Raw genomic sequence first — 57,671 nt, forward strand, 5'->3', positions numbered from 1 at the left:
TTCTTCCTTACGTCCGTATTGATTTCCCCTCACATTTTTTCTGTATAAAAAATGGAATGCTTTATCGTTAGGACATCTCATGACACCTTGCTCATCAATTCTGAAGTTAACTGCACGAAATGGATCTTCATGATATTTCTGATCCTTAGTTTCCTTTTTAAACATTGGAAATTTCATATACTTTTCAATTCCGTTCTGTTCACAGAAAATATAATTGTTGTATGAGCCATATCCAGCATCTGCCACAGGATATTTGGGATAGAATCCATAAGTTTGTTTGAAGTGCTCCATCAAAGGAACGAAACAATCCATATCCGAACGATAATGGTTCACGTCAACAACTGCAATATATTCATCTGCTACACCAATCTGTACATTATATGCTGGCAGAAGCTGATCATTGCCCATGTAATCCGTTTTGATACGCATAAAGGTAGCTGAGTTATCTGTTTTAGAGTAACTGTTTCGATTAGGACCACAGATTTCAATTTTTTGTATGTATTCTTGAAGTTTCTGACAGAAAGTAGTCAAGTGTTCATAATGACGCTGTTCTTTGGATTTTCGCTTTCCACTTCCGTAAACAAATGTACTTGTATCCAGTTCCCATAAAAGTACTAGCTGCTCAACGATTTCATTCAGATAATCCGGTACATACTCCGGATTTGTTGTGATCTGCACCCCGCTCCATGCGATTTCTGCATTAATTTCCTCAATCTCCGCAGTGATTTTTTCGTAAAGCTTGTAACGGAACTTTTCGGTAGCCTTCTTCCATACCCAGGTATACTTGTTTGCGTTCGCTTCAAACTTGGAGCCGTCGATGTAGAGATGTTGCAGATCTACATGCTCCTCGTTAAAGATAGCATGATTGATGTCGTTAAAAATGTTTTCAATCTTATCTTGAAGTATTTCATTGATGAAATATCCAAAGGTTCTGTATGACGGAGTCTGATGATCCATGAGATACATGAACCTGATATTAACTTTGCAGTTGTCTTCCAGTTCTCTCAGAGAGCAGTAGCCGCTAGTCATAAATCCGAAAAGTACTGTTTTTAACATGTTGACTGGATTATATCTGAGTCGTCCGGTTGTGTACTCCGGAATATCCGTCAGATACTTGTTTAAATCGATTCCTCCCATCAATCTGTCAAATGTTAAAACAGGATCCAGCAGATCCAAACAATCTGAAAGAAACAGTGGTAAATATCCTTGTTTTGAATTACAATAATTATTGTGTAAAGTTTTCACCGCAAGTTAATTTTACCACAAAAATAGGACCTTTCGCATGAACGAATGGTCCTATTTCTTTTAGGGACTTATTTCACAGCCCCATCTTTTTATTTTTATATAGAGCGCCAGCTCTCATTCGGATGATGCGACAGCATTAGCCGAATGCAGCACAGCGTATGTGTCGGGGCAAAAGAGTAGAGTGCATCATTCTACAAACTAATCAATCTCCAGCGGAACAGGAGCTTCAGCTCCGCTTCCCGCGCCTGTCTTGCGTTCCCTAAATTTAATTCAATTATTTTCCAACATCTCTAGCAACGCCGAATTTGTTGATTTATTTATGATTTCTGTAATTTTCAATCAACCAGATTAAACGAATTTGTTGATCTGTTTTTAATTTCTGAAATTCTAAATCAACTATATCTGCATATTTCGTTGATTAGCTTTGAATTTTACAGTATCTAAGTCAATAAAATATTCTTATTCTGTTGACTTGTTTTTGAGTTTTATAGTATCTAGATCAATAATAGTTCCTTATTTCGTTGATTCATTTTCGGCTTTTAAGTTTTGCAATCATTTTTTTCAGTATAACGCATGTAAAAATGTGTATCAATGAAGCAAAAAATAAATATGAAAAACTGTAAAAAATATTGCCATCAATAAAAATCATATATATGATATTTATAAAGAACAAAGGAGGTTTAAAATAATGCCTATGAAAAAAAGATTATCCAGTTCCATTGGTACTATTATTGTTCTCTGTGCGATAATCATAATATCGTTGCAGAAATATCAGCCGGACAAAGAAGTAATTACTACTTTCATATATGAATGGCTAAATGACGATTCCAGGGCAGAGACAGAATACAAAAAAATTCTGGAAACCGGAAGTGATAATCAATCCTTATCTCAGCCTTTGCAAAAATACTTCATAACAGAAGCGGCATTCCAATCTTTCTTAAAGACATTTTATTATTTACCAGTAAAAATTCTGCAACAATACGATTCCTACAATTTAATAGACATTAACATAACAAAAGAATCTAATAGTTACTTTGTAAAAGTAGACTTAGAATTGATAAAAGAAGAAAAATCAAAGAATCATTCCATCACAATAAAAATTCAAATGGATCATAAAAAGTTTACCTATTTTACCATCACAGAAGGAAAAGAAATTTAACACAAATAAGCGGTTGAAAGATAAGAAACAAATAGGATATAATAACCCATAGATATTCAGGAAGGGAGGAAATCTTTCATGCAAAAAGTAATCAGTATCGGAAAACAGAATTTTGTATCTCTTCGGGAGAATGATTGTTTTTATATTGATAAAACAGATCTGATCTGTAAGTGGTGGGAATCAAAAGATGAAATTACTTTGATCACCAGACCGCGTAGATTTGGAAAAACATTGAATATGAGTATGCTGAATTGTTTCTTTTCCAATCAATTTACAGGACGGGAAGACCTTTTTAAAGGATTGGCAGTCTGGAAAAAGGAAAAGTATCGTAAAATGCAAGGAACCTATCCGGTAATTTTTCTGAGTTTTGCCGCAATTAAAGGCAGTAATTATGAAGATGCCAGAGATGGGATTATCATGGCGATCAATGAAGCCTATTCAGAACATAGGTATCTGCTTGAAAGTAATGAACTTACGGATGGTGAGAGGAAATGCTTTGAAGAGTTAGATTATTATGCAAAAAATCCAGGAATCAAAAAACAGGTGGCAAATGATACAATCTGTAATGCGGTAAAAAATCTGGCAAATTGCCTGAGCCGGTATTATAAAAAGAAAGTTATTATTTTGCTGGATGAATATGATACCCCGATGCAGGAAGCTTATCTCTATGGATATTGGAAAGAATTTACAGCATTTATCAGAAGTTTATTTAATGCAACGTTTAAGACAAATCCATATTTGGAAAGAGCAATGATGACAGGGATTACACGCGTGTCGAAAGAATCTGTATTTTCAGATTTAAATAATCTTAACGTTGTAACAACGACATCAACGGAGTATGAAACCTGTTTCGGATTTTCGGAAGAAGAAGTATTTCAGGCGTTAGAAGAGCGTGGGATGAACAATCAGAAAAAGCTTGTAAAGTCCTGGTATGATGGTTTTATATTTGGAAATACGCATGATATCTATAATCCTTGGTCAATTACTAATTTTTAGATAAAAAACAGGTCCGTCCTTATTGGGCAGATACCAGTTCAAATAGTATGATTGATGAACTGATTCGAAAAGCTTCCACAGACATCAAAGAAAAGATGGAAGAATTGCTGCAGGGAAAAGAAATCGTAGTTAATTTTGATGAACAAATCGTATTTGAGCAGCTTGATCAAGATGAGAATGCAATCTGGAGCCTGATGCTGGTAAGTGGTTATCTGAAAGCAGAGCAGATAGAATATCGGGGCGTTTTGTTAGAGCCATGGTATCATCTGCGAATCACCAATCTGGAAACAACAGCAATGTTTACAACTATGTTTAAAAGATGGTTCGCAAAGAATCAATCCAATTATAATCAGTTCATGAAGGCATTATTAAGTGATGATATAGATGCTATGAACTATTATATGAATCAGATTATAATGACAACATTCAGTTATTTTGATGTAGGACAAAATGAACCGGAACGATTTTATCATGGATTTGTTCTGGGACTCATTGCGGATCAGACTGATATCTATGAGATTCGGTCGAACAGAGAAAGTGGTTTTGGACGTTATGACGTGATGATGATTCCTAAAATAAAAGAAACAAAAAAGTATCCGGCGATTATTATGGAATTTAAAGTGAGAAATATAAAAAGAGAAGAATCGTTGGAAGACACTGTGCAGACGGCACTGACACAGATTAAAGAAAAATGTTATGATGCAGAACTATATGACAGAGGTCTAAAAAAAGAAGAGATTCATCATTATGGTTTTGCATTTGAAGGAAAAAAAGTATTGATAGGATAAAAAGAAGAAAGTCAAACTGCTATTGCGATTTAAAACTTTTTCATATAGCAGTTTGACTTTATCCGTTTTATAGATTAATGTAAATAAAATCCCAGATCCAATATACATTCCGGAGGCAGATATTCTCGCGGAATATTCACAAGTGCAGTAATTTTCCATAAGATACCAAATCCAATCAGAATGAGTAGCATTCCTCTGACACATTTTCTATAATCTCCGGCAGGAAACTTATACAAATCTTTAATTCCAAAAGCAAAGATAAAAATTAAAATCAGGACGGTTATTCCAAACAAAAAGAAAAAAGATTTTTGCTTTTCTAAAATACGTCTGTTTTCACCAGACTGTTTTTTATGTTCCCCTTCCTGATCGATGGTGACTTCATCTCCATCTTTTAATGGATATGTAGACCATTTTATGATCTGCAAAAGTTGTCCTTTTTCATCTTTTTCTTCCGGAAGAAGAATACTATCTGCAGTTATGGAAAGAGGATCGACAGCCTTTGAAAAGGCGAGAAATTTTGTTCCGAATACTCCTTCTTGCTCTGCCAGATAAAAAATCATATTTGTATCGGTATTATAGCAACTTTTGGGAATACGGATGGTAGAATTAAGCTTTTCTTCTTCTGTCTGACTGATCGTTGCAATCTCTACAGGTATCTGCATCCATTTTTCTATACGGATGGATAAAATAGTACAGATCATTAAAGAAATCAGGATCATACATCCGGCATTCCAGGTTTTCTTTTTCATCATTTTATCAACTCCATAAAATATCTTTTAGTCCATCCGTCAATTCTGTATTGTAATATAAAAAGAAAAATGTCACTGGAAGTAAACATAGTAGACCACAGACGGATTGAATTCCAACAGCATTTTGATTGAGTGATGCGAGAAAAACAGAAAGGGGATAGTCGGTTTCTTTTTCGAGAAAAAGGATAGGCTGTTCAACCATATTCCAGCTTTCTGTAAATACTAATATAAATAATGTGATAACGGCAGGTTTTGAATTTGGAACTATAATGTAGCGAATCATTTGTAGCTGATTTACGCCATCCATTCTTGCGGCATCAAGTGTAGAATCTGGGATTGCCTGGAAAACGAAAGTAAGCCATACAGTTCCAAAAGGTGAAAATATTGCAGGGATTATCAAAGCTTTCCAACTGTTTAAAAGTTTTAGTTTTTCTAATAAAATATAATTCGGCAGCAGTGTTACCTGAATCGGTAAAATCATAAATAGTGCAAATAGTATAAACCAGAATTTTTTCAGAGGAAAAGAATATTTTGCAAATGCTGTTCCTGACATACAGGAAAAAAGGGTTTGTCCTGCCGCAATCATCAGACACATGGCAAGGCTTCTCCAAAATTTTATCAGATAATCAGGTTTTGCCAGAAAAACTTTATAATAATTCATCAGAGAAAATCCGGTATCTGAATGAAAAACTGAAAATACAATCAGATAGATAATTGGAAATAAAAAAATAAAGGCTATGATCGAAAAAACAAAGAGCCGGGTGTACTGTTTGTACTTATGCATCGGCAGTCCTCCTCTTTAGAAAATAGTATATCATATAGATAAGACCACTTAGAAAAAGAATAAATACGGTAATAATAGTTGCACTGGCGGAAACCTTTTGGTAATTCAGATTTTGTAAATTATTATTCATAAAATGTTGTAAAAAATAAATACTGTTGTCTGGATGAGTTCCGCCAAGTAAAAAGGCTTCTCTGTAGCATTTAAACGCATTCATTATGGAGAGTATTAATGTAAAAAGGATAACCGGAAACAATATAGGACAGGTAATATAATAAAAGCTCTGCCATTTTCCGGCTCCGTGAAGACTGGCATATTCATAATATTCTTTCGGAATCATCTGAAGTCTGGAAGAATAAATGAAAATATAATATCCAACAAATTTCCAGAAATATAAAATACAGATGATCCAAAAAGCGCTTGAGGTATGAAGCCAGTCTTTTTCAGGAAGATAAAAAAAGTTTAGTATCAGATTCAAAAAACCATTATTTTTGAAAAAAAACTGGATGACTAAAACTATAGATGCGATTGGCATGATGATTGGATAAAGAAAAGAGAGTCGGAAAATTTTCTGACCTTTCGTAATCTGTTGTAAAATTACAGAAATACAGAGAGCTGTCCCTAAAGTAACTGGTATTGTAACAAGCATATATTTACAAGTGTTTTTTACTGCCAGTAAAAACATTGTATTTTTAAATAGTTCTTTATAATTATCAAGACCTACAAATTCGCGTTTTCCGATACCAAAAGAAACAGAATACCACAAAACAATCAAAAATGGGATCAGATAAAAGAAAAGAAATCCTGATATTGCAGGGAAAGCCAGTAAGAATCCCTTCTTCTTTTTTTTCATTGCATCACGCTCGCTTTCACTTAAAACTATTCTGTCACCTGTGTATGATAATCATTCCATGCTTTGTCTGCTAAAGCCGAAAGCTTATCTTGCCATATCTTTTTAAAATCAGTTTGCGGACTATATAATAAACTACTATTTTCTATAATCTCTTCATAAATAAAATGTTCAACTTCTGTCGGAAAATATGCTCCTTCTAAGGACTGAAATGCTTTTATAGCTAAATCCTGTTTTGACTGATCTAAGAAGGACAGTTTTGTACGGATGGCAGATACTTGTACCGGATAATCTGTTCCAAGGACACCATTTGCGCTTAGTGACATTCCATTAGTACTAGTTGATTCCTGAATTACGTTATTTAAAAAATACATTAAGAAGTGATAAGCTTCTTCTTTATAATCAGATGCCATACTTACAGCACCAAAGCAACGAATGGCAGCCATTTTTTTTCCCTGAATATCAGGGATTATGTCTATTTGCGTTGTGTGTTCGTTTATGTCATCCAAAGATGAGATTAAAATATGCGAAGAGCTAGTATCAGTATTATTTGTCTTTTCATTTTCTAAATAATCTTGTTTAAATAATAAGTATTCTAATGCGAAATTACTCCACTTTTCCTTATCAAAGAAAATCTGACCGGAATTGTAATCCGCAGCAGGTTGAAACCAGTTACCACTGATATTATCTAATTCGAATAGTGCATTTTTCAGAGCGTGGTCAGAAGAACTTTTTATATTTGAAATCCAATCTTCTAAGGTATCATTTTCCTGTGTATAATCAAGTACAGTATCGGAGATTAACATATTATAGTGGCAGGAAAGAGGAAGAATATATTGTCTTTCCTGATATTGACCGGGGAGAAGAAAAGACGGATTATAGTTTTCCTTTTGCCAATAAGAATCTTTTTTCATATATTTATCCAATGAGGCGAATACACCACTTTGCATTGCCTTATAAGGATTTTCAAAAAGAGGTTCGTTCATCTGCGCAGCTCCATCGGTGGAACAGTTAACAAGATATAAGTCAGGACCTTTTCCAGACATGATCTGTGTACGGAGTTTCTGAATTTCTGCAGATCTTTTATCAGGATCAGGAGATAATATTTTAATTTCAAATTCCAGAGAGTTATTTTTGGATGTGGCATATTTTACAGCATCAAGAACCTGCTCCTTAAAAGCAGGTTCTATAACAATAGAGAGTGTTTTGGAGACATCTTTATTTAGCTTTGTACATCCGGATAATCCAATTGAAAGGATGAGGAGTGGAAGAAGAGCAAATTTAAAATTGAACATTGGTATGATCCATCCTTAAAAATTACAAAGTATAATTGATTGAACTTAAATGATGTATATATCTTAGTATCTGAATTTTAACACAAAAATAAAACGATGTCAAAAAATAAAGAAATTTTTTGAAAACGAAGTAGTTCGTATGATTTTGTTGATTTTCGAAGAATACCAGAGGACGCTTGCATTTCAAAAAAATACAAGTTATCCTTAAGAAGATGTACAAAGGAGGAAAAGAAGATGCAGCTTGCAACAGCAATGAATCTAAGAAAAGCAATGGATGAGGAAACCAAAAGAGAGCGGTTCGCTTCCTGGTACAGCACACTGCCCGGAATCCCGGCACATGAAAAAGAGATCATAGAAAGGTCTTTAAAATATAACGTGTGGAAAGAACTCATAAAACTCTTTGTCGTTTATATGATCCTTTCACTGGTATGGTTTTTCGGAGCCGGTCAGTATGATCCGTTTGAAAGTGTAACAGGATATTCTCTCATAGGAAAAAAGAGCGTAATTGGAGTTGTGCAGGAGGATGGCGAGTCATTGCGCTTGAAAAATCCGAATAAAGGTGAGCATGTAAGTTACACACTTGCAGAACTTGGAATGGATCCGATCAAATATTCTTATGGCAGTCGGTTTCAGACATACTGGGAAAAAGAAAAGAATGGGGAATATCAGTTACTTGCGGTATTGCCGGAAAAGCAGGTATCGAAAATAGAAGGTCTTTATTATGGCGTAATGGGAGTCGGATATTTTGCAATTCTTATTGGCGGGATTTGTGCGTTTTTTATCCGGAGAAAACGATATACAGGATGGTTTTTATCGTTCTATTACAGGCTGGAAAAGTTTTACTCAGAATATGGTGTATGGCAGAAATACAGTGTTGAAAGAGGTTATGACACGGTCGATGCGATTATTGCTTACGGAAATGAAAATCCGATATATTTTGTAAACGAATTTTCGAATATCCATCTCACAAAAGAGGAAGTAAAGAAAAAGAAATCAAAGCTTGCCATGGTCTGGCTAACATCAATAGCGGTTATGGCTGGGATTATACTTGTTATTTCACTGTATGTGAATATTACATCAGCGATCGAGTGCAGGCAAAATGAGGCAAGGACAGCAGCAGTTTTAGAAAAGCTGCAGAATGCGATCGATGAAAAAACGACAGGTCTTGGTGACAAATCGGAATATTACAATTATGCGGACATGATCGACCGGGCAAGGGATACATTCCCGGAAGAAGATATCTACTACAAGCTTCAGACAACGGAGGATTATGTCACGATAATTGTCACAACAAAAAAGAAACAAAATGTTTGCTTTGACCGGTATGTGCCGGTTCAGGGATCAATTGGTGATGAGGATACAGAGTATAAGCTTGAGATTGCCATGGTATCGGATGCGATGCAGCCGGACGACATTTTACATAATTATACAGGGATACTTAAGATAAAGTAAGGTAATGGCAAAAAGATGATTCTGCGAAAGGACAAAGGAGAAAATTTATGAAAAAGAAAAGATTTGCAATGGCAGTAGTATGCGCAGTCATGACTATAGCGCTTGCGGGATGCAGTATGCTCAGCTCCAAATTGAACGATATTACAGGAAAATTAGTGGGGAATTCGTACACGATCACGACCTATGATAATTACGGGAATCGTGTAATGACAACCACAGGAGACAAGATCAATGTGCAGGGAAATGCAGTGGAAACTTCAAGCTATGATTCAGACGGTAATGTTATCACGGGATATGAGCTTTCCTCTGTCATTACGATTACAATCGATGGAAAGGAAATCGAGAGCTGTGGTGATACCTGTATTTTTGCGCAGGACGCGTTGAAAGCGGATGTGGATTTTACGCAGGAGGATATTGAAAGCAATGCAAGCGGTAAGATTACAGACAATACTGCGTTCGCAGGTGTCCTGAATAAGTATAAAAATATGTTTGGAAAAGCCAGAGTTGTTGTTATCAAATCCCAACTGGGACAGCCGATCGTAGCGTATAGTGGAGAAGATGTGTACTGGGAAATCCCGGATGATCTGCCAAAGTTTACGAAGTTGATGATCGATGGGAAAGCGCTGTACATACACCGGGCGAATTTCCAGATCATTGATAAGAGTTTGTTGGAATCCAACTGATAAATTTACTGTGGTGAAATTTCACGGCTGATATAATCAAAGCATGGGTGCTATCATAACGGTGGTGGTTAGTCCTTTTTCAGAGGGTGCAGAGTGCTAGTGGCACTCGTTTTGCAACGACCGAAGTAGAACGGAGACCTGTGACCCTCTGATTACATAGAAACCTTGATAAGGAATCTGCTGGAAAGGAGGGCTAAGCCAATGAGTATTTTGGATTTTATTGCAGTTGTGAGTTTTGGAATCACCTGCTTTTGTGTCGGATACACATTCGGCAAAGATAATAATAAGACACAAGAATAACCGCCCCAGCCTGCAAACTGAACGGTTATTTTTAATCAATTAGTATAAGGGCTAACCGTCTATCGGTAGCACTCTTTTTCTATAGTCATATTATCATGTGTCTGTTGAAATGTCAAATTTTCTTACTTTAAATTGGGGTTAAAACCTTATATTTTAGGTCAAAAATTTTTGGTTTATATTTTGTTAGCATTTCTGAAAAAAATTTTTAGTGTAGAAAAATTCACAGTTTAGATTCAAACTTATTTCTCAAAAATATATTTTAATAGAGAGCCACATTCCAAAGAAAATGAGTAACTGTAAGTGAGAGAATGCTAAATTTATCAGGGAAAAAAGTTCTTAAAGAACAATATAAAATGGAAATAATACATGTATTAATAACCTGTGTAAAAGAATAAGTAACAGGAAAATGCATCAATCCAAAGAAAATAGAAGTAATAAAAATAGCAAAGAAATTATTTGATTTCTTTGACAAAAAAGTCAAAACAAATCCACGCCAGAGAATTTCTTCGGTCAGTACATTTAAAAGCATATTAAATATGTAGAAAAAGTTAGCTATGTTTATTCGGTCAAATTTAGCAATTATATTACGGAGTGCTTCAGAAAAAGGTGGTGGGGATAAGAAAGTAAAACGGAAAAAGATTCCCATAAATACATAAAGAACGATTCCACAAAATAATTGAATTATTGGTTTATGTAAATGAAATCCGTATTCTTCAAGAGACTTATTATAGACAGAAATATAAATTATAATTGCAATTGACGGAATAATCGTAATCAATAAAAAGAGCATTTCTGAAATAAGACCATTCAAATATACATAGATAATTCTTTGCAATAAAAACGCACCTAAAAGAGTATAAATTGGGAGAGCTAAGAAAAATATCCATTGTTTTGTTGTAGATTTCATACAGAATCTCCTTTTTGATTTTCTTGTGTAGTAATTGAAAGGTCTTGTTAGTTAAACTGGAATACAGAATATTTTTTTTCACATCTACAAAATGACCGCAATCAATCACTTGCCGCCCAATGATCAGCGCGGCGATCATTCCGGCAAATACTTTTGCGTTCACGGATCATTAGATATCCGTCGAGCCTGTATCCGTACACAATAAAAAGCAGGGACATCACCAGAGTTGGGATGGTCAGCTCTTTAAAGAACAGCACGATCAGGCCCACGCCGATTCCGGCGATAGAGAAACAATAGACAAGCGAGATGAACCAGACAATTTTTTTAAACCCGATCGAACTGATGACCAGTGCAATAATCAGTAAAATTAGAAACTTCATATGTATGTCTTTTTTTTGTAAAATTGAATTAGTATAATGATAACACTTTTGCGGAAACAAGTAAAGTTATTCCGTGCTTGCATTTTCCCAAAATACCAGTTATCCTTATCTGTATATCAAGAGGAGGCAGAAAAAAGTGGAAGAAACAAAAAAGTTGTCATGTATAGATTGCAATGTCAAGAAATGCAATGTAAAGCAGAATATAGAGAATCATAAGCCATATCCTGGATTTTGCGTGTCGCATAATATGGACTTGAAAGACCGGCAGAGGGCGCTTGATACCTATCTGGGAGATGAAAAAGATCTGAAGATCATGCGTGCAAGTGCCGAGATCGAGCACGATTTTTACTGCCAGGCAACCCGTGTGGAGGAGACGATCCGCTGGGCAAAAAAACTGGGTGCCAAGAAGATCGGAATTGCAAGCTGTGTGGGACTCTTAAAGGAAAGCCACCTGCTGGCAGGACTTTTGAGAGAATACGGCTTTGAAGTGTACGGTGTGGGCTGTAAGATCGGAGAAGTTCCAAAGACCGAGGTCGGCATTCCGGAACGGTGCGAGGAGGTCGGAGTTCATATGTGTAACCCAATCCTGCAGGCGCAGATGCTGAACAAAGAGAAGACGGACATCAATATCGTGATGGGACTTTGCGTGGGACATGACAGCCTCTTTTACAAATATGCCGAGGCGCCGAGTACAACGCTGGTTGTAAAGGATCGGGTGCTTGGAAATAATCCGGTGGCTGCTTTGTATACGCTGGACTCTTATTACAAAAAGTTACATCATCTGAATCTGGAGGAAGAATAATGCACATTCGACATATTTTATTTGATCTTGACGGGACGCTGCTTCCGATGAACCAGGACGAATTTGTTACCTTTTATATGCCGCTTCTGGCAAAAAAATATATATCCGAGGGGATTTCCTTTGATCCGAAAGCATTTATCGCATCCGTGTGGAAGGGCTATGGAGCGATGGTGAATAATGACGGAAGCTGTACCAACCGGGAAGCATTCTGGCAGTATATGGACGAACTGCTTCCGACGGATTCGGAGAATTCCGAACGGATTGCCCTTGATTTCTATGCAAATGAATTTAACCAGGCAATTGCGGTGACGCAGCCAAACAGTCTGTCGGACAAGGTTGTGAAAAAGGCAAAGGAAAAAGGAATCCGCACCTACCTTGCAACCAATCCGGTATTTCCAAAGGTGGCAACGATGAACCGGATCAAATGGGCGGGACTGGATGCAGAGGATTTTGAGCTGATCACAACTTATGAGGATAATTGTTACTGCAAGCCAAATGTGGACTATTACCGAACAATTCTTGAACAGTTTCATCTTAGACCGGAAGAGTGTCTGATGGTAGGAAATGACGTGGAAGAGGATCTTGCAATTCGGAAACTCGGCGTAAAGACATTCCTTGTTACAGATACGAAGGAAAATAAAAAGGATCTTCCAATCGAAAGCGATTACCAGGGATCGATGGAAGAGCTGTTTGCATTTGTAGAAAGCCTGGAAAATGCTTAAAAATTTATTGAAATTCCAAACTTTTATTGTAAATGCATGGCGGACGTGGTAAATTATTCTAAGTAGTATCCGGAGGGAACCGGAGAAGAGTATATGATAAGAAACAGAGGGAAACTGATATGAAGAAAAAGTTACTTGTTGTTTGTGGCGGACAGTCCAGTGAGCATTCAATTTCACGAATTTCCTGTAATTCAGTGATGAAGCATCTGGATAAAGATAAATATGAGATTACACTTGTCGGCATTGCAAAAGATGGGAAATGGTACATCTTAAAGCAGGAAGATAATGACCTGTCAAAAGATACCTGGCTTGACGGAGCGGAAGTGGTAGAAGGTGTATTCGATCTTCTGAGAAGTCAGGATGTTGCATTCCCGGTACTTCACGGACTTTACGGAGAAGATGGAACTATCCAGGGATTATTTGAACTGGCACAGCTTCCGTATGTAGGATGCCGTGTATTTGCATCCAGTGCATGTATGGATAAGATTTTTGCAAAGAAAGTATTTGAAAGTGCAGGAATTCCGCAGGTTAAATCCGTATATGTGAAAAAACGAAATGACGGAAGACTGGTCGTTGTCGAAAAAGACATGGAAGAAACAGAAGAAGTAGAAGCTTCGATTATGAAAGAACTTGGTATGCCATGCTTTATCAAGGCAAGCCGTTCCGGATCCAGTGTTGGATGTTACCGCTGCGATAAAGAGGAAGATCTGATGGCAAAGCTGGAAGAAGCTGCGAAGTATGATACACACATCGTTGTAGAAGAATGTGTAGACTGTATCGAGCTTGAGACAGCCGTTCTTGGAAATGATGACATCATCGTATCCAGAGTCGGACAGATCATGCCTCATGGTGAATTCTATACCTTTGAATCCAAATACGAAGATGCAGAGAGTAAGACATGTATCCCTGCAAAAGTAGATGAAGAGATTCAGGAACAGATCCGTAAGTATGCTGTTCGTGCCTTTAAGGCAATTGACGGACATGGACTGAGCCGTGTGGATTTCTTCCTGGATAAGAAGACCAATCACGTTTACCTGAATGAGATCAATACCCTTCCGGGATTTACGAGTATCTCCATGTATCCGCAGCTGATGGAAGATTTGGGATATAGTTATTCTGAACTGCTGGATAAACTGATTGAGATTGCTGATGAAAATTAATTACAGATAATAGAAGAATGTTTTGCTGCCGCCGTAATTGGCGGCAGTTTCAAATTACAACAGGAAATGGTATTTTGGCAGCAAATAGTGAATGGATATTTTCCATTCAAAACACATTTCTTTTCATAGTGAAATGGTTTGGACCGATCTTATCAATCATATGTATATACGGAATTCTAAAATAGTTAAAAAAGAATGAATAAAGAAAAACTCCAGAATCAATTTTATACTGCTGATTCTGGAGTTTCTTTTACTTAGAAACGATATAATTTCATTTTATTACTTCTCTTTACTATATTCCAGAGAAGCTTCCACAAATCCCTTAAACAGCGGATGTGGTTTGTTCGGACGGGATTTGAGTTCCGGATGTGCCTGTGTTCCGATGAACCAAGGATGTTCCGGAATTTCCACCATCTCTACGATTCTGCCGTCCGGAGAAAGTCCGGATAAGAGCATACCGTTCTGGGTAAGAGCATCACGGTAGTCATTGTTGACTTCATAACGATGACGATGACGTTCGTGGATTTCTTCTTTTCCATATAATTTATAAGCTTTTGATTCTTTGTTAAGAACACAAGGATAAGAACCAAGACGAAGGGTTCCACCGATATCTTCAATACCGATCTGGTCAGGCATGATGTGGATGACCGGATGTGTAGTGTTTGGATTCAGTTCTACGCTGTGTGCATCATGATATCCGACAACGTCTCTTGCAAATTCTACGATGGCAAGCTGCATTCCAAGGCAGAGTCCGAGGAACGGAACCTTATGTGTTCTTGCATATTTGATGGCTTCGATCTTACCTTCGATACCACGGTCACCGAATCCACCAGGTACGAGGATACCACTTACATCACCGAGAAGTTCATCGACATTTTCCGGTGTGACAGTTTCAGAGTCAATCCATTTGATATTTACGGTTGTGTGGCTGTAGATGCCGCCATGTTTTAATGCTTCAACAACACTGATATATGCGTCATGGAGCTGGATATATTTGCCGACCAGGGCGACTGTTACATCTTGTGTCGGATGCTTCAGGCATTCGACCATCTCTTTCCAGTCTTTCAGATCCGGTTCCGGACAGTCAAGCTTCAGGCATTCGCATACAACGGAAGCGAGATGTTCTTCTTCCATGGCGAGTGGTGCTTCGTAAAGATATTCCACATCCAGGTTCTGAAGAACGTGATCAGATGGCACGTTACAGAAGAGGGCGATCTTGTCTTTGATTCCCTGATCCAGTGGATGCTCAGAACGGCAGACCAGAATATCCGGCTGGATTCCCATTCCCTGTAATTCTTTTACGCTTGCCTGAGTCGGTTTGGTCTTCATCTCCTGGGAAGCATGCAGATATGGGATCAGTGTGACGTGGATCAGCGCAACATTGTCATGTCCCATATCATGTTGGAACTGGCGGATAGATTCCAGGAAAGGCTGGCTTTCGATGTCTCCGACGGTTCCACCGACTTCGATGATCGCAATCTCGGTATCTGTAGCTGCAGGGTTACGATAGAAACGGCTCTTGATCTCATTCGTGATATGCGGGATGACCTGTACGGTTCCTCCACCAAAATCTCCACGACGTTCTTTCTGAAGAACGGACCAGTAAATCTTTCCTGTCGTTACATTCGAGTTCTTGGTAAGACTTTCATCGATAAATCTTTCATAATGTCCAAGGTCAAGGTCTGTCTCAGCTCCATCGTCTGTTACAAAAACTTCACCGTGTTGTACCGGATTCATTGTACCCGGGTCAATGTTGATGTACGGATCAAATTTCTGCATTGTAACTGTGTACCCGCGTGCCTTGAGCAGACGCCCAAGAGAAGCTGCTGTGATTCCTTTTCCAAGACCTGAGACAACGCCTCCGGTAACAAATACATACTTAACTGCCATAGTTCCAGTTCCCTCCTTATGGTAATTTTTTGTCTACTACTCATTGTGTTCTGTAAAAAATAAGATAGAATGCGATTTCTATTCATCAGAAAAGTCCGGTATAACCTTCTGACAGATAAAAATAGAAAAAAACCCCATAAAAACAAATTTATGTGGCTCCCTCGCTACTTTGATTTCCCCTTGAAATCAATTCCCCTATAAAATACTTTAAAAGTATACACCCATTCCAGAAAAAAATACAACAATTTTTTTTGAAATGGGTGTATAAAAATCAAAAATATAATATTTGTCTACTGATAGATCGGTTTTTTCTCGTATCTCGGTTCAGATGTAACCTGGATGGATAACTTCTGGAACAGACGGATATCTACATTTGCAAGCATAACGGATACATGAGCCTGGCAGCCTTTTAAATTCGGGACTTGTCTGAGTGCCTGTTCAGCAACCGGATTGGAAGAGGCACTGATAGAAAGTGCAATCAGAGCTTCATCGATGTGAAGTCTTGGGTTCTTGCTTCCAAGGAATTCGGTTTTAACTTTCTGGATCGGTTCCAGGGCAGTCGGTGAGATCAGGTGCATATCATGATCGATTCCGGCGAGTTCTTTTAAGGCGTTCAGGATCAGGGCAGCAGATGCGCCAAGCAGGTCAGAGGTTTTTCCTGTTACGATGCGTCCGTCCGGAAGCTCCAGAGCGGCAGCCGGTGCACCGGTTTCTTCAGCGCGTGCAAGAGCGGCATCAACAACCTTACGGTCATGTACGGTAACTCCTGCCTGATTCATCAGAAGCTCGACCTTATAAGTCTCTTCCTTCGGGCATTCACCGGAAAGGAAACGGTCCATGGTGCGGTAGTAGCGGCGAATGATCTCCTGACGGGAAGCTTCTTTGCAGACTTCATCGTCACAGATGCAGTTACCAGCCATGTTAACACCCATGTCTGTTGGTGATTTGTATGGATTTTCTCCGTAAATGCGCTCAAAAATTGCACTCAGTACAGGGAAGATCTCTACGTCACGGTTGTAGTTGACGGTAGTAACACCGTAAGCTTCCAGATGGAACGGGTCGATCATATTTACATCGTTAAGGTCAGCAGTAGCTGCTTCATATGCTAAGTTGACCGGATGCTTTAACGGGATATTCCAGATCGGGAAGGTTTCGAATTTGGCATATCCTGCGCGGACTCCGCGCTTGTGCTCATGATAGAGCTGGGAAAGGCAGGTAGCCATCTTTCCACTTCCAGGTCCAGGTGCGGTGATGACAACCAGAGGTCTGCTTGTCTCAATATATTCGTTCCTTCCGTATCCTTCGTCACTTACGATCAGCGGGATGTTGGAAGGATAACCTTCTATTACATAATGGATATAAACTTTAATGCCAAGCTTTTCCAGACGTCCTTTGAAAAGATCGGCACTGTTCTGTCCGGAGTACTGTGTGATAACAACACTTCCGACAAAGAGACCATTGGCTTCAAATTCGTCTTTCAGGCGGAGAACGTCAGTGTCATAAGTGATCCCAAGGTCACCGCGGATTTTGTTGGCTTCAATATCGGCTGCACTGATAACGATCACAATCTCTGCGGTATCCGATAATTCTTTTAGTAAATGTAATTTGCTGTCCGGCTGAAATCCAGGAAGCACGCGGGAAGCATGATAGTCATCGAAAAGCTTTCCACCGAATTCGAGATACAGTTTGTTGTCAAACTGATTGATTCGCTCACGAATGTGAGAAGACTGCATTTGCAGGTATTTTTCATTATCAAACCCAATTTTCATAAAGTTCCATCCTTTTTGTCCATAATTTTACTTTCATAGAAGCAATTCAAACCTAGTATACTATAAAATATGACTTTTTTACAATCTTTTCATAAATTTTTCATTGATTTCTAAAAAACGCCTACTTATAATAGAGAGGACGACACTTAGGAGGTAGGTATGGATAACCAGAATAATAGAAATAAGCAAAACCTTCCGGGAAATAATAACCCGAATAATAAAAATAACCGCCAAAGATGGAATATTATATTATTTACCGTTATGCTGATCTCGTTTATCGTATTTGCGTTGTATCAGTTCCGGGAAGACACAGATGCCCGGGAGATTACCTATGATCAGTTCCTGAACATGGTAGATTCCGGGGAAGTTAAGAAAGTTGTGATCGAGGATGACAAGATCATGATCACAGCGAAGACAGAAGCTGAGATGAAGAACAGCAAGAAAAAAGGCGCTTCTGAGAGCGATGTGGTCGAAGGTTCTGTAGCAGATAACAACGACAGCAGCAGTAAGGACAGCAGCGATGACAGTACAGGTCTGTTCAGTAATGTGACAAGGAAGCAGTATTATACCGGTATTGTGAAGGATGATACCCTTTCGGACAGACTGTATAAAGCAGGTGTTGAGTATGAACAGAAGATACCGGATTCTACATCTTATATGGTGATGAATCTTCTGGTCAACATTGTTCCGCTTGTGATCATGATCGGTCTGGGCGTGATGCTGATGCGCCGTATGACAAAGGGTGGCGGCATGATGGGCGTTGGCAAGAGCAATGCCAAGATGTATGTGGAAAAATCTACCGGAGTCACATTTAAGGATGTAGCCGGTCAGGATGAAGCAAAAGAATCCCTGCAGGAAGTAGTCGATTTCCTGCATAACCCTGGCAAATACACCGGAATCGGAGCGAAGCTTCCGAAGGGAGCACTTCTTGTAGGTCCTCCCGGAACCGGTAAGACACTTCTTGCAAAAGCAGTTGCCGGAGAAGCAAAAGTACCGTTCTTCTCTCTTTCAGGTTCTGCATTTGTTGAGATGTATGTCGGTGTCGGAGCGTCAAGAGTACGAGACCTCTTTAAGCAGGCACAGCAGATGGCGCCGTGTATTATTTTTATCGATGAGATCGATGCGATCGGAAAAAGCAGAGATTCACAGCTTGGTGGCAATGATGAAAGAGAACAGACACTGAATCAGCTCCTTGCAGAGATGGATGGATTTGACAGTAATAAAGGTCTTCTGCTTCTTGCGGCAACGAACCGTCCGGAGATCCTGGATCCGGCGCTTCTCCGTCCGGGAAGATTTGACAGGCGTATCATCGTAGATAAGCCAGATCTCAAGGGACGTATTGATGTCCTGAAAGTACATGCCAAAGATGTTAAGATGGATGAGACAGTCAATCTGGAAGAGATTGCACTTGCAACTTCCGGGGCAGTCGGTTCAGATCTTGCCAATATGATCAACGAGGCTGCGATCAATGCAGTAAAAAAAGGAAGAAATGTTGTATCCCAGGCAGACCTTTTTGAAGCTGTTGAGGTCGTTCTTGTGGGTAAAGAGAAGAAAGACCGTATCATGAGTCAGAAAGAACGCCGTATCGTATCATACCATGAAGTCGGTCATGCACTGGTAACTGCCCTTCAGAAGGATGCAGAACCGGTACAGAAGATTACAATCGTTCCGAGAACCATGGGTGCACTCGGTTATGTGATGCAGACACCGGAGGAAGAGAAGTTCCTGAATACCAAGGCTGAGCTGGAAGCAATGCTGGTGACAGCCCTTGCAGGACGTGCAGCAGAGGAACTGGTGTTTGACACAGTTACAACCGGAGCATCGAACGATATTGAGCAGGCAACCAAGATCGCAAGAGCGATGGTAACACAGTATGGTATGTCTGAAAAATTCGGACTTATCGGACTGGAATCTATCCAGAACCGTTATCTGGACGGAAGAGCTGTTATGAACTGCGGAGAGGCAACCGCGGCAGAAATCGATCAGGAAGTTATGAAGATGCTGAAGGGAGCATATGCAGAAGCGAAGAGAATGCTTTCCGAGCATCGTGAAACGATGGATCAGATCGCCGGATTCCTGATTGAGAAAGAGACGATCACCGGAAAAGAATTCATGAAGATTTACCGCAGATGTGAAGGAATTCCGGAACCGGAAGAAAAGAAAGAAGAGAATCCTGTAAAAGAGCAGACGATCGAGATGCCGAAGAAAGAGGCAGATACCGAAGCAGCACAGCAGGAAGAGAAAGAAACGCAGAAGAAAGCAGAAAGAGATGAAGACGGATTCATCCTTCCGCAGAAGCGTGACTAGTCTAAAATAACAGAAGATGCAGAGGTTTCAGAACAATAGGTTCTGAAGCCTCTTTTTTCTGTAGATTCTTTTGAAAGAATGACTTGTATTGTCTGCAGGAAGCAAGGTATAATGTGACTATGGAAAATCAGACATTTATTATTGAAGACGAACTTAAAAAACTTCCTGGGAAACCGGGAGTCTATCTGATGCATGGGGAAAAGGACGAGATCATTTATGTTGGAAAGGCGATCAGCCTGAAGAACCGTGTCAGACAGTATTTTCAGCCGAGCAGGAATCGGGGGGCCAAGATTGACCAGATGGTGACGCATATCACCCGGTTTGAGTATATCGTGACGGATTCGGAACTGGAAGCACTGGTTCTGGAATGCAATCTGATCAAGGAACACCGGCCAAAGTACAATACGATGCTGATGGATGATAAGAGTTATCCATTTATCAAAGTGACAACCGGCGAAGCATATCCAAGGATTATGATGGCAAGGCAGATGAAGAAGGACAAGTCAAAGTATTTCGGCCCTTATACCAGTGTGACGGCGGTAAAAGATACGATCGAACTGATCCGGAAGCTTTACCGTCTGCGTAGCTGTAACCGCATCCTTCCGCGCGATATCGGGAAAGAAAGATGCTGTCTCTATCATCATATCAAGCAGTGCGATGCACCGTGTCAGGGGTATATTTCGCAGGAAAAATACAGAGAGTCGGTTGATGAAGTACTCAAATTCCTGGGAGGAAATTATGATAAAATCTTAAAGGATCTGGAGAAAAAGATGCAGGAGGCATCGGATGATCTGGAATTTGAGAAAGCAATTGAATACCGGGAGCTTCTGCACAGCGTGAAGCAGATTGCACAGAAGCAGAAGATTACCGATACAGGGGGCGAGGACCGGGATATTGTGGCTCTTGCAAGAGAGCATGAGGATGCGGTGGTACAGGTATTCTTTATCCGCAATGGTCGTCTGATCGGCAGAGATCATTTTTATCTGCGGATTGCCCAGGGAGATGAAAATGCAGAGATCCTCTCCAGCTTTATCAAGCAGTTTTATGCCGGAACGCCATATATTCCGGGCGAACTGATGCTTCCGGTGGAACCGGAAGAGCGGGAGATCCTGGAAGCATGGCTTGGAGAAAAACGTGGGCATAAGGTTCATTTCCGTATTCCGAAAAAAGGGGAAAAAGAAAAGCTTGTTGAGCTTGCAGCGAAAAATGCAAAGATGGTACTGGAAAAAGATAAGGAGCGTATCAAGCGTGAAGAAGGAAGAACGATCGGTGCAGTGAAAGAAATAGAAAAGTTGCTTGGCCTTAATAACCTGGTGCGTATGGAGGCGTATGATATTTCCAATACCAATGGATTTGCCTCGGTAGGGTCGATGATCGTTTATGAGAGGGGCAAACCGAAACGAAACGATTATCGTAAGTTCCACATCAAGGGTGTGCAGGGGGCGGATGATTATGCAAGTATGCGTGAGGTCCTCACCAGAAGATTCCGGCATGGTCTGGAGGAACAGAAAAGCGGGAAAGAGCTGGGAAGTTTTAATGTTTTTCCGGATCTGATCATGATGGATGGTGGAAAAGGACAGGTTAATATAGCACTGGAAGTACTGGATGAACTTCATTTATCCATTCCGGTATGCGGTATGGTCAAAGATGACCACCATCGGACGAGAGGTCTCTACTATCAGAATATCGAGATTCCGATCGACCGCAATTCCGAAGGGTTTCGGCTGATCACAAGAGTGCAGGATGAGGCACACAGATTTGCTATAGAATTTCACCGGAAACTGCGTAGTCAGGGACAAGTGCATTCGATCCTGGATGATATTCCGGGAATCGGACCTGCGAGAAGGAAAGCACTGATGCGGACATTTGCCAGCTTGGATGAGATTAAGAATGCAGAGGTGGAAGAGTTGAAAAAAATTCCATCAATGGATGAAAAATCGGCAAAAAACGTGTATAATTTTTTCAGGGGAAGCGAAAAGGAAGATACAGAAGCTACTCTGATGGAAGAACAATAAAAGGAGACAGGACTATGGGAGTTACATTAACAAAAATCGTAGAGAAGATGGAACTTAGAAATCTTACTCCGGATGTCGATATGACACAGCGGGAAGTAAAAATTCCGGATATTAACCGTCCGGCACTTCAGCTCGCCGGATTTTTTGATCATTTTGATTGCGAACGGATTCAGCTTATCGGATATGTAGAGTACACTTATCTGCAGACACTGGAATATGAGCATAAGATGAAAATATATGATACACTGCTTGAGTATGGGATTCCATGCTTTATTTTCTGCAGAAATCTGCAGCCGGATCCGGAATTTCTGGAGAAAGCAGTGAAGAACAATATTCCGGTATTTATTACGGATAAACAGACTTCTTCCTTTTCAGCAGAACTGATCCGCTGGATGAAAGTGGAACTGGCACCGTGTATTTCAATTCACGGGGTACTGGTGGACTGCTATGGAGTCGGTGTTCTGATCATGGGAGACAGCGGTATCGGTAAAAGTGAGGCGGCACTGGAGCTGATCAAGCGAGGCCATCGTCTGGTAACAGATGACGTGGTGGAGATCCGGAAGGTCAGTGATGATACTCTTGTTGGTACAGCACCGGATATTACCCGCCATTTTATTGAACTTCGCGGAATTGGTATCATTGACGTAAAGACGCTGTTTGGTGTGCAGAGTGTAAGAGAGACACAAAATATTGATCTCGTCATTACGCTTGAGGACTGGAACAAGGATCGCGAGTACGACAGGCTTGGACTTACTGAGGAGTATACAGAATTTCTTGGTAATAAGGTTGTATGTCACAGTATTCCAATCCGCCCGGGACGTAATGTTGCCATTATCGTAGAATCAGCGGCAGTCAACCACAGACAGAAACAAATGGGCTATAACGCAGCGCAGGAGCTGTACCGCCGAGTACAAGAAAATCTAAAAAAGAATATGTAAGGAGCAGGAGACAGATGAAATATTGTTTTGGTATCGATATAGGCGGAACGACAGTAAAGATGGGACTTTTTCAGGAAGACGGAGAGCTTCTTGACAAATGGGAGATCAAGACACGTACTGAGAACCAGGGAGAAGCAATCCTCCCGGATATTGCGCAGGCAGTGAAAGCAAAGATGGCAGAAAAGAAACTGGTGAAGGAACAGATCATCGGACTTGGAATGGGGCTTCCGGCACCGGTAACCGAGGATGGAATTGTTCAGAATACAGCAAATCTCGGATGGGGATACAAAGAAGTGACACGTGAACTGGAAGAGCTTCTTGACGGAATGAAAGTGATTCCGGGGAATGATGCAAATGTAGCTGCGCTTGGTGAGATGTGGAAAGGTGGCGGAAAAGGCCACAAGAATGTTATTATGGTTACCCTTGGAACCGGTGTTGGCGGTGGAATCATCGTGGATGGAAAGTGCCTTGTAGGGGCACACGGTGCTGGCGGAGAGATCGGTCATTTGTGTGTAAACTACCAGGAGACAGAAACCTGTGGATGTGGAAAGAAAGGCTGTCTGGAACAGTATGCTTCTGCAACAGGAATCACAAGACTTGCCAATATGCGTCTTGCAAAAGATGAGAAACCAAGTACCCTCAGAAATGTGGCAGAGATGTCTGCGAAAGAAGTGTTTGATGCAGTGAAAGCCGGAGACGAAGTTGCAATCGAAATCGCAACTGAATTTGGAAAGTATCTGGGACATGCGCTGGCGAACCTTGCAGCTGCCTGTGATCCGGCGGTTATCGTAATCGGCGGAGGGGTATCAAAAGCCGGAGAGGTTCTGCTGGATTACATCAAAGGTCCATTTAAAGAAATGGCATTCTTTGCAGACAAAGATACAGAATTTGCACTCGCAGAACTTGCAAATGATGCAGGAATCTGCGGAGCAGCAAAACTGGTACTGAAATAAGTGAAAGATATTATAAAAAAACAAAAATCTTGTGAGAAATATTTAACATTCTTGCAAGATTTTTGTTTTTTATAGAAGAAAATGCAGAATGACAAATGTTTGCATTTGACATTCTGCACAAAATGATGTAGACTTATCGTAGTAACATTATTAAATAAGCCTATGAACTCTAAAAAATTGTGAAAAGGAAGACAAAATGATAATACGTAAAACATTAAGAGAGCAAGTAGTTGAAATTTTAAGACATAAGATTTTATCAGGAGAGATCAAACCGGGAGAACGAATTATAGAGGCAAAAGTAGCAGAAGAGCTGAAAGTCAGCAGAGGTCCCTTAAGAGAAGCTCTCAGGCAGATTGAAGAAGAAGGGTTGGTTGTATATGAAGCGCAGAAAGGCTGCGTAGTAAAGACGATGACTTATGAAGAGATGCAGGAAACATACCTGATCCAGTCTACGCTTGAGAAACTGGCAGTGCAGATGTGCGGGGGAGAGATCAGCAAAGAACAGGATGAAGAGATGCAGAAGCTTGTTCTTTCCATGGAGAAAGCGGCCAATCAGAAAAATCTGTATGATGTTATAAAATTCGATGAACAGTTCCATGAATGTATTGTGAAGACCGCACACAGTGAAAAACTTCATAGAATCTGGAAAATACTGGAAGGAGGGAATACGGCGGCATATTATACGATGGATACAAAAACTCTGGTACCATTTGATGTGGTCCACATCAATCATCAGAGAATTTTGGATCTGTTTCATAAAGGGACAGTCGAAGATATCTGTAAAGAGATAGAATTACACTACATGGTTGTCCCGCATGTTCTGTATGAAAATCAAAAGAAAAAAGGAGAAAGGAACTGAAGGTATGGTTAAATTTATTGGGAAAAGGCTGGCATATGCTGTTTTGACATTGTTCTTGATTACGACAGCGACATTTTTCTTGGTAGCAGGTGCTCCCGGAGATCCGATCGCTGCGAAGGTTGGTCAGATGCCTGAACAGGCACAGCAGATTATCCGTGAGAAATACGGACTCGATCAGCCGGTAGTAAAACGGTATACAACTTATATGAAGAATCTTCTTACAACAGGAGACTTCGGAGAATCTATTATTTATACCGGTCAGTCAGCAAATGACATTATTAAAAACAATACGCTGGTATCAGCGAAGATAGGTTTGTTGGGACTACTCTTCCAGACAACGATTGGTATATGTCTTGGAATGGTAGCGGCTCTTAACAGGGGAAAACCGGTGGATCATGTCATAAGGGTACTCGTTGTATTAGCTATTTGTGTTCCTAGTTTCGTATTTGCATCTGTATTGCAGTATTTTCTGGCATTTAAGTGGAAACTGGTGCCGGTATTCGGCTGGGGACAAATGAAACATTATATTCTTCCGGTTGCCGCATATGCGATCGGCGGTATCGCATCTTATACAAAATATATGAGAAGCAGTACCTTATCTGTTATCGGAGAAGATTATATTATTACAGCAAAAGCAAAGGGATGTACAAAGAAGAGAGTTGTACGGAAACATGTTTTGAGAAATGCAATGCTTCCTATCATTACTATGATCGGACCTTCTCTGGCAGGAATTTTTGCAGGATCATTCATCCTTGAACGTATGTTTGCGATTCCGGGACTTGGATTCTACTATGTAAAAGCAGTTTCGGATAATGATTATACGATGGTAATCGGTCTTACAATTTTCTTTGCTATTTTGTTCGTTGGCTCGCTGATTGTAGTAGACATTCTGTATGGAATCGTCGATCCGAGAATCCGAGTTGCAAAAGGTAAGAAATAGGAGGGCTTCTGATGAGTACAAAAGAGGTAGTAATGACAGAAGAATGGAATGAATCAGATGATTTTAAACGTGTTGGGACGGAAGGATTATCTGGTGAAGATATCGGAGAGAAATCCCTGACCTATTGGGCGGATGTCTGGAGAAGATTCAGGGAAAACAAACTTGCAATATTTGGTCTTATATTATTAGGCCTGATCGTAGTGCTCCTGTTTATCGGACCAATGGTCACAGGACAGGATTATCAGCTGATCGATGCGTCGATCAAGAATCAGGGACCAAGCAGTGCACACTGGTTTGGTACAGATGATATGGGAAGAGATCTCTTTACCCGTGTCTGTGTAGGTGGACGTATTTCAATTTATATTGGTTTATGTTGTACATTGGTAATGTTTGTGATCGGAGCACTTCTTGGAGCGCTGGCAGGATTAAAAGGCGGACTGGTAGATGACATCATCATGCGTATCTGCGAATTTATCGGAAACCTGCCATATCTGATCATTGTAGTAATTTTATCCATGGTACTTGGAAGAAGTATGTTCTCCCTTGTTTTTGCAATGAGCCTTACCGCGTGGGTAGGAACCGCGCGTATGGTAAGAGGACAGATCCTTCAGATCAAAGAACAGGATTATGTGCAGGCAGCAACAGCACTTGGTGCATCAACCGGACGTATTATTGTCAAACATCTTCTTCCGAATACACTTGGAATTATTATGGTTGATATCACGATGTCAGTTCCGGGATTTATTTTCAGTGAGGCTTTCTTAAGTTATATCGGACTTGGAGTAAGACCACCGGAAACCAGCTGGGGAGCACTTGCATCAGCAGGACAGCAGCAGCTTATGTTTTACCCACATGAATTGTTCTTCCCATGTCTGATGATCGTACTTACAATGCTGACTTTCCATCTGATCGGTGATGGACTTTCAGATGCATTGGATCCGAAGCTGAGAAAATAAAAGGGGGAACTACAAGATGAAAGAAAAAATACTGGAAGTGAAAAACCTGGAGGTATCTTTCAAGACCTATGCCGGAATCTCACATGCAGTAAGAGGAATTGATTTTAATCTGCATAAAGGAGAAACTCTTGCGATTGTAGGAGAGTCTGGCTGTGGTAAGACAGTATCTTCAAAAGCAATCATGCGATTGCTTCCAGAATCGAACACAATAATAGGTGAAAACTCTGAAGTATTGTTCCACGGGGAAGATCTTCTGAAAAAGTCAGAAAATGAAATGGTTTCCATTCGAGGAAGCAAGATTTCAATGATTTTCCAGGATCCAATGACTTCACTGAATCCGACCATGAAGATCGGAGATCAGATTGCAGAAAGTATTCTGATCCATAGACAGATTTCTAAAGAAGAAGCATATAAAGAAGCTTTAGAAATGCTGCAGCTGGTTAAAATACCAAATGCAGAAAAACGAATGAAACAGTATCCGTTTGAATTTTCAGGCGGTATGAGACAGAGAGCGATGATCGCAATCGCACTTGCATGTAAACCGGAGATCCTGATTGCGGATGAGCCGACAACTGCTCTGGACGTAACCATTCAGGCACAGATTATGGAATTGATCGGAGAACTGCAAAAAGAACTGGATATGGCGATGATCCTCGTAACCCATGACTTAGGTGTTGTAGCGAGTGTTGCAGATAAGATTCAGGTGATGTATGCAGGAAAAATTGTAGAACGTGGTGATGTACGAGAGATTTTCTATCAGTCTACACATCCTTATACGAGAGCTCTTCTGGATTCCGTTCCGAAGATTCATTCTACAAACAAAGAAACATTATATTCCTTAAAAGGAACGCCGCCGGATCTTATCAATCCGCCGGTTGGATGTTCTTTTGCTCCGCGTTGTGAGTATGGAATGAATATCTGCAGAAAGAAATATCCGGAGCTTACAAAATTCAGTGATACACAGGAATGCAACTGCTGGCTTCATGATCCAAGAGCGGATGTGAGCAATCTTCCTGAGAATATGATAAGGAGGAGACAGTAACCATGGATAAAAAAGAAGTACTGATCGAAGTGAAAGACCTGAAGAAATATTTTCAGGTTGGAAGAAACCAGACACTGAAGGCAGTGGATGGGGTAAACTTTAAGATCTATAAAGGTGAGACTCTTGGAATCGTAGGAGAATCCGGCTGTGGTAAAACAACCTGTGGAAAGACAGTTATGGGGCTTTACAAGGCTACAGGCGGTGAAGTTCTTTTTGACGGAGTTGATATTAATAAACTGAATAAAAATGAAAAGAAAGAGTTTACAAAGAGAGCTCAGATTATTTTCCAGGATCCATATTCTTCACTGAATCCGAGAATGACAGTCGGTGACATCATCGGGGAAGGAATTGACATTCACAAGCTTTATACCGGAAAAGAACGCCAGGAAAAGATTTATGAATTACTGGAACTGGTCGGACTTAACCGAGAACATGCGCTTCGTTTCCCTCATGAATTCTCAGGCGGACAAAGACAGCGTATTGGAATCGCAAGAGCACTTGCTATCGAACCAGAATTCATCGTTTGCGATGAGCCGATTTCAGCTCTTGACGTTTCCATTCAGGCACAGGTTGTCAACCTGCTGATCGAACTTCAGCAGAAGAAAAACCTGACCTATCTCTTTATCGCACATGACCTGTCTATGGTAAAACATATTTCAGACCGTGTCGGTGTAATGTATCTGGGAAATATGGTTGAATTTGCAGAGAGTGATGAATTATATCAGAATCCACTTCATCCATATACAAAAGCGTTGATGGCAGCGATTCCGATCCCGGATCCGGACACAGAAGAACAGAAGAAGAGAATTCGACTCGAGGGAGAGATCCCAAGCCCGGTTAATCCAAAACCTGGATGCAGATTTGTGACGAGATGCAGATATGCAACAGAAAAATGTCATCAGGAGACACCGCAGCTTGAAGAACTCAAACCGGAACACTTTGTAGCTTGTCATAGAGCAAAAGAGTTGATGGAAGATCACCCGCAAGAGTAATCTTGCTGGATATAAAGGAGGAAGACTATGAAAAAAAGAAAAACATTAGCGATGGGACTCGCAGTAGCAATGGCAGTCAGCTGTCTTGCCGGATGTGGCGGAGATGACAAAAAAGCTAGTTCTGACGGAAAAACAGAACAGGTTCTGAATATCTCCAACAACAGTGTGGTTGTCGGACTGAACCCGCTGATCAACACAACTGGCCCGGATAACTCAGCATTTAACATGGTATTGGATCCACTCGTTAAAAGAGTAACTCAGGAAGGAAATACCTATAAAATCGTGCCTGCTGCAGCAGAGAGCTGGGATATCAGTGAAGATGGACTTACTTATACTTTCCACATGAACAAAGATGCGAAGTGGAGCGATGGAACGAAAGTAACTGCAAATGACTTTGAATTTACTTTCCAGAAGATGGCAACTCCATCCGTTGCAGCAACAAATGCATGGCTGTTTGATGGAATTATCGAGAACTTCTCAGAAGCTCTTTACGATCAGGGAAAGAAACCGGAAGAAATCGGTGTACATGCCATTGATGAAGATACACTGGAAATCAAAATTATCCACCCGGCATCTTACTTCCTGGAACTGGTTTCCTCATCAGCTTATCCGGTAAACAAAGCAATGTATGAAAAACTCGGAAGCGACTATGCAACATCAGAAACAAAGACTGTATTTAACGGACCTTTCAAGATTGAAAGCTGGAGTCAGAATACAGAGATGGTATTGGTAAGAAATGATCAGTACTGGGGAGCCGACGATGTGAAGCTTGACAAGATCAATAGCAAGATCATTCAGGAATCAGGTACTGCAGTTCAGTCTTATATCAACGGTGAACTGGATGTGATCGGTACAACGGATGCAAACTGGGGAAAGACTATCGAAGAACAGGGAGAATCTGAATCTTATCAGGTTCCGGATAGTGCACCGGAATTCTTCATGCTGAATGCAGCAAACGAATATCTGTGCAATGAAAAGATCAGACAGGCTTTATCAGTAGCTTATGACCGTCAGGAAATGATCGATACTCTTCGTAATGGAAAAGGTGTTCCGATTTATTCTATGATGCCAGATACCATTCAGGTTGGGGAAAAAACATACACAGAATTAGTTGGCGGAAAGAACCATTTCGTTCAGGAACTTCAGGATGAAATCAAAGATCCGAAAGCTTTACTTATTGAAGGGTTAAAAGAACTTGGTAAAGATCCAGACCCGTCAAAAGTGACAATCCGTTATGCAAGCCGTGGTACATCTGAAGTATCTAAAAAGATTGCTGAATGGATGAAACAGCAGTGGGAAAGCGTTCTTGGAATCAATATCGAAATCGATATGATGGAATGGAACATCATGTGGGATAAGATTGACGCCGGTGATTACGATATCGCAACAGGCGGCTGGGGACCATACTACAATGAACCAAGTGCTCTTCTTCAGTTATTCGATCCGGATAATGGATATTTCAACGCAGAAAAGACAGGATGGTCTGGAGAAGATCCTAAGAAATATCAGGAACTTCTGAATGAAGCAAAATTTGAAGTTGATGACCAGAAGAAGGCAGAGCTTTATCTGCAGGCAGAAGAACTGGTTGTTAAGTCAGGACTGATCGAACCTACTTATGTTGAAGAAGCACCTACATTTGTTAAGAAATATGTGAAGAACTACTTCGTTTCTACAGTTGGTCAGGTTGATTTCTCAAAGGTTTATATTGAAAAATAGCATGTCTTTTAGAGATATAAATTAAACAAAAATGTCATAGAGGTTGCAAAACCTCTATGGCACTTTAAGGTAAAAAATAAAAGTAAATGGAGAAATGATTATGTATGTAATTAAAAATGGAACCATTCATACCGGAACGGGTGAAGTGCTCGAAAACTATGATATCTTAATCGAGGGGAAAAAGATTAAGAAAATCGAAAAGAATATTTGCGAAGCGGATGCAGAAATTATCGATGCAACCGGAAAACAAGTTTTCCCTGGTTTCATCGATCCACATTCTTCTATCGGAGCTATGGGGATTCCGACTCGTTACAGAGATAATGCAGAAACTACAAATGTAATCAATCCGGATCTGAGCGTGAAGTATGCCATCGATCCAGATGAAGTGAATGCACAGGAATTCTACAAATCAGGAATTACATCTGTTGGATTTTCACCGGATCACAGCAATGTGATCGGAGGACAGATTACAGTGTGTAAGACAGCTCCGGATCATATGGCAAACCGTATTGTAAAAGAGCACGCAGCAATGAAGGGGAGCGTATGCTCAACCGTTAAGGATGTATATGGTGCAAGTAACCAGATGCCGAAAACAAGAATGGGAATTTTCCATTTGCTCAAAGAAGCAATCAGAAAAGATGACCTTTTGAAGAAATATCAGATGCCATTTGTCATCGCTGCAGAAACTGCAGGTGAGATTCAGTGTCTTATGGAGCTTCTGAAAGATGAAGATATCCAGCTTACAATCGTAGATGGATTTGAATTCGGCGATGCGATTGAAGAACTGAAAGAAAAGAAAGTTGGAATTATCTTTGGTAATTTCAGCAATCTGTCACAGATTTCCAAACATGAAATCGACCTTTCCAGATTAAAAGAACTGGTAGAAAACGGAAACCGCATCGCATTTACAAACACATGCAAAGGTGCTTCTGAAGGTAGAGAAGTATTCATCTGGAGTGCAATCGAAGTATATCGTGCAGGAATCGATGCCGAGGATGTAGTAAAAATGATGACGATCCAGCCAGCCGAGATGCTTGGTGTTGCAGATCAGATCGGAAGTATCGAAGTTGGAAAAGACGCGGACATCACAATTTACAGTGATCATCCTGTAAAATCTTATGCGGCACACGTACAGTTTTGTATGATAAATGGAAAGGTGGTATTATCGTAATGCAGACATTAATCAAAAATGGTATTTTGTATACAATGACAGAGGATAAGGGCATCTTTCAGGGGGATATTCTCGTCGAAGGAACAAAGATCAAAGAAGTAGCAGAACATATCAGTGAAGACTGCTTAGAGGATGGAGATAAGCTCATTGAGGCAGAAGGATATTATGTTCTTCCGGGACTTATCGATGCACATTCTCACATCGGATTATTTGATTTCAATGTGGATCCGGGTGTAGACGATGCCAATGAGATGACAAATCCGGTTACTCTTTCTGTTGATGCACGTTTTGGAACTAATCCAAAAGCAAGAGAATTTAAAGTAGCTTATGAGCACGGAATCACAACCATGCTTCTGACTCCGGGAAGCGGAAATGTATTTTGCGGACTTCCGTTTGCACTTAAAACTTATGGAAACAATGTGTTTGATATGACAATCAAATCTCCATGTGCTGTAAAGATTGCTCTTGGCGGTAATCCGAAAAATACATACGGAGATCAGAGAAGACTTCCGATGACAAGAATGGGAATCGCTAAGGTTCTGGATGATACCTTTGCAAAAGCAAAGAAATACATGGAAGACAAAGAACAGAATAAAGAAGTGGAGTATGATCCGGATATGGAAGCTCTTTGCCTGGCTTTAAAAGGAGAAATTCCATGTAAGATCCACTGTACACAGTATGATATGCTCACAGCAATCGAGATTGCGAAAAAATACAACGTACACTTCTCATTAGAACATGCATGGGGAGCAACCGATTATCTGGATGAAATCGTGGAAAGCGGATGCGATATATGCTACGGACCGATTGCAACTTACCGTAGTCCTGGAGAACGTAGAAAAATCGATGTGGAAGCTGTAAAAATGCTGGATGACAGAGGGGTGAATGTGGCGATGATCACTGATTCACCGATTCTGAGTGAAGAATCCCTGTATCATCATGTGGGAGAAGCAGTGCGTGAAGGACTTGCACAGGAGAGAGCAGTAAGAACGGTTACGATCAATGCTGCAAAGGTGCTGGGCGTAGAAGACCGTCTGGGAAGCCTGGAAGAAGGAAAAGATGCAGATATTATTGTAATGAAAGGAAAACTCGGACTTGATACCGATGCAATGGTATACTATACGATGATTGAAGGTAAGATCGTATATCAGAAATAGAAACCAGATTGATAGATAAAAAAGAGAGATCAGTGAATTTCAAATATTCACTGATCTCTTTTTATTTCATATTTTAATTGGATGATAGATTCTTACTGTCCATTGCCAGAATCTGAGCCGCCGGTATTGCCGGAATCAGTGCTGCCACCGGTATTACCGGAATCGCCACCGGTATTACCGGAATCGCCACCGGTATTACCAGAATTGCCACTATTATTACCGGAATCAGTGCCGCCGCCGGTATTGCCGGAATCACCGCCGGTACCACCGGTAGTATCTCCATTAGTGCCGGTAGAGTTACCGGAGGAGTTTCCACCTGTTGTACTATTAGAATCGGATTTGTCATTCGAATTTTTTGTACTGTTTGTGGTAGTTGACTTGCTTGCATGTCCGGAACATGTCTCGGTCGGGACAGTATCCGGATCAAACCATTCGGTCTGTGACGGACAGCCGGAACCGGCAAGTTTACCGGAAATTGTACATACGCTCTTCTGAACGAGAGAACTTGGCATCTCGAAGTCTTTGTAGGTAAGTCCCAAAGCTTCATCGATCCGGTTCATGATCTTAGCCCAGATCTTGAAATGATAGTTCCAGCTTCCTTCAGACATTTCCTGGTTACCATCGTAACCCATCCAGATACCACAGGTATAATACGGTGTAAATCCTTCGAACCAGAAGTCACGGTTGTCAGAGGTTGTACCGGATTTACCGGATGCAGGCATATTATTGAGCTGTGCATCGGTTGCAGTACCCTTTGTGACAACATCCTGCATGGCGTTGGTAAGAAGTGCTGCAGTTGTATCTTTGATCACAGTGTGGCTTTCCGAATTGGAGTTGTCGATCAGGACATTACCATCATGATCCAATACCTTTGTGTACAGGGATGGTTTGTTATATACACCGCCGTTTGCAATGGATGCATAGGCTGCTGTCAGTTCATAGTTGTAAACACCATGGGAAATACCACCAAGAGCAAGAGACTCTACAGCATCGTCTTCGGTAAGTGTGGAAAGACCAAATTTCTCGCAGTATTCAAAACCAAGATTGATACCAATCTTGTTCAATGTCTTTACCGCAATGATGTTCATGGACTGTTCAATCGCCTGACGGTATGTTACGGTACCTTTATAGTAATCGCCCCACCAGTTATGAACCTGATGATGTTCCAGGTCGTGCTGATAGTAGTATTCTTCATCAACTTCGGTGGTAGCAAGTGTAAGATCTGCGCTGTCCAATGCCGGAGCGTATACGGCAAGAATCTTGAATGTAGAACCTGCGTTACGGGTAGAACCCTTGTATGCGCGGTTCAGTCCACGGTTGGTTGTCTTTTGTCCACGGCCACCGACAAGAGCTTTGATCTGCCCTGTTTTCTGATCGATGATGGTCAGTGAAGTCTGCGGCTGTGGAGAGAGGTTGACGTACTCATCATAGGTCTCGCCATCCTGGAGAAGACTGTTACGGAATGCATCAATTCTTTCCTGTGCAGCTTCCTGTGATCCGAAGAGAAGTCCTTCATCATCACCGTACTGATCTGCCCCGAATTGTTTCAGGTGTCCGGCACTGTAGTTATCTACCGAGCCATCAGTATGATAGACTGTGAGGGCATAATCAACACCCCAGTCAATATTGGCCGGATAATTGTTGTCATCATTCAATTCTTCATCACAGATGTTCTGCATCGTAAGATTCTGAGTTGAATAAATGGTGAGACCACCGCTGTACAGTGCGTTCTCTGCCTGTGTCTGGGAATATCCAAGTCCGTCTTCTGAGGTGAGATCTTCGATCAGCTGCTCAGACAGGGCATCAACAAAATAAGAGTTGACGGTGTTGCTCTCTTCGATCCGTGTATTTACGTTCTGAATTCTGGAATATACGTCATCTGCCAGTGCTTCATCATGGGCAGCCTGGTCGATCCAGCCCTGATCGAGCATATTATCCAGAACTTTTTTGCGGCGGGTTGCGTTGTCTTCCGGATTGGTAATCGGATTGTATCTTCCCGGATTCTGTGTGATTGCAGCGATGGTTGCAGATTCGGAAAGGTTAAGTTCATTGACATCCTTATTAAAATATCTCTGTGCGGCTGACTGTACTCCCAGACAGTCCTGACCAAGGTTGATCGTGTTCAGGTAGCTTTCAAGGATTGAATCTTTATCAAGCTGCTTTTCAACCTGAATTGCGAGATACTGTTCCTGGATCTTACGTTCCAGCTTTTCTTCAAAAGTGCTTTCATTTACAAAGTCAGGGAAGACATTGTTCTTGATCAGCTGCTGGGTAATGGTACTGGCTCCTTCAGAGAAGTTGCCACCATGAGTGATACCAACAACAAAAGCACGGATAATACCTTGGATATCAACACCGTTATGTTTGTAAAAACGGGAGTCTTCGATTGCGACGAATGCATGTTGCAGATCCTCCGGGATCTGATCAATCGTCTTATATACACGGTTGGCACCTGCACCGGTGAATTCGGCTATTGTTGTCGTGCCGTCATCTGCAAGTGCGGTGGACGTATAACCTTGTGGTTTGATGCTGTCAGCTGTAATCTCAGGTGCATTATCAATCACATGCTTGATGATAAAGCCACCTCCGATCGCTGCGAGGATACAGCAGACAAAGATACATAATAGAAAACCTTTAAAAAGGCGAACGCCCAGTTTCTTTTTGTGCATATTCTTTTTCGATGTTATGCGTTTTTGTTTTTTAGAAGCTTTTCGCTTTCCATAATTCATGAATGCTTCCTCCTTCATATTGCAATATTATATCAAACTTGATAATTTAAATAAAGGAAAACTTGAAAACTTCAATGTTCCATTTTACAAAATTAAGAAAAATTTCGGAAATATAGGGAAATTGTAACATTTTTGTAATTTTCTTGCATCTGAAGAAATAGATTTGTATACTGGGAATAGTGAAAATATAAGGAAAATGAAGGGAAAAACGCAGACATGCAGGAAGAATACAAAACAGTATACCGGGGAGGAGAAGGGGAAATTGTTGAAAAGAAATCCCGTTTTATCGCAACGGTAAGACCGGTACACTCAGAAGAAGAAGTACTGGCATTTATAGAAGAAGTGAAGAAAAAATACTGGGACGCAAGACATAACTGTTTTGCTTATGTGATCGGTGTAACAAATCCAACTCTGAGATGTAGTGATGACGGGGAGCCTGCAGGTACAGCAGGAAAACCGATGCTGGATGTGCTTACAGGGGAAGGTCTTCACGATACGGCGGTTGTTGTGACCAGGTATTTTGGCGGGACGCTTCTGGGAACAGGTGGTCTGGTGCGGGCTTATCAGGGAGCAGTAAAGGAAGGTCTTCAGGCAAGTACTGTGATCACAAAGCGCCTGGGTTACCGGTATGAGATTGGAACGGATTATACCGGACTTGGGAAGATCCAGTATATCCTCGGACAACGGCAGATCAGTGTGCAGGATACACAGTATACGGATAAAGTGCTGATGAAAGTGATTCTGCCTTATGATCAGGAGCAATGTGTGGTTTCCGAGATTACAGAGGGAACAAATGGACAGGCTGTGATCGAAAAAGGAGACAGCTGCTATTTTGCGGAGGATGGAAAAGAAATCCTGGTTTTTGAGGAATAGAACAGGAAAAAGAACCCCTATACAGAACGGAGAATCCGTTCTGTATAGGGGTTTTAATGTCTTAGTATACAGGAGGAACTGCAGACAGCAGGTTCTCTGTATGAGCTTATTGGTTTACTGGAATTCCGGTTCGATCAGACCGTAGGTTCCATTCTTTCTCTTATATACGACATTGACTTCGTCTGTCTCAGCATTGCTGAATACGTAGAAGTTATGTCCGAGAAGTTCCATCTGAATGCAGGCATCCTCCGGGAACATTGGTTTGATGCCGAAACGTTTGGTACGGACGATCTCAATCTCGTCTGACTCTGCTGCCGAAGTATCGGATTCAATAAATTCCTGACGGAAATCATGTCCGCCCTGCTGTTTTGCAATCAGTTTGGTTTTATACTTTCTGAGCTGACGCTCGATAATTTCTTCTACGAGATCAATGGATACATACATATCGCTGCTTTCCTGCTCGGAACGGATAATGTTTCCTTTTACAGGGATCGTAACTTCGATTTTCTGACGTTCTTTTTCTACACTGAGTGTAACGATAATGTCAGTTTCAGGAGTAAAATACTTTTCCAGTTTTCCTAATTTCTGTTCTACAGCCTGTCTGAGACCAGGTGTGATGTCAATGTTTCTTCCGCTAATGATAAAATTCATACAGCTCAACTCCTTTTTTCTCATATTTCTCATAGTATGTACGGAGATAAGTGCATCTATAAGAGCTTGACCGGCAGGATGTATAGATAGTTTTTATATCCTTCCGGCTATAGCTACATTATACTCTATCATAGGGGAGAGATGCAATGGTAAATGCAAAAAAATTATTAAAATTCTGTAAAGAAAACTGAATTATCAGAAAATTCTGTCAATGTATGGAGCGGATTACTTCGATACGACTGATCTTGCCGTTATGCATTTTGGCAACGCGCAGACCAAAATTGTCGAAGAATGTACTTGCACCAACACCAATTTCTGTTTTTTCCTGTTCAAATCTTTTAGTGATCACGTCATATAAGGTTTGTTCATCTTCATACGGAATATGGACGTGCAGGATGCTGTTTACAATCCGTGCTTTTGTAGTAGCACGGAAAATGATTTTTTCAGATTCATCAAATTCAATAAAAAGGAACTTTCTGGTTGCAAATAAAAGTGCGATGGAGATCACACCGATCAGGCTGGATACCGGATTATTATGTGCCATGATCACCTGTCTGGCGATGGCAAATAACAGCACCTCAAACACAGTGGAAGGCTTGTGCTGATAAAGCATACGGATCAGCTCGACACCAATGATCAGATTGAAACAGGTTTCTACCAGGTCTTCGTAATTTGGATAAATATTCAGATCCGGAACATTTGGCATGGACAGGATCAGCTGGACAAGCAGAATGATGATTCCGGCAGCCAGAACGAATGAAATGATAAATTCCAGAAGTACGGTCAGCTTATGGAGTGCTGCGTTTAAGTATTTTTTCATAAAAAATCCCCCTTGTTCGTTGTATACAAAGATTGTAACGGATACAAGGGGGAAGTGTAAAGAAAAATCTATAGTTTTTTACTGGAAATTGCTTCTCTTACGGAGTTTAGGATCCAGAATCTTTTTACGGATACGCAGGCTCTTCGGTGTGACTTCCAGAAGTTCATCGGTATCGATGAAATCAAGTGCTTCTTCCAGACTGAGGATTCTCGGCGGAGTAAGCTTTAAGGCTTCATCAGCACTTGAAGAACGGGTATTGGTAAGGTGTTTGGTCTTACATACATTCAGTTCGATATCATCTGTCTTCGCATTCTGACCGATTACCATACCGGAGTAAACCTTTTCACCAGGTCCGATGAAGAGTGTTCCACGATCCTGTGCGTTGAACAGACCGTAAGCTACAGCTTCACCTGTCTCGAAGGCGATCAGGGATCCCTGGCTTCTGTACTGGATATCTCCTTTATACGGAGCGTAGCAGTCAAAGGCTGTGTTCATGATACCGTTACCTTTTGTATCGGTCAGGAATTCTCCACGATAACCGATCAGACCTCTTGACGGGATGGAGAATTCAAGACGGGTGTATCCGCCATTAGACATTCCCATGTTGCGGAGTTCGCCTTTTCTCTGGCTTAATTTATCAATAACTATACCTGTAAATTCATCCGGTACATCAATGTATACGGTTTCCATTGGCTCGAGCTGCTTGCCGTTTTCGTCTTTTTTGTAAAGAACTTCGGCTTTGCTGACTGCGAATTCATAACCTTCACGACGCATGTTTTCAACGAGGACGGAAAGATGAAGCTCTCCACGTCCGGATACCTTGAAGCTGTCTGTGTTGTCTGTCTCTTCAACACGAAGGCTGACGTCTGTATTCAGTTCACGGAACAGACGGTCACGGAGGTGACGGGAAGTGACGAATTTACCCTCCTGTCCTGCAAACGGACTGTCGTTGACAACGAACTGCATTGCGATCGTAGGCTCGGAAATCTTCTGGAATTCGATCGGAACCGGATTGTCCGGCGAACAGATCGTATCACCGATGGAAATATCTGCAATACCGGAGATTGCAACGATAGAACCGATGCCTGCTTCTTTTACTTCTACTTTATTCAGACCGTCAAATTCATATAATTTGCTGATCTTTACTTTTTTCTGTTTGTCCGGATCATGATGGTTTACAACAACTACATCCTGGTTGACAGAAATCGTTCCGTTATCGACTTTTCCAACACCGATACGGCCAACGTATTCATTGTAATCGATGGTGCTGATCAGCATCTGTGTACCTGCATCAGGATCTCCTTCCGGAGCCGGGATGTAATCCAGGATGGTCTCAAACAGAGGAACCATGTCTTTCGGTTCATCGTCGATATTGTAAGTTGCATATCCGTCTCTTGCAGAAGCAAAAAGGAACGGGCAGTCAAGCTGTTCGTCGGATGCGCCAAGATCGATGAGAAGTTCAAGAACTTCATCGATAACTTCATCCGGACGTGCTTCCGGACGGTCGATCTTGTTGATACATACGATAACCGGGAGCTTCAGTGCAAGAGCTTTTTTCAAAACGAATTTGGTCTGTGGCATGGCACCTTCAAAAGCGTCAACCAGAAGAACCACTCCATTGACCATCTTAAGGACACGTTCTACTTCTCCGCCGAAATCGGCATGTCCAGGAGTGTCAATGATATTGATCTTTGTATTTTTATAAACAACTGCAGTGTTTTTGGAAAGAATGGTAATTCCACGTTCACGTTCGATATCGTTGGAATCCATTACTCGTTCGGCTACTTCCTGATTTTCACGGAAAACACCGCTCTGTTTTAAAAGTTCATCTACTAATGTTGTTTTACCATGATCAACATGGGCGATGATAGCAATATTTCTAATGTCTTCACGTTTTGTCTTCATATTCTCAAAACCCTTCTTATTACCTATTTAAAGTTACAACCCGTATAGTTTATCACATTTTGAAAAATTTACAAGTAGAAAGAAAAAAATTTGACTTTCTGCAAAAAAAGAGGTTACTTTTTGTTCTAAAAACTGGAAAAGCTTCATAGATTAGATAGTGATCAAGAGTAAGAACGCGGTAAAATACGCCTGCGAAGAGGAAGGAGATTTACATTATTATGTCAGATAAGATTATTGAAAATAACCAGGTAACGATCATGGGAAAGGTAGCAACTGAATTTTCATTCAGCCATGAGGTCTTTGGAGAAGGCTTTTATATGGTAGAGGTAGAAGTGAAAAGACTGAGCAATTCAGAAGACCGTATTCCGCTGATGATCTCAGAGAGGCTGATCGACGTGACACAGGATTATACCGGAGAGTATATTATGGTGCACGGACAGTTCCGCTCTTACAATCGGCATGAAGAGCAGAAAAACCGTCTGGTATTATCCGTATTTGTACGGGAGATTTCCTTTATGGAAGAAGAACCTGACGGGACAAAGACCAACAGTATCTGGCTGGATGGCTATATCTGCAAGGAACCGATCTACCGGAAGACACCGCTTGGAAGGGAGATTGCAGATCTTTTGCTTGCGGTTAACCGCCCATATGGAAAATCGGATTACATTCCATGTATCTGCTGGGGGAGAAATGCAAGATATGCCTCCGGCTTTGAAGTGGGAGAGCATGTACAGCTTCTGGGAAGGATCCAGAGCAGGGAATATGTAAAACGGATTTCAGATATCGAGACAGAAAAGAGGGTTGCTTATGAAGTTTCGGTCAGTAAACTGGAAAAGACTCTGATTGACAGTGCCTGCATTTAATGCTAAACTTGATTTGATCGTTTAGTATCATAAAGCAACATGTCAGGAGGAATATTATGGCTATATTTACAGGATCAGGAGTGGCACTTGTAACGCCGTTTCATGAGGACGAGAGTATAAATTATGACAAACTGGATGAAATGCTGGACTACCATTGTACACATGGGACCGACAGTATTATCATCTGCGGAACAACAGGTGAATCCTCTACTTTATCAGAAGAAGAGCACATGGAATGCATCAAATTTGCGATCGAGCGTGTCAAGGGAAGAATCCCGGTGATCGCAGGTACCGGTTCCAACAGTACCTACACAACGATCCAGATGTCAAAAGAGGCAGTAGAAGACGGTGCAGACGGACTGCTGCTTGTAACACCATATTATAACAAATGTACACAGGACGGACTGATCGCACATTATACCGCTGTTGCAAAAGAAGCAAAAGCACCAATTATCCTTTACAGTGTGGCGAGCCGTACCGGTGTGAATATTGCTCCGGAGACAGTTGCAGCTTTACATAAAAATATAGAGAATATTGTTGCGGTAAAAGAAGCATCAGGCAATATTTCCCAGATTTCAAAGATCATGCAGCTGACAGATGGCAAGATCGATCTGTATTCAGGCAATGATGACCAGATCGTACCGCTCCTTTCTGTTGGAGGAAAGGGTGTCATCTCAGTTCTTGCGAACGTGGCTCCGCAGTATACACATGACATCTGTGCAAAGTTCTTTGAAGGAGATGTCAAGGGAAGCTGTAAGATGCAGCTGGATGCGATTCCGCTGATCGAGAAGTTATTCTGTGAAGTGAATCCGATTCCGGTTAAAAAGGCTTTAAATCTGATGGGATGGCAGGCAGGTCCTTTGCGTATGCCTTTGACAGAGATGACAGAAGCACATACAGCACAGCTTGCAAAAGAACTGGAAGCATTTGGAATTAAACTGGCATAATAAAGGGTCAGATTATAGAGAAAAGGGACTGACTGGAGTATCCATCAGTTCCTTTTGTGCTATACAGGAATTTGTGAAAAGATACACAAGAAAATGGAGATAACAAGGAGGAATACAAAATGGTTAAGGCAATTATGCATGGATGTAACGGAAAAATGGGACAGGTGATCTCGGGACTTGTAAAGGAGGATGATGTGATCGAGATCGTGGCAGGTATTGATAAATTCACCGGAATCGAGAATCCGTACCCGGTATTTACAAGCCTTGCAGAGTGTGATGTGCAGGCAGATGTTGTGATTGATTTCTCAAACGCAGCAGCAGTTGATGAGCTCCTGGATGTATGTGTGGAGAAAACTCTTCCGGTTGTTCTTTGCACAACAGGACTTTCTGAGGAACAGCTTGCAAAGGTGAAAGAAGCAGGAGAAAAAGTTGCGGTTCTCCGTTCTGCAAACATGTCACTGGGAGTCAATCTTCTGATGAAGCTTTTAAAGGATGCAGCAAAGGTTCTTGCTCCGGCAGGCTTTGATATTGAAATTGTAGAAAAACATCATAATCAGAAAGTTGATGCTCCAAGTGGAACAGCGATCGCACTTGCAGATTCGATTAATGAAGCGATGGCTGACCAGTATGTATACAATTATGACCGCAGCCATGAACGAAAAAAACGTGAGAAAAACGAAATCGGGATCGTTGCAGTACGTGGAGGTACGATCGTTGGACAGCATGACGTCATCTTTGCGGGGGCAGATGAAGTGATCGAATTCCACCACACTGCATATTCAAAAGCAATTTTTGGAAAAGGTGCAGTTGAAGCTGCCAAATTCCTGGCTGGAAAACCGGCAGGAATGTACGATATGAGTGATGTGATCGGACTGTAAGCAGAAAAAGCTTTTATACAAGAGGGAGGAAGTTATGAAAGCATTAGAGGAGAAATATCTGGAAGGGCTGTCGGAATTATTTCCATCAATCGCAGCTGCGTCCACAGAAATTATTAACTTACAGGCAATCGTGAATCTTCCAAAAGGAACGGAACATTTTCTGACGGATATTCACGGAGAATATGAAGCGTTTGCACATGTGCTGAAGAACGGATCGGGTTCGGTAAAGCGCAAGGTCGATGATGTATTTGCAAACACAATGAGCAGCCGGGACAAGCAGACACTGGCAACCTTGATCTACTATCCACGGGAGAAGATGGAGCGGATCCGGGAAGAAGAACAGAATATGGATGACTGGTACAAGATCATGCTGTACCGTCTGATCGAGGTAGCAAAACGTTCGGCGAGCAAATATACCAGATCGAAGGTCAGAAAAGCACTCCCGAAGGATTTTGCATATGTGATCGAGGAACTGATCACAGAAAAGTCAGGAATGACAGATAAGGAATCATATTATAATTCGATCATCAGTACAATTATCCAGATCGGAAGAGCGGAGGAATTTATTGTAGCCTTGTGTGAACTGATCCAGCGTCTGGTTGTGGATCACCTGCATATTGTCGGTGATATTTACGACAGAGGTCCGGGACCGCATCTGATCATGGACAAGCTGATGGAGTATCATTCGGTGGACATCCAGTGGGGGAATCATGATATCCTGTGGATGGGAGCGGCAGCGGGGCAGAAATGCTGTATTGCGAATGTAATCCGTATCTGTGCCCGCTATGGGAATCTGGATATTCTGGAGGATGGATATGGGATCAATCTGCTTCCACTTGCAACTTTCGCGTGGAAACAGTATGCAAAAGATCCCTGTGAATGCTTTTTATTAAAAGGGCAGGACAACTGCAAACCACAGGAGATGGAACTGAATATGAAAATGCACAAGGCAATTTCTGTTATCCAGTTCAAAGTAGAAGGACAGGCAGCAGAGCTTTATCCGGAATTTGGTTTCCAGAGAAGAAACTTTCTGGATAAGATCAACTACGAGGAAGGGACTATAACGATAGGAGGAAAAATCTATCAGCTTCTGGATGATTATTTTCCGACAATAGATCCGAAGAATCCATATCAGCTTTCAGCTGAAGAAGAAGAGATCATGAACCGCCTGGTAAAAGCGTTCCAGAGCTGTGAAAAATTGCAGAGGCATATGCGTTTCCTTTTGAACAAAGGAAGTCTTTACAAGATTTACAATTCCAATCTGCTGTATCACGGCTGTGTTCCACTGAATGATGACGGATCACTCAGAAAGGTAAAGATATACGGTAAAAGCTATCAGGGAAGGACACTTTATGATGTGATGGAGTCCTATGTGAGAAAAGGATTTTTTGCGGTAGATCCGGATGAAAAGAAAAAAGGGCGTGACCTGATGTGGTATATCTGGCAGGGTGCGAATTCTCCTCTTTTCGGCAAAGATAAAATGGCGACCTTTGAGCGTTATTTCCTTGCAGAAAAGGAGCTGTGGAAAGAGAAAAAGAATGCGTATTATCTTCTTCTTGAAGATGAAAATGTGATGAACGGAATTCTGGATGAATTTGGCCTGGACAGAGAAATTTCCCATATCATCAACGGACATGTTCCGGTGAAAACGAAAAATGGAGAGAATCCGGTCAAATGTGGTGGAAAAGTGCTTGTTATTGATGGCGGATTTTCAAAAGCGTACCAGAAAGAAACCGGAATTGCAGGATACACGCTGATCTATAATTCCTATGGACTGATCCTTGCGGCGCATGATCCGTTTGAATCGACGGAGGCAGCTATTGAAAAAGAAAGAGATATCCATTCGGACAGTGTGATCGTAAAACGGACACTCGAACGCAAGACGGTAGGAGATACTGATGTTGGAAAAGTACTGAAGGAACGGATCGCGGATCTGGAGGCATTGCTGGATGCTTACAGAAGTGGTCAGATCATCGAAAAAATTTAAAAATAAGTATAAAAATCCTTTTTCTGCGGATAGTAATAGTACAAGTATTTTACAGAAAAAGGAGAATTACAACATGCAATATCTAAGAAGAATGGTTCTGGTTTTTACCTGTGTGATGCTGATGGGAGGAATTACGGCGTGTGGAAATGGTGATAACGCTGCAAATCCGGATACGAATACCGGTGGGACGAATCAGAATGGAACGGTAAATGATGTCACAAACGATATCGGAGATGGTATTGAGGATGCAGTAGATGATGTGGAAGACGGAGTCGATGATATGACCAGAAACAGGACAGAGGACCGGAATGTAAATGATAATCATACAATAGATGGTCAGGAATAGGGAAAAGGCAAGACTTTGCGGAAAAGTCTTGCCTTTTTTACAGACAAAAGGTAGTAAAATGTCCGTGGGTGTGATACAATATGACGGTATGTAAAGACGAGATCAACAGAAAAAGCGGAGGACTTCATGAAATTTCGACCATGTATAGATATTCATAACGGTGCAGTCAAGCAGATTGTGGGTGGCAGCCTGAAAGATGCGGGAAATGCAGCGGTAGAAAATTACATATCCAGACAGGATGCAGATTATTATGCGACAAGGTATAAGAAAGATGGACTTACCGGAGGACACATTATTTTGCTGAATCCGCCGGCATCGGAATACTATGATGCGACAAAGGCACAGGCACTGAAAGCACTACATGCCTATCCGGGCGGAATGCAGATCGGCGGAGGAATTACTGCAGAAAATGCTGCAGAGTATCTGGAGGAAGGGGCAAGTCATGTGATCGTTACATCCTATGTATTTCAGGATGGACAGGTGCGGTATGACCGGCTGGACCGGCTGAAAAAGGCAGTAGGGAAAGAGCATCTGGTACTGGATCTCAGCTGCCGGAGGCGCGAGAACAGTTATTATATTGTAACCAACAGATGGCAGACATTTACTGAGCTCAGACTGATACCGGAGGTTCTGGAAGAGCTGTCCGGATGGTGTGATGAATTTCTGGTTCACGGGGTTGATGTAGAAGGAAAAGCATCTGGTACAGAGGAGGATCTGGTCGGGATGCTTGCGGCGTGGAACGGACTTCCGATCACCTATGCCGGTGGAATTGGAAGCATGGAGGATCTGCGGGAGTTTGCACGGATCAGCGGGGAAAAGCTGGACTATACGATCGGCAGTGCACTGGATCTTTTTGGCGGTAAGATTCCGTATGCCAAGCTGACAGAACCGGTGAAATAAACTGATTGAAGAATAAAAGAAATGGTGCTACAATGGATACTGTCTATCTATAGCGGAAAAAAGCAAAACACTTCAGACAGAAGTGATAAGCAAGGAATATAAGGAGCTTAATAAAATGGGAATTATTGAAAAGATATTTGGAACGCACAGCGAACATGAATTGAAGCGAATCTACCCGATCGTGGATCATATTGATGCGCTGGAGCCGGAGATGCAGAAGCTCTCCGATGAGGAATTGAAAGAAAAGACGAAAGAATTCAAGGAGAGGCTTGCAAAAGGAGAGACACTGGACGATCTTCTTCCGGAAGCGTTTGCTGTTGTAAGAGAGGCAGCTGTCCGTGTACTTGGAATGCGCCACTACCGTGTACAGATGATCGGGGGTATCATCCTGCATCAGGGCCGTATTGCCGAGATGAAGACCGGTGAAGGTAAAACACTTGTATCTACACTGCCGGCATACTTAAATGCACTGACCGGAGAAGGGGTGCATATTGTAACAGTCAACGACTATCTGGCAAAGCGTGATGCTGAGTGGATGGGAAAGGTTCATGAATTCCTGGGACTGACTGTTGGAGTTGTTCTGAACCAGATGGATAATGATGAACGACGTGCAGCGTATAATTGCGATATCACTTATGTGACGAATAATGAACTTGGTTTCGATTACCTCCGTGATAACATGGTTATCTACAAAGAACAGCTGGTACAGCGCGGTATGAAATATGCACTTATCGATGAGGTTGACTCAGTTCTGATCGATGAAGCGAGAACACCGCTTATCATTTCCGGACAGAGTGGAAAGTCAACCAGACTTTACGAAGCATGTGATGTTCTGGCAAGACAGCTGGAGAGAGGTGAAGCAAGCGGGGAATTCTCTAAGATGAACGCCATTATGGGAGAAGAGATCGAAGAGACCGGAGACTTCATTGTCAATGAAAAAGAAAAGAATATCAACCTGACCGAAGAGGGTGTGAAGAAGGTTGAGAAGTTCTTCCATATTGAGAACCTTGCTGACCCGGAGAACCTGGAGATCCAGCACAACATCATTCTGGCACTGCGTGCACATAATCTGATGTTCCGTGACCAGGATTATGTAGTAAAAGATGATGAGGTCCTGATCGTTGATGAATTTACCGGACGTATCATGCCGGGACGCCGTTATTCTGACGGACTTCATCAGGCAATCGAAGCAAAAGAGCATGTAAAGGTCAAGAGAGAAAGCAAGACTCTGGCTACCATTACATTCCAGAATTTGTTTAATAAATATGAGAAGAAATCCGGTATGACAGGTACAGCCCTCACAGAGGAACAGGAGTTCCGTGATATTTACGGAATGGACGTTATTGAGATTCCGACGAATGTTCCGGTACAGAGAATTGACCTGGAGGATGCCGTTTACAAATCAAAGAAAGAGAAATTTAACGCGGTTATTGATGCTATCTGTGAAGCGCATGAAAAAGAACAGCCGGTTCTGGTTGGTACGATCACGATCGAAACTTCCGAGCTCCTCAGTAAGATGCTCAGTAAACGCGGCGTAAAACATAATGTACTGAATGCCAAGTTCCATGAACTGGAGGCTGAGATCGTTGCACAGGCAGGACAGCATGGGGCTGTTACGATCGCAACCAACATGGCAGGCCGTGGTACGGATATCAAGCTTGATGAAGAATCAAGAGCAGCCGGCGGACTGAAGATCATCGGTACAGAACGTCATGAATCCCGTCGTATTGACAACCAGTTGCGTGGACGTGCCGGACGTCAGGGCGATCCGGGAGAATCCAGATTCTATATTTCTCTGGAGGATGACCTGATGCGTCTGTTCGGTTCCGAGAGACTGATGGATGTATTTACCAAGCTTGGAGTAGAAGAAGGAGAACAGATCGAGCACAAGATGCTTTCAAGTGCGATTGAGAAGGCTCAGAAGAAGATTGAGAGCAATAACTTTGGTATTCGTAAGAACCTGCTTGAATATGACCAGGTAATGAATGAACAGAGAGAGATCATCTACGATGAAAGACGCAGAGTCCTTGACGGTGAGAATATGAGAGATTCTATCTTCCATATGATCACAGACTTTGTGGAAAATACTGTCGATGCCAATCTTTCTGAGGAACAGGATTTTGAAGAATGGGATCTTGGAGCAATGAACCGTGAACTTCTGGATGTGATTCCAACGCTTCCGCCGGTTACGGAGGAGGATGCAAAGGATAAAGAGCCAAAAGAGATCAAGCATCTCCTGAAAGAACGTGCTGCAAAAGCATACGAAGAAAAAGAAGCACAGTTCCCGGAAGCAGAGCATCTGCGTGAGGTGGAGCGTGTGTTCCTTCTGCGTGTGATCGATGCAAAATGGATGGATCACATTGATGATATGGATCAGTTACGTCAGGGAATCGGTCTGCAGGCTTACGGACAGAGAGATCCTCTGGTTGAATACAAGATGATCGGATATGATATGTTCGGTGAAATGACACGTGCAATCGAAGTGGATACAGTCAGACTTCTCTTCCATGTTAATGTAGAACAGAAGGTTGAAAGAGAACAGGTTGCAAAGGTAACCGGTACCAATAAAGATGACAGTGTTGCAAAGGGTCCAAAGGTACGTGCCGAGAAAAAGATATATCCAAATGATCCATGCCCGTGTGGAAGCGGCAAGAAATACAAACAGTGCTGTGGAAGAAAATAAATACGACTGTTTGGATTTTTATATAATTTTATGAGATTTGAGGTGATACAGTGGTTGAATTAGACGGATTTAAGCAGACATTAAATGCGTATGAAGAACCCCTGAAGGAAATGAGGGATTCACTTTGACCTGGCAGGCAAAGAAAAACGGATTGAAGAGCTGGAAAGAAAGATAGAAGAACCGGGGTTCTGGGACAAGACAGAGCTTTCGCAGAGGATCATGAAGGAACTCCGGAAAATGCAGGACTGTGTGAAGGAGGTCCGGGATCTGGAAAGTTCATATGAAGATATCAATGCACTGATTGAACTTACGGAAGAGGAAGAAGACCGGGAGATGATCAAAGAGATCCAGCGTGAGATCGCTAAATTTGAAAAAGAATTTGAAGATCTCAGGATCCGGACGCTTCTTTCGGGAGAATATGATTCCTGCAATGCAATCGTGACACTGCATGCAGGAGCCGGAGGAACAGACAGCTGTGACTGGGCAAATATGCTGTATCGTATGTATACAAGATATGCACAGTCAAAAGGATTTCAGATAACCGTGCTGGACTATCAGGACGGAGATATTACCGGACTGAAAGGAATCACGTTTGAAGTAACGGGAGATAATGCATATGGCTATTTTCAGTCAGAAAAGGGAGTGCACCGTCTGGTGCGTATTTCTCCGTTTAATTCAGCAGGCAAGAGGCAGACATCTTTTGCATCCTGTGATGTGATACCGGATATTGAAGATGATATTGACATTGAGCTGAATGACGACGACCTGCGGATCGATACCTACCGTTCGAGCGGAGCCGGAGGACAGCATATCAACAAGACTTCGTCTGCAGTGCGGATCACGCATCTTCCGACAGGAATCGTAGTGCAGTGCCAGAATGAACGTTCGCAGCTTTTTAATAAGGACAAAGCGATGCAGATGTTGAAAGCCAAGCTGTATCTTTTGAAAAAGCAGGAGCAGGAAGAAAAGGTATCCGGCATCCGGGGGGAAGTTCAGGATATCAATTTTGGAAGCCAGATCCGATCCTATATTTTACATCCTTACAATCTGGTCAAGGATCACCGTACCGGTGAAGAGACCGGAAATGTAAGTGCAGTTCTGGATGGGGAGCTGGATCCATTTATCAATGCTTATCTGAAACAGAGGAGTAACAATGGATAATACAAAGTACTATGTGGTAAAGAAAAAAGCAGTGCCGGAGGTGCTCATAAAGGTTGTCGAGACAAAGAGACTGCTCGCAACCAGACGTGGAATGACTATTCAGGAAGCGACAGAAGAGATCGGTATCAGCAGAAGTTCTTTCTATAAATATAAGGATGATATTTTCCCATTTCACGAAAATGAAAAAGGAAGGACTGTTACGATGGTTATTCAGCTTGATGATACACCGGGGGTTATGGCAGAGCTTTTAAACGCGGTGGCAAGGTATCAGGCGAATATCCTGACTATTCACCAGAGTATTCCGATCAACGGGGTGGCAACACTGACGCTCAGTGTGGAGGTGTTGCAGACAACGAAGAATCTGTCGGAGATGGTGGAAGAGATTGAACAGCATTCAGGTGTGCATTATTTGAAAATCGTAGGCAGGGAGTAGACAAAAAGATGAAGATTGCAGTATTGGGTTATGGTACCGTAGGTTCTGGTGTGGTAGAGGTTCTGGATGTAAATCAGAAGCTGATCGCGTCACGGGCAAAAGAAGAAATTGAAGTAAAATATGTGCTGGATCTGAGAAATTTCCCGGGAGATAAGATCCAGGAAAAGATTGTTCATGATTATGAGATTATCCTGAATGATCCGGAGATTGGAATTGTAGTAGAAGTGATGGGCGGTGTGGAACCGGCGAATACCTTTGTCAGAAAAGCACTGGAAGCAGGAAAAAGTGTTGTGACATCCAATAAGGCGTTGGTTGCCAAGCATGGATCCGCACTCCTTAAAACAGCACGGGAAAAGAATGTGAATTTCCTTTTTGAAGCAAGTGTGGGAGGGGGGATTCCAATCCTCCGGGCACTTGGATCATCCCTGACAGGTGATGAGATCGAAGAAATCGCGGGAATCCTGAACGGAACAACCAATTACATGATGACCAGGATGTTCTACGAGGGAGCGAACTATGAAGAGGTTCTCCGTGAAGCACAGAAGAATGGATTTGCAGAGGCAGATCCGACTGCTGATGTGGAAGGACAGGATGCATGCCGGAAGATCGCGATCCTTGCATCGATCATCTCAGGAAAATATGTGGATTTTGAAGAAATTTATACCGAAGGTATTACAAAGATCACAACAGAAGATATGCAGTATGCAAAGGCTCTGGGAATGAATATCAAACTTCTTGCTGAATGTAAGCATGTGGACGGAACTCTTTATGCGGGAGTTGCACCGGTGCTTCTTCATGCAGAACATCCGCTTTACAGTGTGAATGGTGTATTTAATGCCGTATTTGTAAAGGGGAATATGCTGGGAGATGCGATGTTCTACGGAAGTGGGGCAGGAAAGCTTCCGACTGCAAGTGCGGTTGTGGCTGACATTGTGGCAGTTGTACAGAATCAGGGCAGAGATATCATGAATTTCTGGAGCGAAGAAAAGCTTACATTGGAAGACAGAAGCAAGACCAGCAAGAAGTTCCTGGTGCGAATCCTTGGAAATGAGGATGCGTTCAAAGAACGAATCGGCAATGATTTTGGTGAAGTAAGATTTGTAGAGGCAGGGGTCAATGGAGAATTTGGTTTTGTCACACCGGTGATGACCGAGGGAGAATATGAGGAAAAAGCAAAAGCTTATCCGGAAATTCTGCATATGATAAGAGTACAAGAAGAAGTATAAAAGTGCAGGAATTGTAGGAGGAAATTATGCTGGTAGTTAAGAAATTTGGCGGCAGTTCAGTTGCAGATAAAGAGAGGATCTTTAATGTGGCAAGACGCTGCGCAGAAGAGTATCAGATGGGGAATGATGTGATCGTTGTTCTCTCTGCAATGGGAGATACAACAGATGAACTGCTTGAGAAGGCAGCCGAGATCAATCCGTATCCATCAAAACGAGAACTTGATATGCTCCTTACCACGGGAGAGCAGGTATCTGTGGCACTGATGGCAATGGCACTTCAGTTTTTGAATGTTCCGGCAATCTCGCTGAATGCATTCCAGGTAAAGATGCATTCTACGGCGCGGAACGGAAATGCAAGATTTAAAAGAGTGGATACAGACCGTATCACCCATGAACTGGAGAACCGTAAGGTCGTGATCGTAACCGGATTCCAGGGAGTCAACCATTATGGAGACTATACCACACTTGGAAGAGGTGGATCCGATACGACAGCTGTGGCACTTGCGGCTGCAATGCATGCAGACAAATGCGAGATTTATACAGACGTAGACGGTGTTTACACTGCAGACCCGAGAGTGGTACCGAATGCACGCAAAATCGAAGAGATCACCTACGATGAGATGCTGGAGCTTGCAACATCAGGGGCAAAGGTTTTACATAATCGTTCTGTAGAGATGGCGAAAAAATACGGGGTTGAGCTGGTTGTACGTTCCAGCCTGAACACAGAAGAAGGAACCCTGGTCAAGGAGGTAGCAAAGGTGGAAAAAATGTTAATTACCGGCGTTGCGGCAGATAAAAATACAGCGAGAATTTCAGTAATGGGTGTAGAAGACAAACCAGGTACTGCATTTAAGATTTTTAATACACTTGCAAAGCATAATATTAACGTAGATATTATTCTGCAGTCAGTTGGACGTGATGGAACAAAAGACATTACGTTTACTGTATCACAGGATGATCTTAAAGAGGCAATGGAAGTTATGGAAGCCAGAAAAGAAGCCCTTACGATCAAAGAGATGAATTATAACGAAAAAGTTGCAAAGGTATCGATCGTAGGAGCTGGAATGCTCAGCAATCCGGGCGTTGCTGCGACCATGTTTGAGTCACTGAGCAATTCCAATATCAATATCAATATGATTTCTACATCAGAGATCCGTATCACGGTTCTGATCGATGAAAAAGATGCAGACCGTGCACTGGTTGCAATCCATGACGGATTTGGTCTGGAAGACTAATAAAAAGAATGTGGTCGCAAATGTACCGGATGGCGCATTTGCGAAAGAAAAAAGGATTGGGAAATTTCTCAATCCTTTTTCTGACTCAGTGTACTGTTATGATATTTGCTGGAAAAGGTGACATCCTCACCAAACCAGTCCGGCGGGGTAAAGGAATTTGCCTCTTCTTCGGAAGAAAATTCGACTTCGGCAAGGAGAAGAGGGGAGAGATCACCGGCGAAGACATCAAGCTCGATCGTGAGATGCTCTTCGTAAGGGATGCAGTAGCGTTCTTTTGTGATAATGCGCCCGTCTGCCTTTTCGCGCAGATGGCAGTAGGCTTCCTCGGTAAGAGGAAGATTATGTTCTTCACGCATCATCAGACCTTTGGATTTGTAGGTCAGGATGTAGTCATCAGCATCTCTGCGGACACGGACAACCGGTTCGGTGCATAGATAAGCCTGCTCAAGTGTGCGGTGCGGATAAGCTTCAAGGTGATCCGGAAGCTTATGAATCAGATATTTGCGTTCAATTTCCATGGGAAAGCCCTCCTTATACATTCATTAACAGTATAGCGGAGTTTTTCAGGGGAGACAAGGCAGAAAGTTGCCATTTTTGCAGGCTTCTGTTACAATGGGGAACATCAGGAAAAAGAAAGGATGGACAAGATTATGAATGAAGTATGTGTATTTCTTGCAGATGGATTTGAAGAGATTGAAGGTCTTACGGTCGTTGATCTTTTAAGAAGAGCCGGGATCGAGACCAGAACCGTTTCCATCATGGGACAGGAAGAAATCAAGGGGGCACACGGAATTATAGTAAAAGCAGACAGCTTGTTTGAAAATACAGATTTTTCAGAGGTGAAGATGCTGGTGCTTCCGGGGGGGATGCCGGGAACAATCCATTTAAAAGAACACAAAGGTCTTGAAGAGCTGATCCTAAAACATAATGAAGAAAAAAAATATCTGGCTGCAATCTGTGCGGCACCGACCGTATTTGGCGGAATGGGAATCCTGAAAGGAAAGAAGGCAATCTGCTATCCGGGAATGGAAGAAGGACTTATCGGAGCGGAAGTTACCTGTCAGCCGGCAGTGACAGATGGACATATCACAACCAGCCGGGGACTTGGAACCGCGATCGATTTTGCACTTGCGCTGATCAGCGAGCTGCGGGATAAAGAAAGCGCAGATACCATTTCAAAGCAGGTAGTCTATGAACGGTAGTTTCTGGAAAAAGAGAAAAGCAGGCAGTGTGTTTCTGGCAGTGCTGCTTTTGACTACACTGCTTGCCGGATGTGGGATCAATGAAGGAAAGGCGGAAAAATATGTGCAGGCGAACCTGGATCTGACTTTTCAGGGACAAACCCAGGAAGCAAAAGAAATCCTCGGAGCATCAGACAGTGATCTGAAAAAGGTCTATGAGAACGGGATCAATGCTTTTGTTCAGGACTGTCTGCTAAATGGTGTGGAGACGGAAAATGACTTTTCTGAGACATATGGTGTATTGATCAAAGAGATCTTTAGTTCCGCCCGTTATCAGGTAAGTGGTGTAAAAAAGACGGGGAGTAAGACCTGTGAGGTGACGGTAAAGTACCAGCCGGTGGATGTATTTACCCGCTTCATGCCGAAGCTGAAGGAAGAGTCCGAGAAGATCCAGGCAGACAAAGATGCAGGAAAGTACAGTGGAACAGATGAAGAAATCAAAGAGGCAATGGTGCTGGATTACATGACCGGTGCATACAGTCTTTTAAGAAGTTCTTATCTTGATATGCAGTATGGAGAGAAGCAGGAATATACCTTTACCGTGACGCAAAAAGGGCGGAATACCTGGTCGCTCGGTGATGAGGAATTAAATGGCTTTATAGAACGAATTTTAGAGCTTGATAAACTGTAGAAGTTGTGCTATACTTGTAAAATGATTGTAATGTAGATAAGTCTGTCGACTTTTTGCATATGTAAATTTAGGAGGAAATGGTAATGAGTTTACAAGTTGAACAGTTAGAACACAATATGGCGAAACTCACAATCGAAGTTTCAGCAGAAGAATTAGAAGGAGCACTTCAGAAAGCATACCAGAAACAGAAAAGCAGAATTAATGTTCCTGGATTCCGTAAAGGAAAAGTTCCGCGCCAGCTCATCGAAAAGATGTACGGACCGGAAATCTTCTATGATGATGCAGCAAACGCTCTGATTCCGGAAGCATATTCAAAAGCATACGATGAAAGCGGACTTGAGATCGTATCTCAGCCGAAGATCGATGTAACACAGATCGAAAAAGGAAAACCGTTCATCTTCACAGCTGAAGTAGCTACAAAGCCGGAAGTAGAACTTGGCGAATACAAAGGAATCGAAGTTCCGAAATATTCTAACCGCGTAACACAGAAAGAAATCGACGCTAAGCTTGAGGAAGAACAGCTTAAGAACGCAAGAACAATCACAGTAGAAGGACGTCCGGTACAGGATAAAGACGAAGTTGTCCTTGATTTTGAAGGATTTGTAGACGGAGAAGCTTTTGAAGGTGGAAAAGGAGAAAACTATCCGCTGACAATCGGTTCAGGATCTTTCATTCCAGGATTTGAAGAACAGCTGATCGGTGCAGAACCGGAAAAAGAAGTTGAAGTTAAGGTTACATTCCCGGAAGATTACCATGCAGAAGACCTCAAAGGAAAAGAAGCTGTATTCAAATGCACAGTTCATGAGATCAAAGCAAAAGAACTTCCGGAGCTTGATGATGAATTTGCTTCAGAAGTATCAGAATTCGATACTCTTGATGAATTAAAAGCTGATATTAAAGCTAAGATCAAAGAGCAGAAAGTAAACGATGGCAAGAGAGCACAGGAAGATGCAGCTGTAGATGCGATCATCGAATCAGCTAAGATGGATCTTCCGGAAGCTATGGTTGATACACAGGCAAGACAGATGCTTGATGAATTCGCTCAGAGAATGCAGCAGCAGGGACTGACTCTTGACCAGTACATGCAGTTCACAGGCATGACAGCTGACAAGATGATGGATGAACTTCGTCCGCAGGCTGAGAAGAGAATCAAGACAAGACTTGTTCTTGAAGCAATTGCAAAAGCAGAAAACATCGAAATCACAGATGAAAAATTAGACGAAGAGATCGCTAAGATGGCAGAAGCTTACCAGATGGAAGCTGACAAGCTTAAGAGCTTTATGGGCGACAAAGAAAAAGAACAGATGAAGCAGGATATGGCAGTTCAGGAAGCAATTACATTTGTAGTTGACAATGCCGTAGAAAAATAAGTATCTGTTTCATATTTTAATATAGCAGGAGGAGTGTTACATGAGTAGTTTAGTACCTTATGTCGTTGAACAGACAAGCCGTGGAGAACGCTCTTACGACATTTATTCAAGACTTTTAAAAGATAGAATCATTTTCCTGGATACCGAAGTGAATGATGCATCAGCGAGCCTGATCGTAGCGCAGCTGCTGTTTCTGGAAGCAGAAGATCCGGAAAAGGATATCCAGTTTTATATTAACAGTCCTGGCGGATCAATTTCAGCAGGTATGTCGATCTACGACACTATGAATTACATCAAATGTGACGTCTCTACGATGTGTATGGGAATGGCTGCAAGTATGGGAGCCTTCCTTCTCGCAGGCGGAGCAAAGGGAAAGAGATATGCCCTTCCGAATGCAGAGATCATGATTCACCAGCCTTCAGGCGGTGCACAGGGTCAGGCAACCGAGATTGAGATCAATGCACAGCATATTCTGAAGATCAGAGAAAGAATGAACAGATTGATGGCTGCAAATACAGGTCAGAGTTATGAGACAATTTGTGCAGATACGGAAAGAGATAACTGGAAGACTGCCGAAGAAGCTTTGGCATATGGATTGATTGATAAGGTTATTACAAGCCGTTAACGGGAAAAGGGAATGTCCTTATTGGGACATTCCCTTTACGTGTAAAAAAGTGCGAGGTAAGAATATGGCAGGAAAATATGAAGAAATCGTAAGATGTTCTTTTTGCAATAAACCACAGAGTCAGGTACGCAAGATGATCGCCGGACCAAATGGGGTGTTTATCTGTGACCAGTGTGTGGATGTATGTACTGAGATCATTGAAGATGAACTTGGTTATGAAGAAGAAAATGCATATGATGATATCAATCTTCTGAAACCGGAAGAAATCAAGGCATTTCTGGATGATTATGTGATCGGACAGGACGAAGCAAAGAAAGTACTTTCTGTTGCGGTATATAATCACTATAAGCGTATTATGGCAGAAAAAGATCTGGGCGTGGAGCTTCAGAAGAGTAATATCCTGATGGTAGGACCGACAGGATGCGGTAAGACTTTTCTGGCACAGTCTCTCGCAAAAATTCTGAATGTACCGTTTGCAATTGCAGATGCAACTGCGCTTACAGAAGCGGGATATGTCGGAGAAGATGTAGAGAATATTCTTCTTAAGATCATTCAGGCAGCAGATGGTGATATTGAACGTGCAGAGCACGGAATCATTTATATCGATGAGATTGACAAAATCACAAGAAAATCTGAGAATCCGTCGATTACCCGTGATGTATCAGGAGAAGGTGTTCAGCAGGCACTTCTGAAGATCCTGGAAGGTACAATCGCAAATGTACCGCCACAGGGTGGACGTAAGCATCCGCAGCAGGAGATGATCCAGATTGATACCACCAATATTTTATTTATCTGTGGTGGAGCGTTTGAGGGAATAGATAAGATCATAGAGAACAGAATAGATAAGAAATCCATTGGATTTGAGGCACAGATCGCGCAGCGGCATGAGGAAGATATCGACCGGCTTCTGCAGCAGATTCTTCCACAGGATCTTGTGAAGTTCGGACTGATCCCGGAACTTGTAGGACGTGTGCCGGTAACTGTATCCCTGGAACTTCTGGATAAGGAAGATCTGATCCGCATTCTGACGGAACCAAAGAATGCGATTGTAAAACAGTACCAGAAGCTTCTGGAGCTGGATGATGTGGAACTGGAATTCGACAAAGAGGCGCTGGAGGCGATTGCTGAGACTTCCCTGAAGCGTAAGACAGGAGCCAGAGGACTCCGTGCGATCATGGAAAATGTAATGATGG

At 41.8% G+C, this 57,671-nt stretch carries 49 protein-coding genes and 1 pseudogene (1 of these 50 running past the window's edge); 36 read left to right on the plus strand and 14 right to left on the minus strand.

The annotated features are described in order from the left end of the window. On the minus strand, window positions 1-1,245 hold a 1,245-nt coding region (locus tag PG418_RS12545; protein ID WP_498837474.1), incomplete at its 3' end, for a transposase. Between the two features lie 688 nt (window positions 1,246-1,933). Here PG418_RS12545 and PG418_RS12550 point away from each other — a divergent pair. After that, window positions 1,934-2,404, plus strand: a complete 471-nt coding sequence (locus PG418_RS12550) for a hypothetical protein (protein WP_055246762.1) — start codon at window positions 1,934-1,936, stop codon at window positions 2,402-2,404. A 78-nt stretch (window positions 2,405-2,482) separates the two neighbouring features. Then, window positions 2,483-4,188, plus strand: a pseudogene (locus tag PG418_RS12555) (AAA family ATPase). Between the two features lie 74 nt (window positions 4,189-4,262). Here the strand turns inward: PG418_RS12555 and PG418_RS12560 are convergent. The 4 genes from PG418_RS12560 to PG418_RS12575 are packed head-to-tail and all read right to left on the minus strand — an operon-like array spanning window position 4,263 to window position 7,863. Continuing rightward, the gene (locus tag PG418_RS12560) at window positions 4,263-4,940 is read right to left on the minus strand and encodes a hypothetical protein (RefSeq protein ID WP_008374417.1); all 678 of its coding nucleotides are present in this window, start codon (window positions 4,938-4,940) and stop codon (window positions 4,263-4,265) included. Between the two features lie 4 nt (window positions 4,941-4,944). Next, window positions 4,945-5,721, minus strand: a complete 777-nt coding sequence (locus PG418_RS12565; RefSeq protein ID WP_022220100.1) for a carbohydrate ABC transporter permease — start codon at window positions 5,719-5,721, stop codon at window positions 4,945-4,947. After that, window positions 5,714-6,571: a carbohydrate ABC transporter permease gene (locus tag PG418_RS12570; RefSeq protein ID WP_008374422.1), complete on the minus strand. Its 858-nt coding sequence runs from the start codon at window positions 6,569-6,571 to the stop codon at window positions 5,714-5,716. The genes PG418_RS12565 and PG418_RS12570 overlap by 8 nt, the downstream gene beginning before the upstream one ends. Before the next feature lie 26 nt (window positions 6,572-6,597). Further along, window positions 6,598-7,863, minus strand: coding sequence for a hypothetical protein (locus tag PG418_RS12575; RefSeq protein WP_498837475.1), 1,266 nt, complete (start codon window positions 7,861-7,863; stop codon window positions 6,598-6,600). A gap of 234 nt (window positions 7,864-8,097) precedes the next feature. Here PG418_RS12575 and PG418_RS12580 point away from each other — a divergent pair, with 234 nt between their 5' ends. Both PG418_RS12580 and PG418_RS12585 read left to right on the plus strand, forming a co-directional pair. Beyond that, complete coding sequence (locus PG418_RS12580; RefSeq protein WP_117824124.1) at window positions 8,098-9,315, plus strand: hypothetical protein; 1,218 nt, start codon at window positions 8,098-8,100, stop codon at window positions 9,313-9,315. Window positions 9,316-9,362: 47 nt separating this feature from the next. Further along, on the plus strand, window positions 9,363-9,998 hold the full coding sequence (locus PG418_RS12585) for a DUF5052 family protein (protein ID WP_498837476.1): 636 nt from the start codon (window positions 9,363-9,365) through the stop codon (window positions 9,996-9,998). Window positions 9,999-10,557: 559 nt separating this feature from the next. Here the strand turns inward: PG418_RS12585 and PG418_RS12590 are convergent. Both PG418_RS12590 and PG418_RS12595 read right to left on the minus strand, forming a co-directional pair. Beyond that, window positions 10,558-11,205 carry a CPBP family intramembrane glutamic endopeptidase gene (locus PG418_RS12590; RefSeq protein ID WP_173692256.1) on the minus strand — a complete coding sequence of 216 codons (648 nt, stop codon included), beginning with the start codon at window positions 11,203-11,205 and terminating at the stop codon, window positions 10,558-10,560. Window positions 11,206-11,306: 101 nt separating this feature from the next. Beyond that, window positions 11,307-11,585 (minus strand): hypothetical protein, encoded by a 279-nt coding sequence (locus tag PG418_RS12595; protein ID WP_173692255.1) that lies wholly within the window; start codon window positions 11,583-11,585, stop codon window positions 11,307-11,309. Between the two features lie 136 nt (window positions 11,586-11,721). Between PG418_RS12595 and PG418_RS12600 the strand changes: the two genes are divergently transcribed. From PG418_RS12600 to PG418_RS12610, 3 genes are all read left to right on the plus strand, one after another. Further along, on the plus strand, window positions 11,722-12,387 hold the full coding sequence (locus PG418_RS12600; protein ID WP_173692254.1) for a DUF1847 domain-containing protein: 666 nt from the start codon (window positions 11,722-11,724) through the stop codon (window positions 12,385-12,387). After that, window positions 12,387-13,109: an HAD family hydrolase gene (locus PG418_RS12605; RefSeq protein ID WP_055156476.1), complete on the plus strand. Its 723-nt coding sequence runs from the start codon at window positions 12,387-12,389 to the stop codon at window positions 13,107-13,109. Before PG418_RS12600 ends, PG418_RS12605 begins: the two co-directional genes overlap by 1 nt. Window positions 13,110-13,228: 119 nt before the next feature. Beyond that, a complete protein-coding gene (locus PG418_RS12610; protein ID WP_055246753.1) occupies window positions 13,229-14,269 on the plus strand; it encodes a D-alanine--D-alanine ligase family protein in 1,041 nt (346 codons plus the stop codon). A 279-nt stretch (window positions 14,270-14,548) separates the two neighbouring features. Here PG418_RS12610 and pyrG read toward each other — a convergent pair whose 3' ends face one another. Both pyrG and PG418_RS12620 read right to left on the minus strand, forming a co-directional pair. Next, on the minus strand, window positions 14,549-16,159 hold the full coding sequence (pyrG, locus tag PG418_RS12615) for a CTP synthase (RefSeq protein ID WP_022220297.1): 1,611 nt from the start codon (window positions 16,157-16,159) through the stop codon (window positions 14,549-14,551). 290 nt (window positions 16,160-16,449) lie between these two features. Next, a complete protein-coding gene (locus tag PG418_RS12620) occupies window positions 16,450-17,928 on the minus strand; it encodes a DUF1846 domain-containing protein (protein WP_008374444.1) in 1,479 nt (492 codons plus the stop codon). Between the two features lie 159 nt (window positions 17,929-18,087). Between PG418_RS12620 and ftsH the strand changes: the two genes are divergently transcribed. The 12 genes from ftsH to PG418_RS12680 all read left to right on the plus strand — a co-directional run bounded on the left by ftsH (window position 18,088) and on the right by PG418_RS12680 (window position 32,974). Further along, on the plus strand, window positions 18,088-20,235 hold the full coding sequence (gene ftsH, locus PG418_RS12625; RefSeq protein WP_173692252.1) for an ATP-dependent zinc metalloprotease FtsH: 2,148 nt from the start codon (window positions 18,088-18,090) through the stop codon (window positions 20,233-20,235). A gap of 119 nt (window positions 20,236-20,354) precedes the next feature. Then, on the plus strand, window positions 20,355-22,250 hold the full coding sequence (uvrC, locus tag PG418_RS12630) for an excinuclease ABC subunit UvrC (protein WP_211133659.1): 1,896 nt from the start codon (window positions 20,355-20,357) through the stop codon (window positions 22,248-22,250). Between the two features lie 14 nt (window positions 22,251-22,264). Next, window positions 22,265-23,188: an HPr(Ser) kinase/phosphatase gene (gene hprK / locus PG418_RS12635; protein ID WP_008374454.1), complete on the plus strand. Its 924-nt coding sequence runs from the start codon at window positions 22,265-22,267 to the stop codon at window positions 23,186-23,188. A 14-nt stretch (window positions 23,189-23,202) separates the two neighbouring features. After that, a complete protein-coding gene (locus PG418_RS12640) occupies window positions 23,203-24,141 on the plus strand; it encodes an ROK family glucokinase (protein WP_008374456.1) in 939 nt (312 codons plus the stop codon). Window positions 24,142-24,337: 196 nt separating this feature from the next. Beyond that, a complete protein-coding gene (locus PG418_RS12645) occupies window positions 24,338-25,000 on the plus strand; it encodes a GntR family transcriptional regulator (RefSeq protein ID WP_008374458.1) in 663 nt (220 codons plus the stop codon). Between the two features lie 4 nt (window positions 25,001-25,004). Further along, window positions 25,005-25,940 (plus strand): ABC transporter permease, encoded by a 936-nt coding sequence (locus tag PG418_RS12650; RefSeq protein WP_044999327.1) that lies wholly within the window; start codon window positions 25,005-25,007, stop codon window positions 25,938-25,940. A gap of 11 nt (window positions 25,941-25,951) precedes the next feature. Next, on the plus strand, window positions 25,952-26,896 hold the full coding sequence (locus PG418_RS12655; RefSeq protein WP_008374461.1) for an ABC transporter permease: 945 nt from the start codon (window positions 25,952-25,954) through the stop codon (window positions 26,894-26,896). Window positions 26,897-26,912: 16 nt separating this feature from the next. Next, window positions 26,913-27,938, plus strand: a complete 1,026-nt coding sequence (locus PG418_RS12660) for an ABC transporter ATP-binding protein (protein WP_022220294.1) — start codon at window positions 26,913-26,915, stop codon at window positions 27,936-27,938. 2 nt (window positions 27,939-27,940) lie between these two features. Then, window positions 27,941-28,930: an ABC transporter ATP-binding protein gene (locus tag PG418_RS12665; RefSeq protein WP_022220293.1), complete on the plus strand. Its 990-nt coding sequence runs from the start codon at window positions 27,941-27,943 to the stop codon at window positions 28,928-28,930. 27 nt (window positions 28,931-28,957) lie between these two features. Next, the gene (locus PG418_RS12670; RefSeq protein WP_008374467.1) at window positions 28,958-30,646 is read left to right on the plus strand and encodes a peptide ABC transporter substrate-binding protein; all 1,689 of its coding nucleotides are present in this window, start codon (window positions 28,958-28,960) and stop codon (window positions 30,644-30,646) included. Window positions 30,647-30,746: 100 nt separating this feature from the next. After that, window positions 30,747-31,817, plus strand: coding sequence for an amidohydrolase family protein (locus PG418_RS12675; protein WP_055246734.1), 1,071 nt, complete (start codon window positions 30,747-30,749; stop codon window positions 31,815-31,817). Further along, complete coding sequence (locus tag PG418_RS12680; protein ID WP_008374474.1) at window positions 31,817-32,974, plus strand: amidohydrolase family protein; 1,158 nt, start codon at window positions 31,817-31,819, stop codon at window positions 32,972-32,974. The genes PG418_RS12675 and PG418_RS12680 overlap by 1 nt, the downstream gene beginning before the upstream one ends. A 92-nt stretch (window positions 32,975-33,066) precedes the next feature. Here PG418_RS12680 and PG418_RS12685 read toward each other — a convergent pair whose 3' ends face one another. Continuing rightward, window positions 33,067-35,703 (minus strand): transglycosylase domain-containing protein, encoded by a 2,637-nt coding sequence (locus PG418_RS12685; protein ID WP_498837477.1) that lies wholly within the window; start codon window positions 35,701-35,703, stop codon window positions 33,067-33,069. Window positions 35,704-35,919: 216 nt separating this feature from the next. Between PG418_RS12685 and PG418_RS12690 the strand changes: the two genes are divergently transcribed. Then, on the plus strand, window positions 35,920-36,576 hold the full coding sequence (locus tag PG418_RS12690) for a YigZ family protein (protein ID WP_008374480.1): 657 nt from the start codon (window positions 35,920-35,922) through the stop codon (window positions 36,574-36,576). A gap of 114 nt (window positions 36,577-36,690) precedes the next feature. Here PG418_RS12690 and hpf read toward each other — a convergent pair whose 3' ends face one another. The 3 genes from hpf to typA form a co-directional block, all read right to left on the minus strand. Then, a complete protein-coding gene (hpf, locus tag PG418_RS12695) occupies window positions 36,691-37,227 on the minus strand; it encodes a ribosome hibernation-promoting factor, HPF/YfiA family (protein WP_022220288.1) in 537 nt (178 codons plus the stop codon). A gap of 208 nt (window positions 37,228-37,435) precedes the next feature. Further along, window positions 37,436-38,047 carry a transporter gene (locus tag PG418_RS12700; protein WP_008374483.1) on the minus strand — a complete coding sequence of 204 codons (612 nt, stop codon included), beginning with the start codon at window positions 38,045-38,047 and terminating at the stop codon, window positions 37,436-37,438. Between the two features lie 78 nt (window positions 38,048-38,125). Then, window positions 38,126-39,952 carry a translational GTPase TypA gene (gene typA, locus PG418_RS12705; RefSeq protein WP_008374484.1) on the minus strand — a complete coding sequence of 609 codons (1,827 nt, stop codon included), beginning with the start codon at window positions 39,950-39,952 and terminating at the stop codon, window positions 38,126-38,128. A gap of 218 nt (window positions 39,953-40,170) precedes the next feature. On the opposite strand from typA, the gene PG418_RS12710 reads away from it, so the two are divergent. The 11 genes from PG418_RS12710 to PG418_RS12760 all read left to right on the plus strand — a co-directional run bounded on the left by PG418_RS12710 (window position 40,171) and on the right by PG418_RS12760 (window position 52,611). After that, window positions 40,171-40,815, plus strand: coding sequence for a single-stranded DNA-binding protein (locus PG418_RS12710; protein ID WP_498837478.1), 645 nt, complete (start codon window positions 40,171-40,173; stop codon window positions 40,813-40,815). 56 nt (window positions 40,816-40,871) lie between these two features. Beyond that, the gene (gene dapA, locus PG418_RS12715) at window positions 40,872-41,762 is read left to right on the plus strand and encodes a 4-hydroxy-tetrahydrodipicolinate synthase (protein ID WP_008374488.1); all 891 of its coding nucleotides are present in this window, start codon (window positions 40,872-40,874) and stop codon (window positions 41,760-41,762) included. 119 nt (window positions 41,763-41,881) lie between these two features. Continuing rightward, window positions 41,882-42,640, plus strand: a complete 759-nt coding sequence (gene dapB / locus PG418_RS12720; RefSeq protein ID WP_022220287.1) for a 4-hydroxy-tetrahydrodipicolinate reductase — start codon at window positions 41,882-41,884, stop codon at window positions 42,638-42,640. A gap of 34 nt (window positions 42,641-42,674) precedes the next feature. Beyond that, entirely contained in the window at window positions 42,675-44,627 is a 1,953-nt protein-coding gene (locus PG418_RS12725) for a fructose-1,6-bisphosphatase (RefSeq protein ID WP_173692251.1), read from the plus strand. Between the two features lie 73 nt (window positions 44,628-44,700). Next, window positions 44,701-44,973 carry a hypothetical protein gene (locus PG418_RS12730; protein WP_498837479.1) on the plus strand — a complete coding sequence of 91 codons (273 nt, stop codon included), beginning with the start codon at window positions 44,701-44,703 and terminating at the stop codon, window positions 44,971-44,973. Window positions 44,974-45,099: 126 nt separating this feature from the next. Beyond that, window positions 45,100-45,873, plus strand: a complete 774-nt coding sequence (gene hisA, locus PG418_RS12735; RefSeq protein WP_498837480.1) for a phosphoribosylformimino-5-aminoimidazole carboxamide ribotide isomerase — start codon at window positions 45,100-45,102, stop codon at window positions 45,871-45,873. A 115-nt stretch (window positions 45,874-45,988) separates the two neighbouring features. After that, window positions 45,989-48,556, plus strand: coding sequence for a preprotein translocase subunit SecA (secA, locus tag PG418_RS12740; protein WP_055156979.1), 2,568 nt, complete (start codon window positions 45,989-45,991; stop codon window positions 48,554-48,556). A 50-nt stretch (window positions 48,557-48,606) separates the two neighbouring features. Further along, window positions 48,607-49,717 (plus strand): peptide chain release factor 2 gene (gene prfB, locus PG418_RS12745; RefSeq protein WP_117556961.1). Its coding sequence is split into 2 segments (ribosomal slippage): window positions 48,607-48,681 and window positions 48,683-49,717, totalling 1,110 coding nucleotides; the frame shifts between segments, so codons are not numbered across the junction. Then, window positions 49,710-50,150, plus strand: coding sequence for an ACT domain-containing protein (locus tag PG418_RS12750; protein WP_008374505.1), 441 nt, complete (start codon window positions 49,710-49,712; stop codon window positions 50,148-50,150). The genes prfB and PG418_RS12750 overlap by 8 nt, the downstream gene beginning before the upstream one ends. A gap of 8 nt (window positions 50,151-50,158) precedes the next feature. Further along, on the plus strand, window positions 50,159-51,376 hold the full coding sequence (locus PG418_RS12755) for a homoserine dehydrogenase (protein ID WP_022220282.1): 1,218 nt from the start codon (window positions 50,159-50,161) through the stop codon (window positions 51,374-51,376). Window positions 51,377-51,402: 26 nt separating this feature from the next. Next, window positions 51,403-52,611, plus strand: a complete 1,209-nt coding sequence (locus PG418_RS12760; protein ID WP_008374509.1) for an aspartate kinase — start codon at window positions 51,403-51,405, stop codon at window positions 52,609-52,611. Window positions 52,612-52,679: 68 nt separating this feature from the next. Here PG418_RS12760 and PG418_RS12765 read toward each other — a convergent pair whose 3' ends face one another. Beyond that, window positions 52,680-53,129 carry a CYTH domain-containing protein gene (locus PG418_RS12765; RefSeq protein WP_498837481.1) on the minus strand — a complete coding sequence of 150 codons (450 nt, stop codon included), beginning with the start codon at window positions 53,127-53,129 and terminating at the stop codon, window positions 52,680-52,682. Window positions 53,130-53,261: 132 nt separating this feature from the next. On the opposite strand from PG418_RS12765, the gene PG418_RS12770 reads away from it, so the two are divergent. The 5 genes from PG418_RS12770 to clpX all read left to right on the plus strand — a co-directional run. Next, the gene (locus PG418_RS12770) at window positions 53,262-53,813 is read left to right on the plus strand and encodes a DJ-1 family glyoxalase III (protein WP_008374514.1); all 552 of its coding nucleotides are present in this window, start codon (window positions 53,262-53,264) and stop codon (window positions 53,811-53,813) included. Next, window positions 53,803-54,483: a hypothetical protein gene (locus tag PG418_RS12775; RefSeq protein ID WP_055261079.1), complete on the plus strand. Its 681-nt coding sequence runs from the start codon at window positions 53,803-53,805 to the stop codon at window positions 54,481-54,483. The genes PG418_RS12770 and PG418_RS12775 overlap by 11 nt, the downstream gene beginning before the upstream one ends. 83 nt (window positions 54,484-54,566) lie before the next feature. Next, window positions 54,567-55,853: a trigger factor gene (tig, locus tag PG418_RS12780; RefSeq protein WP_055246719.1), complete on the plus strand. Its 1,287-nt coding sequence runs from the start codon at window positions 54,567-54,569 to the stop codon at window positions 55,851-55,853. A 40-nt stretch (window positions 55,854-55,893) separates the two neighbouring features. After that, window positions 55,894-56,478: an ATP-dependent Clp endopeptidase proteolytic subunit ClpP gene (clpP, locus tag PG418_RS12785; RefSeq protein ID WP_008374523.1), complete on the plus strand. Its 585-nt coding sequence runs from the start codon at window positions 55,894-55,896 to the stop codon at window positions 56,476-56,478. A 64-nt stretch (window positions 56,479-56,542) separates the two neighbouring features. After that, a protein-coding gene (gene clpX, locus PG418_RS12790; RefSeq protein WP_008374524.1) for an ATP-dependent Clp protease ATP-binding subunit ClpX crosses the window boundary here: on the plus strand, window positions 56,543-57,671 show its 5' portion. The gene runs 122 nt beyond the window's last position; only the first 1,129 of its 1,251 coding nucleotides appear in the window; the start codon lies at window positions 56,543-56,545; its stop codon lies off the right edge, out of view.

The sequence above is a fragment of the Bariatricus sp. TF06-38A genome (assembly GCF_027690675.1).
GTDB classification, from domain to species: domain Bacteria; phylum Bacillota; class Clostridia; order Lachnospirales; family Lachnospiraceae; genus Allocoprococcus; species Allocoprococcus comes.

What these genes read in the sequence shown, in the direction of transcription:
- PG418_RS12550 (WP_055246762.1), top strand. Translation starts at nt 1,934, where the DNA reads ATGCCTATGAAAAAAAGATTATCCAGTTCCATTGGTACTATTATTGTT.
- PG418_RS12560 (WP_008374417.1), bottom strand. Translation starts at nt 4,940, where the DNA reads ATGATGAAAAAGAAAACCTGGAATGCCGGATGTATGATCCTGATTTCT.
- PG418_RS12565 (WP_022220100.1), bottom strand. Translation starts at nt 5,721, where the DNA reads ATGCATAAGTACAAACAGTACACCCGGCTCTTTGTTTTTTCGATCATA.
- PG418_RS12570 (WP_008374422.1), bottom strand. Translation starts at nt 6,571, where the DNA reads ATGAAAAAAAAGAAGAAGGGATTCTTACTGGCTTTCCCTGCAATATCA.
- PG418_RS12575 (WP_498837475.1), bottom strand. Translation starts at nt 7,863, where the DNA reads ATGTTCAATTTTAAATTTGCTCTTCTTCCACTCCTCATCCTTTCAATT.
- PG418_RS12580 (WP_117824124.1), top strand. Translation starts at nt 8,098, where the DNA reads ATGCAGCTTGCAACAGCAATGAATCTAAGAAAAGCAATGGATGAGGAA.
- PG418_RS12585 (WP_498837476.1), top strand. Translation starts at nt 9,363, where the DNA reads ATGAAAAAGAAAAGATTTGCAATGGCAGTAGTATGCGCAGTCATGACT.
- PG418_RS12590 (WP_173692256.1), bottom strand. Translation starts at nt 11,205, where the DNA reads ATGAAATCTACAACAAAACAATGGATATTTTTCTTAGCTCTCCCAATT.
- PG418_RS12595 (WP_173692255.1), bottom strand. Translation starts at nt 11,585, where the DNA reads ATGAAGTTTCTAATTTTACTGATTATTGCACTGGTCATCAGTTCGATC.
- PG418_RS12605 (WP_055156476.1), top strand. Translation starts at nt 12,387, where the DNA reads ATGCACATTCGACATATTTTATTTGATCTTGACGGGACGCTGCTTCCG.
- PG418_RS12610 (WP_055246753.1), top strand. Translation starts at nt 13,229, where the DNA reads ATGAAGAAAAAGTTACTTGTTGTTTGTGGCGGACAGTCCAGTGAGCAT.
- pyrG (WP_022220297.1), bottom strand. Translation starts at nt 16,159, where the DNA reads ATGGCAGTTAAGTATGTATTTGTTACCGGAGGCGTTGTCTCAGGTCTT.
- PG418_RS12620 (WP_008374444.1), bottom strand. Translation starts at nt 17,928, where the DNA reads ATGAAAATTGGGTTTGATAATGAAAAATACCTGCAAATGCAGTCTTCT.
- ftsH (WP_173692252.1), top strand. Translation starts at nt 18,088, where the DNA reads ATGGATAACCAGAATAATAGAAATAAGCAAAACCTTCCGGGAAATAAT.
- uvrC (WP_211133659.1), top strand. Translation starts at nt 20,355, where the DNA reads ATGGAAAATCAGACATTTATTATTGAAGACGAACTTAAAAAACTTCCT.
- hprK (WP_008374454.1), top strand. Translation starts at nt 22,265, where the DNA reads ATGGGAGTTACATTAACAAAAATCGTAGAGAAGATGGAACTTAGAAAT.
- PG418_RS12640 (WP_008374456.1), top strand. Translation starts at nt 23,203, where the DNA reads ATGAAATATTGTTTTGGTATCGATATAGGCGGAACGACAGTAAAGATG.
- PG418_RS12645 (WP_008374458.1), top strand. Translation starts at nt 24,338, where the DNA reads ATGATAATACGTAAAACATTAAGAGAGCAAGTAGTTGAAATTTTAAGA.
- PG418_RS12650 (WP_044999327.1), top strand. Translation starts at nt 25,005, where the DNA reads ATGGTTAAATTTATTGGGAAAAGGCTGGCATATGCTGTTTTGACATTG.
- PG418_RS12655 (WP_008374461.1), top strand. Translation starts at nt 25,952, where the DNA reads ATGAGTACAAAAGAGGTAGTAATGACAGAAGAATGGAATGAATCAGAT.
- PG418_RS12660 (WP_022220294.1), top strand. Translation starts at nt 26,913, where the DNA reads ATGAAAGAAAAAATACTGGAAGTGAAAAACCTGGAGGTATCTTTCAAG.
- PG418_RS12665 (WP_022220293.1), top strand. Translation starts at nt 27,941, where the DNA reads ATGGATAAAAAAGAAGTACTGATCGAAGTGAAAGACCTGAAGAAATAT.
- PG418_RS12670 (WP_008374467.1), top strand. Translation starts at nt 28,958, where the DNA reads ATGAAAAAAAGAAAAACATTAGCGATGGGACTCGCAGTAGCAATGGCA.
- PG418_RS12675 (WP_055246734.1), top strand. Translation starts at nt 30,747, where the DNA reads ATGTATGTAATTAAAAATGGAACCATTCATACCGGAACGGGTGAAGTG.
- PG418_RS12680 (WP_008374474.1), top strand. Translation starts at nt 31,817, where the DNA reads ATGCAGACATTAATCAAAAATGGTATTTTGTATACAATGACAGAGGAT.
- PG418_RS12685 (WP_498837477.1), bottom strand. Translation starts at nt 35,703, where the DNA reads ATGAATTATGGAAAGCGAAAAGCTTCTAAAAAACAAAAACGCATAACA.
- PG418_RS12690 (WP_008374480.1), top strand. Translation starts at nt 35,920, where the DNA reads ATGCAGGAAGAATACAAAACAGTATACCGGGGAGGAGAAGGGGAAATT.
- hpf (WP_022220288.1), bottom strand. Translation starts at nt 37,227, where the DNA reads ATGAATTTTATCATTAGCGGAAGAAACATTGACATCACACCTGGTCTC.
- PG418_RS12700 (WP_008374483.1), bottom strand. Translation starts at nt 38,047, where the DNA reads ATGAAAAAATACTTAAACGCAGCACTCCATAAGCTGACCGTACTTCTG.
- typA (WP_008374484.1), bottom strand. Translation starts at nt 39,952, where the DNA reads ATGAAGACAAAACGTGAAGACATTAGAAATATTGCTATCATCGCCCAT.
- PG418_RS12710 (WP_498837478.1), top strand. Translation starts at nt 40,171, where the DNA reads ATGTCAGATAAGATTATTGAAAATAACCAGGTAACGATCATGGGAAAG.
- dapA (WP_008374488.1), top strand. Translation starts at nt 40,872, where the DNA reads ATGGCTATATTTACAGGATCAGGAGTGGCACTTGTAACGCCGTTTCAT.
- dapB (WP_022220287.1), top strand. Translation starts at nt 41,882, where the DNA reads ATGGTTAAGGCAATTATGCATGGATGTAACGGAAAAATGGGACAGGTG.
- PG418_RS12725 (WP_173692251.1), top strand. Translation starts at nt 42,675, where the DNA reads ATGAAAGCATTAGAGGAGAAATATCTGGAAGGGCTGTCGGAATTATTT.
- PG418_RS12730 (WP_498837479.1), top strand. Translation starts at nt 44,701, where the DNA reads ATGCAATATCTAAGAAGAATGGTTCTGGTTTTTACCTGTGTGATGCTG.
- hisA (WP_498837480.1), top strand. Translation starts at nt 45,100, where the DNA reads ATGAAATTTCGACCATGTATAGATATTCATAACGGTGCAGTCAAGCAG.
- secA (WP_055156979.1), top strand. Translation starts at nt 45,989, where the DNA reads ATGGGAATTATTGAAAAGATATTTGGAACGCACAGCGAACATGAATTG.
- PG418_RS12750 (WP_008374505.1), top strand. Translation starts at nt 49,710, where the DNA reads ATGGATAATACAAAGTACTATGTGGTAAAGAAAAAAGCAGTGCCGGAG.
- PG418_RS12755 (WP_022220282.1), top strand. Translation starts at nt 50,159, where the DNA reads ATGAAGATTGCAGTATTGGGTTATGGTACCGTAGGTTCTGGTGTGGTA.
- PG418_RS12760 (WP_008374509.1), top strand. Translation starts at nt 51,403, where the DNA reads ATGCTGGTAGTTAAGAAATTTGGCGGCAGTTCAGTTGCAGATAAAGAG.
- PG418_RS12765 (WP_498837481.1), bottom strand. Translation starts at nt 53,129, where the DNA reads ATGGAAATTGAACGCAAATATCTGATTCATAAGCTTCCGGATCACCTT.
- PG418_RS12770 (WP_008374514.1), top strand. Translation starts at nt 53,262, where the DNA reads ATGAATGAAGTATGTGTATTTCTTGCAGATGGATTTGAAGAGATTGAA.
- PG418_RS12775 (WP_055261079.1), top strand. Translation starts at nt 53,803, where the DNA reads ATGAACGGTAGTTTCTGGAAAAAGAGAAAAGCAGGCAGTGTGTTTCTG.
- tig (WP_055246719.1), top strand. Translation starts at nt 54,567, where the DNA reads ATGAGTTTACAAGTTGAACAGTTAGAACACAATATGGCGAAACTCACA.
- clpP (WP_008374523.1), top strand. Translation starts at nt 55,894, where the DNA reads ATGAGTAGTTTAGTACCTTATGTCGTTGAACAGACAAGCCGTGGAGAA.